Source organism: Butyrivibrio sp. X503 (genome assembly GCF_003625475.1).
Lineage (GTDB): Bacteria > Bacillota > Clostridia > Lachnospirales > Lachnospiraceae > Butyrivibrio.
This window is the reverse complement of record NZ_RAIQ01000003.1, coordinates 288,357-346,027: the sequence shown is the minus strand read 5'-3', so window position 1 is coordinate 346,027 and position 57,671 is coordinate 288,357. Positions and strand designations below refer to the sequence as shown.

General features: G+C 44.0%; 44 protein-coding genes and 1 tRNA gene (2 of these 45 cut by a window edge). 42 read left to right on the top strand and 3 right to left on the bottom strand.

What is annotated here, in order from left to right; translation table 11 throughout:
• The 17 genes from D6853_RS06970 to D6853_RS06890 all read left to right on the top strand — a co-directional run.
• A protein-coding gene (locus D6853_RS06970) for a phosphoribosylformylglycinamidine synthase (protein WP_120657310.1) crosses the window boundary here: on the top strand, positions 1–3,551 show its 3' portion. Its footprint begins 256 nt before the window's first position; only the last 3,551 of its 3,807 coding nucleotides appear in the window; its start codon lies beyond the left edge, outside the window; its stop codon occupies positions 3,549–3,551.
• A gap of 31 nt (positions 3,552–3,582) precedes the next feature.
• The gene (locus tag D6853_RS06965; protein ID WP_120657309.1) at positions 3,583–4,803 is read left to right on the top strand and encodes a carbamoyl phosphate synthase small subunit; all 1,221 of its coding nucleotides are present in this window, start codon (positions 3,583–3,585) and stop codon (positions 4,801–4,803) included.
• Positions 4,803–8,069 (top strand): carbamoyl-phosphate synthase large subunit, encoded by a 3,267-nt coding sequence (gene carB / locus D6853_RS06960; protein ID WP_120657308.1) that lies wholly within the window; start codon positions 4,803–4,805, stop codon positions 8,067–8,069. The genes D6853_RS06965 and carB overlap by 1 nt, the downstream gene beginning before the upstream one ends.
• Positions 8,070–8,137: 68 nt before the next feature.
• Positions 8,138–8,788, top strand: a complete 651-nt coding sequence (locus D6853_RS06955; RefSeq protein ID WP_120657307.1) for a DUF1961 family protein — start codon at positions 8,138–8,140, stop codon at positions 8,786–8,788.
• A gap of 51 nt (positions 8,789–8,839) precedes the next feature.
• Positions 8,840–9,268, top strand: coding sequence for a type II 3-dehydroquinate dehydratase (locus D6853_RS06950; protein ID WP_120657306.1), 429 nt, complete (start codon positions 8,840–8,842; stop codon positions 9,266–9,268).
• Between the two features lie 96 nt (positions 9,269–9,364).
• Entirely contained in the window at positions 9,365–9,979 is a 615-nt protein-coding gene (locus D6853_RS06945; RefSeq protein WP_120657305.1) for a L,D-transpeptidase, read from the top strand.
• Between the two features lie 49 nt (positions 9,980–10,028).
• Complete coding sequence (locus tag D6853_RS06940) at positions 10,029–10,568, top strand: hypothetical protein (protein WP_120657304.1); 540 nt, start codon at positions 10,029–10,031, stop codon at positions 10,566–10,568.
• Entirely contained in the window at positions 10,565–11,335 is a 771-nt protein-coding gene (locus D6853_RS06935) for a hypothetical protein (protein WP_120657303.1), read from the top strand. Before D6853_RS06940 ends, D6853_RS06935 begins: the two co-directional genes overlap by 4 nt.
• A gap of 97 nt (positions 11,336–11,432) precedes the next feature.
• Positions 11,433–11,990: an elongation factor P gene (gene efp / locus D6853_RS06930; RefSeq protein WP_092248490.1), complete on the top strand. Its 558-nt coding sequence runs from the start codon at positions 11,433–11,435 to the stop codon at positions 11,988–11,990.
• A 124-nt stretch (positions 11,991–12,114) separates the two neighbouring features.
• Positions 12,115–13,011: a DUF5688 family protein gene (locus D6853_RS06925; protein ID WP_120657302.1), complete on the top strand. Its 897-nt coding sequence runs from the start codon at positions 12,115–12,117 to the stop codon at positions 13,009–13,011.
• Between the two features lie 87 nt (positions 13,012–13,098).
• A tRNA-Arg gene (locus tag D6853_RS06920) sits at positions 13,099–13,170 on the top strand.
• A 53-nt stretch (positions 13,171–13,223) separates the two neighbouring features.
• On the top strand, positions 13,224–14,561 hold the full coding sequence (locus D6853_RS06915) for an SH3 domain-containing protein (protein ID WP_120657301.1): 1,338 nt from the start codon (positions 13,224–13,226) through the stop codon (positions 14,559–14,561).
• 26 nt (positions 14,562–14,587) lie between these two features.
• Complete coding sequence (locus D6853_RS06910; RefSeq protein ID WP_120657300.1) at positions 14,588–15,643, top strand: Gfo/Idh/MocA family protein; 1,056 nt, start codon at positions 14,588–14,590, stop codon at positions 15,641–15,643.
• Position 15,644: 1 nt separating this feature from the next.
• Positions 15,645–17,093 carry a cell wall hydrolase gene (locus tag D6853_RS06905; RefSeq protein WP_207667210.1) on the top strand — a complete coding sequence of 483 codons (1,449 nt, stop codon included), beginning with the start codon at positions 15,645–15,647 and terminating at the stop codon, positions 17,091–17,093.
• A 186-nt stretch (positions 17,094–17,279) separates the two neighbouring features.
• Positions 17,280–18,614: an NADP-specific glutamate dehydrogenase gene (gene gdhA, locus D6853_RS06900; protein ID WP_120657298.1), complete on the top strand. Its 1,335-nt coding sequence runs from the start codon at positions 17,280–17,282 to the stop codon at positions 18,612–18,614.
• 162 nt (positions 18,615–18,776) lie between these two features.
• A complete protein-coding gene (locus tag D6853_RS06895; RefSeq protein WP_120657297.1) occupies positions 18,777–19,103 on the top strand; it encodes a hypothetical protein in 327 nt (108 codons plus the stop codon).
• Positions 19,104–19,116: 13 nt separating this feature from the next.
• The gene (locus tag D6853_RS06890; RefSeq protein WP_147367726.1) at positions 19,117–19,704 is read left to right on the top strand and encodes a hypothetical protein; all 588 of its coding nucleotides are present in this window, start codon (positions 19,117–19,119) and stop codon (positions 19,702–19,704) included.
• 33 nt (positions 19,705–19,737) lie between these two features.
• On the opposite strand, the gene D6853_RS06885 is transcribed toward D6853_RS06890, so the two are convergent.
• Together D6853_RS06885 and D6853_RS06880 are read right to left on the bottom strand one after the other, a co-directional pair.
• Positions 19,738–20,247, bottom strand: a complete 510-nt coding sequence (locus D6853_RS06885) for a Gx transporter family protein (protein ID WP_120657295.1) — start codon at positions 20,245–20,247, stop codon at positions 19,738–19,740.
• 30 nt (positions 20,248–20,277) lie between these two features.
• Positions 20,278–20,721: a NusG domain II-containing protein gene (locus D6853_RS06880; protein WP_243108311.1), complete on the bottom strand. Its 444-nt coding sequence runs from the start codon at positions 20,719–20,721 to the stop codon at positions 20,278–20,280.
• Positions 20,722–20,897: 176 nt separating this feature from the next.
• Here D6853_RS06880 and D6853_RS06875 point away from each other — a divergent pair, with 176 nt between their 5' ends.
• From D6853_RS06875 to D6853_RS06860, 4 genes are all read left to right on the top strand, one after another.
• Complete coding sequence (locus tag D6853_RS06875) at positions 20,898–23,132, top strand: hypothetical protein (RefSeq protein ID WP_120657294.1); 2,235 nt, start codon at positions 20,898–20,900, stop codon at positions 23,130–23,132.
• Between the two features lie 148 nt (positions 23,133–23,280).
• Positions 23,281–24,579 (top strand): GTP-binding protein, encoded by a 1,299-nt coding sequence (locus D6853_RS06870; RefSeq protein ID WP_120657293.1) that lies wholly within the window; start codon positions 23,281–23,283, stop codon positions 24,577–24,579.
• A 17-nt stretch (positions 24,580–24,596) separates the two neighbouring features.
• Positions 24,597–25,538, top strand: a complete 942-nt coding sequence (locus D6853_RS06865; RefSeq protein WP_243108310.1) for a TIGR03943 family putative permease subunit — start codon at positions 24,597–24,599, stop codon at positions 25,536–25,538.
• A gap of 42 nt (positions 25,539–25,580) precedes the next feature.
• A complete protein-coding gene (locus D6853_RS06860) occupies positions 25,581–26,603 on the top strand; it encodes a putative ABC transporter permease (RefSeq protein ID WP_120657291.1) in 1,023 nt (340 codons plus the stop codon).
• 80 nt (positions 26,604–26,683) lie between these two features.
• Here the strand turns inward: D6853_RS06860 and rpsT are convergent, their stop codons facing one another.
• Positions 26,684–26,947, bottom strand: a complete 264-nt coding sequence (gene rpsT, locus D6853_RS06855) for a 30S ribosomal protein S20 (RefSeq protein WP_120657290.1) — start codon at positions 26,945–26,947, stop codon at positions 26,684–26,686.
• Positions 26,948–27,169: 222 nt separating this feature from the next.
• Between rpsT and lepA the strand changes: the two genes are divergently transcribed.
• The 21 genes from lepA to D6853_RS06745 form a co-directional block, all read left to right on the top strand.
• Positions 27,170–28,978: a translation elongation factor 4 gene (gene lepA, locus D6853_RS06850; protein ID WP_120657289.1), complete on the top strand. Its 1,809-nt coding sequence runs from the start codon at positions 27,170–27,172 to the stop codon at positions 28,976–28,978.
• A 43-nt stretch (positions 28,979–29,021) separates the two neighbouring features.
• Positions 29,022–30,164 carry a radical SAM family heme chaperone HemW gene (gene hemW / locus D6853_RS06845; protein ID WP_120657288.1) on the top strand — a complete coding sequence of 381 codons (1,143 nt, stop codon included), beginning with the start codon at positions 29,022–29,024 and terminating at the stop codon, positions 30,162–30,164.
• Positions 30,165–30,222: 58 nt separating this feature from the next.
• Positions 30,223–30,816, top strand: coding sequence for a 5'-deoxynucleotidase (gene yfbR / locus D6853_RS06840; protein WP_120657287.1), 594 nt, complete (start codon positions 30,223–30,225; stop codon positions 30,814–30,816).
• A 77-nt stretch (positions 30,817–30,893) separates the two neighbouring features.
• Positions 30,894–32,015, top strand: coding sequence for an HD-GYP domain-containing protein (locus D6853_RS06835; RefSeq protein ID WP_120657286.1), 1,122 nt, complete (start codon positions 30,894–30,896; stop codon positions 32,013–32,015).
• 15 nt (positions 32,016–32,030) lie between these two features.
• Positions 32,031–33,092: a type IV pilus twitching motility protein PilT gene (locus tag D6853_RS06830; protein ID WP_120657285.1), complete on the top strand. Its 1,062-nt coding sequence runs from the start codon at positions 32,031–32,033 to the stop codon at positions 33,090–33,092.
• 801 nt (positions 33,093–33,893) lie between these two features.
• Positions 33,894–35,468, top strand: a complete 1,575-nt coding sequence (locus D6853_RS06820) for a YifB family Mg chelatase-like AAA ATPase (RefSeq protein WP_120657283.1) — start codon at positions 33,894–33,896, stop codon at positions 35,466–35,468.
• On the top strand, positions 35,465–36,628 hold the full coding sequence (gene dprA, locus D6853_RS06815) for a DNA-processing protein DprA (protein WP_120657282.1): 1,164 nt from the start codon (positions 35,465–35,467) through the stop codon (positions 36,626–36,628). Before D6853_RS06820 ends, dprA begins: the two co-directional genes overlap by 4 nt.
• 194 nt (positions 36,629–36,822) lie before the next feature.
• Positions 36,823–38,055, top strand: coding sequence for an extracellular solute-binding protein (locus D6853_RS06810; protein ID WP_120657281.1), 1,233 nt, complete (start codon positions 36,823–36,825; stop codon positions 38,053–38,055).
• A 92-nt stretch (positions 38,056–38,147) separates the two neighbouring features.
• Positions 38,148–39,524, top strand: coding sequence for a carbohydrate ABC transporter permease (locus D6853_RS06805; protein ID WP_120657280.1), 1,377 nt, complete (start codon positions 38,148–38,150; stop codon positions 39,522–39,524).
• Positions 39,524–40,375, top strand: coding sequence for a sugar ABC transporter permease (locus D6853_RS06800; RefSeq protein WP_120657279.1), 852 nt, complete (start codon positions 39,524–39,526; stop codon positions 40,373–40,375). Before D6853_RS06805 ends, D6853_RS06800 begins: the two co-directional genes overlap by 1 nt.
• A gap of 46 nt (positions 40,376–40,421) precedes the next feature.
• Positions 40,422–41,444 (top strand): LacI family DNA-binding transcriptional regulator, encoded by a 1,023-nt coding sequence (locus tag D6853_RS06795; RefSeq protein WP_120657278.1) that lies wholly within the window; start codon positions 40,422–40,424, stop codon positions 41,442–41,444.
• A gap of 54 nt (positions 41,445–41,498) precedes the next feature.
• On the top strand, positions 41,499–43,694 hold the full coding sequence (locus tag D6853_RS06790) for a beta-galactosidase (protein ID WP_120657277.1): 2,196 nt from the start codon (positions 41,499–41,501) through the stop codon (positions 43,692–43,694).
• A gap of 174 nt (positions 43,695–43,868) precedes the next feature.
• Complete coding sequence (locus D6853_RS06785; protein WP_207667209.1) at positions 43,869–45,710, top strand: EAL domain-containing protein; 1,842 nt, start codon at positions 43,869–43,871, stop codon at positions 45,708–45,710.
• Between the two features lie 2 nt (positions 45,711–45,712).
• On the top strand, positions 45,713–47,671 hold the full coding sequence (locus D6853_RS06780; protein ID WP_158588686.1) for an EAL domain-containing protein: 1,959 nt from the start codon (positions 45,713–45,715) through the stop codon (positions 47,669–47,671).
• Positions 47,672–47,742: 71 nt separating this feature from the next.
• Entirely contained in the window at positions 47,743–49,035 is a 1,293-nt protein-coding gene (gene hisS, locus D6853_RS06775; RefSeq protein ID WP_120657274.1) for a histidine--tRNA ligase, read from the top strand.
• Positions 49,036–49,047: 12 nt separating this feature from the next.
• Positions 49,048–50,319 (top strand): HlyC/CorC family transporter, encoded by a 1,272-nt coding sequence (locus tag D6853_RS06770; RefSeq protein WP_120657273.1) that lies wholly within the window; start codon positions 49,048–49,050, stop codon positions 50,317–50,319.
• A gap of 90 nt (positions 50,320–50,409) precedes the next feature.
• Entirely contained in the window at positions 50,410–50,556 is a 147-nt protein-coding gene (scfA, locus tag D6853_RS06765) for a six-cysteine ranthipeptide SCIFF (protein WP_013281386.1), read from the top strand.
• A 93-nt stretch (positions 50,557–50,649) separates the two neighbouring features.
• Entirely contained in the window at positions 50,650–52,080 is a 1,431-nt protein-coding gene (gene scfB, locus D6853_RS06760; RefSeq protein WP_120657272.1) for a thioether cross-link-forming SCIFF peptide maturase, read from the top strand.
• Between the two features lie 33 nt (positions 52,081–52,113).
• Entirely contained in the window at positions 52,114–54,411 is a 2,298-nt protein-coding gene (secD, locus tag D6853_RS06755; protein WP_120657271.1) for a protein translocase subunit SecD, read from the top strand.
• Between the two features lie 111 nt (positions 54,412–54,522).
• Positions 54,523–56,346: a single-stranded-DNA-specific exonuclease RecJ gene (gene recJ / locus D6853_RS06750; protein ID WP_120657270.1), complete on the top strand. Its 1,824-nt coding sequence runs from the start codon at positions 54,523–54,525 to the stop codon at positions 56,344–56,346.
• Positions 56,347–56,630: 284 nt separating this feature from the next.
• Positions 56,631–57,671 carry the 5' portion of a UDP-N-acetylmuramoyl-L-alanyl-D-glutamate--2,6-diaminopimelate ligase gene (locus D6853_RS06745; protein WP_120657269.1) on the top strand. The gene runs 453 nt beyond the window's last position, so the window shows 1,041 of its 1,494 coding nt (coding positions 1–1,041); it begins with the start codon at positions 56,631–56,633; its stop codon lies beyond the right edge, outside the window.

The following is a 57,671-nucleotide window of genomic DNA, read 5'->3' as shown; positions in this document are numbered from 1 at the left end:
TAGAGGCGCTTCCCGGACAGTTCGATCAGAGAGCCGATTCTGCAGAGCAGTGCGTTCGCTTCATCAAGGGCGACGAGGAGCCTGTCATCAAGACAGCCGTTACATACATGCTTATCGGGAATGTATCTGATGAAGAGCTTGCTAAGATCCAAGAATATACAATGAACCCCGTTGATTCAAGGATTGCTGCGCCCGAAAAGCCCGCAACTCTTGTTACCAACTACGATGAGCCCGACGATGTAGCAGTATTTGACGGCTTCAAGGATATGTCAGAGAGCGAACTCAAGGATCTCTATGAGTCACTCGGACTTGCCATGACCTTCAACGACTTTAAGTGGATCCAGACATACTTCCACGATGATGAGAACCGCGATCCTTCAATGACAGAGATCAGAGTTCTTGATACATACTGGTCTGACCACTGCCGTCACACAACATTCGGCACAGAGCTCACAGATATTGAGTTCGCAGACGGCTTCTACAAAGAGCCCATCGTCAATGCTTATAACGAATATCTCTCAGCAAGAGAAGATCTTTACAAGACAGATGAAAAGAAAAAAGAGAAGTTCATTTCTCTTATGGATATCGCCCTCATGGGTATGAAGAAGCTCAAGAAGGACGGAAAGCTCACAGACATGGAAGAGTCTGAGGAGAACAATGCCTGCACAGTTGTTGTACCTGTAGAGGTTGACTACGGCGAAGGTGTTAAGACTGAGAACTGGCTTGTGTTCTTCAAGAACGAGACACACAACCATCCCACAGAGATCGAGCCTTTCGGTGGCGCTGCTACCTGCCTTGGCGGTGCAATCAGAGATCCTCTTTCAGGAAGAGGCTATGTATACCAGGCTATGCGTGTAACAGGTGCGGCTGATCCCACTGTTCCCGTAGCTGAGACAATGAAAGGCAAGCTTTCACAGAAGAAGCTCGTTCGCGGCGCTGCATCAGGTTACTCTTCATACGGTAACCAGATCGGACTTGCGACAGGCTATGTAAAAGAGGTTTATCATCCCGGATACGTTGCAAAGCGTATGGAGATCGGTGCGGTAATGGGAGCTGCTCCTCAGGAGCACGTTATCAGAGAGTCCGCAGATCCCGGAGATATCATCATACTCCTTGGCGGACGTACAGGTAGAGACGGCTGCGGCGGAGCTACAGGTTCATCCAAGGCTCACGACAGCAAGTCACTCACAACATGCGGAGCAGAGGTTCAGAAGGGTAACGCTCCTACAGAGAGAAAGCTTCAGAGACTCTTCAGAAGACCTGAAGTAAGTGAGCTTATCAAGAAGTGTAACGACTTCGGTGCCGGCGGAGTATCCGTTGCGATCGGTGAGCTTGCACCCGGCCTTGATATCAACCTCGATCTTGTACCCAAGAAGTACGCAGGTCTTGACGGAACAGAGCTTGCCATCTCCGAGTCACAGGAGAGAATGGCAGTTGTTGTTGCGCCTAAGGATGTAGACAAGTTCCTTGGATATGCGGCAGAAGAGAACCTTGAGGCGGTTAAGGTAGCGGTTGTCACAGAAGAACCCAGACTTGTCCTTAACTGGAGAGGTAAAAAGATTGTAGACATAAAGAGAGCATTCCTTGATACCAACGGAGCTCATCAGGAGACCAAGGTTAAGGTAGAAGTTCCTGCGAAGGAGGACAACTACTTTAACAAGATTGCATCCGATAAGGTATCACAGGCTCTTTCAAATAATGATGTAAAAGAGGCATGGCTTGCACAGATGAGCGACCTTAACGTTTGCTCACAGAAGGGTCTCGTTGAGATGTTCGACTCTTCGATCGGCGCAGGTTCAGTACTCATGCCTTACGGCGGAAAGTATCAGCTCACCGAGACACAGACGATGATCGCCAAGCTTCCTGTACTTTCAGGAAAAACAGATACAGTAACAATGATGAGCTATGGCTTCGATCCTTATCTTTCAAGCTGGAGCCCTTATCACGGAGCTGCTTATGCGGTAACCGAGTCTGTATCAAGAATCGTTGCATCCGGCGGTGATTACAAGAATCTCCACTTCACATTCCAGGAGTACTTCAAGAGAATGACAGAGGATGCACAGCGCTGGAGCGAGCCTTTCACGGCACTCCTCGGGGCATTTGAAGCTCAGCTTCGCTTCGGAATCGCTTCAATAGGCGGTAAGGATTCAATGTCAGGCTCATTTAACGAGATCAACGTTCCGCCCACACTCGTATCTTTTGCGGTAGACGTTGCCAAGCTTTCGGATGTCATCACACCCGAGCTTAAGAAAGCAGGAAACAAGCTTGTACAGGTAAGGCTCCCTAAAGATAAATTCGATCTTCCCGATTACGACAAGGTTATGGCTATCTACTCCGATATCACAGACCTTATGAAGAAGAAAGCCATTGTTTCGGCTTACGCTGAGGACAGCTACGGAATCGCTGCGGCTGTCAGCAAGATGGCATTCGGTAACGGACTCGGAGTTAAGATTGCTGATGGAATCAAGGCAGAGGAGCTCTTTGCGAACGACATCGCAGACATCGTTGCTGAAGTTCCCGCAGATAAGCTTGCAGATGTACTTAAGATCGCAGGAGCAAGAGAGATCGGTGAAGTTACAGAAGATGCCAAGATAACAGCATGCGGCATGACTCTTGACCTTAACGATGCACTTGCAGCATGGAAGAACAAGCTCGAGAAGGTATTCCCTTCAACGGTAGGAACAGAGAAGACTTCAGTTGAGTCACCTCTTTTTAAGGCTGACAGCATCTACGTATGCAAGAATAAGGTTGCAAAGCCCACAGTATTCATCCCTGTATTCCCGGGAAGTAACTGTGAGTACGACAGCGCGCAGGCATTTGAGAGAGCAGGCGCCAATACAAACATCAAGATATTCAAGAACAGAAACGCAGAGGATATCGTAGAGTCTGTAGCAGAGTTTAAGAAGGCTATAAACAATGCTCAGATCATCATGTTCCCCGGCGGATTCTCAGCAGGTGATGAGCCTGACGGAAGTGCTAAGTTCTTCGCGACAGCCTTCCAGAATGCAGAGATAAAAGAAGCTGTAGAAGATCTTCTCAATAACAGAGACGGACTTGCGCTCGGAATCTGTAACGGTTTCCAGGCTATGATCAAGCTCGGACTTGTACCTAACGGCAAGATCACAGGACAGAATGAGAACTCTCCTACACTTACATTCAATACTATAGGAAGACATATCTCCAAGATGGCTTACATCAAGGTCGTTTCAAACAACTCACCTTGGCTTTCCGAAGCTAAGCTCGGCGGAGTTTACACTAACCCCGCATCACACGGTGAGGGTAGATTTGTAGCGCCCGACGATGTACTTGATACACTCTTTAAGAACGGACAGATCGCAACACAGTACTGCGATCTCGACGGTAACGTAACAATGGATGATGAGTGGAACATCAACGGTTCTTACAGAGCGGTTGAGGGTATCCTTTCACCTGACGGAAGATGCCTTGGTAAGATGGCTCACTCAGAGAGAAGAGGCGACGGCGTAGCCGTTAATATCTTCGGAGAGCAGGACATCAAGATATTCGAGAGTGGTGTTAAGTACTTTAAGTAAGAAATAAATGAGTTATATCTGGAGGAAATAAATGAAAGCTTTTTTGATCTTGGAAGACGGAAGCATCTTTGAAGGCAAGCACTTCGGAGCCGACAAGGATGTTATAAGTGAAATAGTTTTTAATACATCGATGGCGGGATATACGGAAGTATTTACAGATCCTTCCTACGCAGGACAGGCAGTCTGCATGACTTATCCCCTTATAGGAAACTACGGCGTTTGCCTTGACGATATGGAGTCAGAAAGACCTTGGGTTGACGCTGTAATTGTTAGAGAGCTTTCACGCATCCCTTCAAACTTCCGCTGCGACATGTCAATTCAGGAATTCTTGGAAAAATACGAGATTCCCGGAATTGAAGGAATAGACACAAGAAAACTTGTAAGGATTCTCAGAGAAAAGGGAACCATGAACGGTATCATTACAACCAATGAGAATCTTACATTCGACAGCATAAAAGACAAGCTCCACGCATACACAACAGGCGACGTAGTAAGCAAGGTATCCTGCAAGGAAAAGATAGTTCTAAAGGGTGTATCCGATCTTTCTGAGAACGGACCTCTTTCAGGAAGTGCCGTATTCAATGCGGATAACTATAAGGCTGATCTTGCGGGCGACCACTCCAAGAGAGAAAAGAGACCTGCGATTGTAAAAGAGCTTAACGGCAAAGGTCTTAAGGTTGCGCTTCTCGATGTGGGTGCCAAGAAGAACATTGCGGCTTCACTTGCTGCAAGAGGCTGTGATGTTACGATATATCCTTCAAATACAACAGCAGAGGAGATCCTTAAGGATGATCCAGACGGAATCATGCTTTCAAACGGCCCCGGTGACCCGAAGGAGAACGTGGATGTAATTAAAGAGATTAAAAAACTCTACGATTCAGACACACCTATTTTTGCGATCTGCCTTGGACACCAGCTTATGGCGCTTGCAACGGGTGCGGATACATTTAAGATGAAGTACGGCCACAGAGGCGGTAACCACCCGGTAAAAGACCTTACGAACGGCCGCGTATATATCTCATCTCAGAACCACGGCTATGTAGTTGACATGGATAAGCTTGATAAGAACATAGCTGAGCCTGCGTTTATAAACGTTAACGACGGAACCAATGAGGGACTTGCTTATGTCGGCAAGAACATCTTCACTGTGCAGTTCCATCCCGAGGCATGCCCCGGACCGCAGGATTCAAGCTATCTGTTTGACAGATTTATAGATATGATGAAAAAAGGAAAAGTAGGAGGAAAGAACTGATGCCAAAGAATAAAGATGTTAAAAAGGTACTGGTAATCGGTTCAGGACCTATAGTAATCGGACAGGCAGCAGAGTTTGACTATGCCGGAACTCAGGCATGCCGTTCACTTAAAGAGGAAGGAGTTGAGGTTATCCTCGTTAACTCCAACCCCGCAACTATCATGACTGATAAGGACATTGCCGATGAGGTTTATATCGAACCTCTCACAGTCAAAGTTCTTGAGCAGATAATCGAAAAGGAAAAGCCCGATTCAATCCTTCCCACACTTGGTGGACAGGCAGGACTTAACCTTGGAATGGAGCTTGATGAGTCAGGCTTTCTTAAGTCACATAACGTAAAGCTCCTCGGAACAACAGCAGAGACAATCAGAAAGGCTGAGGACAGACAGGAATTCAAGGACACCATGGAAAGAATCGGTGAGCCTTGCGCTGCTTCACTCGTTGTTCACAACGTTCAGGACGGTGTTGAGTTTGCCAACAAGATTGGCTACCCTGTAGTTCTTCGTCCAGCGTTCACGCTCGGCGGTTCAGGCGGCGGTATCGCTCACAACCAGGTTGAGTGTGAGGAGATACTTGAGAACGGACTCAGACTTTCACGTGCAAACGAAGTTCTTGTAGAAAGATGCATCGCAGGATGGAAAGAGATCGAGTACGAGGTAATGCGTGACTCTGCGGGAAACTGCATCACGGTATGTAACATGGAGAACATCGATCCCGTCGGTGTACATACAGGTGACTCCATCGTTGTGGCTCCTTCTCAGACACTTTCCGACAAGGAATACCAGATGCTCAGAAGTGCCGCTCTCAACATCATCGACGAGCTTCAGATCACAGGTGGATGTAACGTACAGTTTGCTCTTCATCCCACAAGCTTTGAGTACTGCGTAATCGAGGTTAACCCTCGTGTAAGCCGTTCATCCGCGCTCGCTTCCAAGGCTACGGGATATCCGATCGCCAAGGTTGCAGCCAAGATCGCGCTCGGCTACACACTTGATGAGATCAAGAACGCCATCACAGGTAAGACATATGCAAGTTTCGAGCCTACACTTGACTACTGCGTAGTTAAGTTCCCGAGACTTCCTTTTGATAAATTCATCACTGCAAAGAGAACTCTTACGACACAGATGAAAGCAACAGGTGAGGTAATGAGTATCTGCACCAACTTTGAAGGTGCCATGATGAAGGCTATCCGCTCACTTGAGCAGCACGTTGACTGCCTTACAAGCTATGACTTCTCTGAGCTTGACGACGACGAGCTTACAGAGCGTCTTAAAATTGTAGACGATCAGAGAATCTGGGTTATCGCCGAGGCGCTCAGAAGAGGCTTCTCACACGAGCAGATCCATGACATAACACTCATCGACATCTGGTTCATTGATAAGCTTCACGCACTCGTTAAGATGGAGCTTAAGCTCCTTAGGATCGGTGAGAAGAATACACAGGGTAAGGATGCAGACCTTGCGGAAGCCAAGAAGATCATCAGCTTTGAGACACTTCTTGAAGCTAAGCGTCTTGAGTATCCCGATTCGGTTATCAGCAGACTCACACGTTTCTCTGAGGATGTGTTAAAAGAGCTTAGATATGAATACAATATCAAGGCTACCTTCAAGATCGTTGATACATGCGCAGCTGAGTTTGCGGCTGAGACGCCTTACTACTACTCGGTTTACAACGGACCTGATTCTGAAGATGAAGCTGCTCTTAAGGCTGACAGTGGCAAAAAGAAGATTCTTGTACTTGGTTCCGGCCCTATCAGGATCGGTCAGGGTATCGAGTTCGACTATTGCTCTGTTCACGCAACATGGGCATTTAAGAAGGCCGGTTTTGAGACAATTATCATAAACAACAACCCCGAGACTGTAAGTACTGACTTCGATATAGCGGATAAGCTTTACTTCGAGCCTCTTACACCCGAGGATGTAGAGAATATCGTAAGACTTGAAAAGCCCGACGGAGCGGTTGTTCAGTTTGGTGGACAGACAGCCATCAAGCTTACTCAGGATCTTATGAAGATGGGCGTTAAGATCTACGGAACTGATGCCAAGGATGTAGATGCGGCAGAAGACAGAGAGATCTTTGATCAGATTCTTGAAGAGACACAGATAAAGCGTGCTCAGGGTGCTACCGTATACACAGCGGAAGAAGCCAAAGAAGTTGCCAACCGTCTCGGTTATCCTGTACTTGTAAGACCTTCCTACGTACTTGGCGGACAGGGCATGCAGATAGCTCTTTCGGACGAAGAGATAGAGGAATTCATGAACATCATCAACAGATATACTCAGGATCACCCTATCCTTGTAGATAAGTACCTTCAGGGTGTTGAGACAGAGGTTGATGCCGTTTGCGACGGTGAAGACATCGTTATCCCCGGTATCATGGAGCATATCGAGAGATCAGGTATTCACTCAGGTGACTCGATTTCTGTATATCCCGCACAGTCTCTTTCGGACAAGGTTAAGCAGACAATCGCCGAATATACAAGAAGACTTGCAAAGGCTCTTCACGTAATCGGACTTATAAACGTACAGTTCATAGCTGTGGGCGATGAAGTATATATTATCGAGGCTAACCCCAGATCATCACGTACCGTTCCTTACATCAGTAAGGTTACAGGTATTCCGATCGTTGATCTTGCAGCAGAAGTTATGCTCGGTAAGAAGCTTAAGGACCTCGGATACACACCCGGACTTCAGCCTGAGGCAGGCTATGTAGCGATCAAGATGCCTGTATTCTCATTTGAGAAGATCAGAGGAGCTGAGATCAGCCTTGGACCTGAGATGAAGTCTACAGGTGAGTGCCTTGGTATCAGTAAGAACTTCAATGAAGCACTTTACAAGGCATTCCTCGGAGCAGGAGTTAAGCTTCCGAAGTATAAGCAGATGATCATCACCGTTAAGGATTCCGATAAGGGCGAGATCATCGACATCGCAAGACGTTATGAGAAACTCGGATATATCATTTACGCGACAAGATCCACAGCCGCTACTCTTAACGACAACGGAGTAAAGGCAAGAAAGATCAACAAGCTTTCTCAGGAATCACCTACGGTCATCGACCTTATATTAGGTCACAAGATCGACCTTGTAATCGATACACCTACACAGGGAAGAGATAAGACACGTGACGGATTCCTTATCAGAAGAACTGCGATCGAGACAGGTGTTAACGTTATCACTGCTCTCGACACAGCCAAGGCTCTTGTAACAAGCCTTGAGACAACCAATTCTGAAGAAGGACTTGAGCTTGTGGATATCGCAAAGCTTTAATGTAACAGATGACGCTAATCCGCGTATGCGGATGAATTAGACATGGTATTACTTTATGAGGAAACACTATGGCTAAGCTGATTTTAGACAATTCTCTTTCGGAAAAAGATATTGCTCGGGACTTCGAGTTATACGGAAACGCCGATATATCTTTTCCGGAAGGGGCACTTAAGATAGAGACAAAGGATAAGGAAGGCGAGGCTGCGTTTTTATGCACAGGCTCTTTTCCTTCTGATGTCCGTATTGAGTGGGAATTTATGCCTCTTTCGTCAGGCGGAAGAGCATCTTTGATATTTGCTTGTAAGAATGCGCAAAGTGACGATGCTGCTAAGGGAGAACCCGGCAGCGGAAGTTTCTTTGAGCTTTCTTTTTATAGAAGAAAAGGAGCGGCGTCCAAGGCTTTTCATGTGAGTAAGCTCTTTAAGAGCGATCCCGTGCAGACGTGGGAAGTTGCTTCCGGAGCAGATCCTCTTCCCGATGCTGTAGCGCAGGCTTATAGCGGCGCAAAAGAATCAGAGGATAGCGACGGATTTTGGTACAAGATGATTGTTGTAAAGAATAAAGACAAAGTCTCTTTTGCCATAAATGACATGGATATCCTCGGATTTGCGGATGACGGCCTAAAGTGCGGAGAGCTTCTTACGGGCGGCCGGATCGGATTTAAACAGGAAGGCGCGATGGCTGCGCAGTACAGAAATCTCAAAGTCACATGGATATGATAAGTTGTCAAAAGATCTTTTGACTTAATATATAAATAATGGGAGAAGCGTATGAAAATTTTGGTTATAAACGGACCGAACCTCAATTTCCTCGGAATCAGAGAAAAGGCGGTTTACGGCAATCAGGACTATGATTATCTTTGCAATATGATAAAAGAAAAGGCGAAGGCGGAAGGTGATGAGGTTGAGCTCTATCAGTCCAACCATGAGGGTGCCATAATCGACAGGATTCAGGCTGCCTACAGCGACGGAACCGAAGGGATTGTAATAAATCCCGGCGCGTATACACATTACAGCTATGCGATCCACGATGCGCTTAAGAGTATAGAGAATATCACCAAGGTTGAAGTGCACATTTCCGACATCAGTTCCAGGGAAGAATTCCGCAAGATTTCAGTAACGGCGCCTGCTTGTGACAAGCAGATATACGGACATGGGTTAAACGGCTACCTCGAAGCAATGGATTATATAAAAAAATGATGTAAAACCGCGAAGAATTGGCTTATAATGTTGATATGATATAGGTGTCATAATTCTAAACAGCGTACATGCTTGCATGTGCCAAAGGAGCTTGGCATGAGAAATATTATTATAAAAGTAAGCACAATTATTTTCGCGGCTTTTATTTTGAGCTTTGTGACCGCAACACCTGCTTTCGCGAGCGGTTTTGACGCGGTGTATTATGCGGCCAAATATCCCGATGTTCATGAGGCATTCGGTGATGATGTACTCGAGCTGTATAATCACTACCTCAATTTCGGTATGGATGAGGGACGATTTAAGAACGCGGAAGAAGAGGCGGCAGGTGTGCCGGCGACCACGATCGACACATACGTTGATGTTGATATCGAGAATCAGACGATGACTTATTATGTTGACGGCGAGGTTGTGCTTACATCGCCTTGCGTTACGGGTAAAGAGAGTACCGGCAATTCGACTCCCAGAGGAAGATTCGTTCTGCGCGCCAAGGTTCCCGGCAAGTATCTCGTAGGTCCCACATGGAACGTCTGGGTCGACAGATGGATGAGATTCACTACCTTCTGCGGACTTCACGATGCGAGCTGGAGAGGTAAGTTCGGCGGACAGATCTATAAGAAGAACGGATCGCACGGATGTGTAAACCTTCCCAAGGACGTGGCGTATCAGCTTTATGACATGATAGAGATCGGTACGGCTGTAATAGTTCACTGATCAAGTTTTTATGAGGAAAATGTAAAAATCTTATTTTGAGGGGAAAAATATGGCATTTGATATTTCTGCGATAACAGGTGCGGTAAACAATTATTTAAGTTCGATATCGGATTCAAGTAAGTTACTTGCTCAGAAAGAGAGCGAGAATCCGTTTGATACAGGTTTAAGCGGGATATTTCAAAAGTATCTGGATAAGGCTATCTCTGACGAGACGGGGAAGAGTCTCGATGGCATAACATCAGATACCACGGTAAAAGATATTGCGGCGAAATACGGAATTACGGAAGACGATCTTTTGAAATATATAAGATCTGATATTACGCCGGCAAAACAGGTTGCAGCGGTAAAAGACGTTCCGCAGACAAAAAATACGGAAGCAGCGCATGTACAGAGGGTCGACACTTCGATTCCGTTTCCCAAGTTTGATATAGGAAGCATGATCGCAGATAATATCGCTTCGCACAACAGATTCAACACGGATACTTTCTCGGGAGCTCAGCACACGGCTCAGAGAGAAATATCCGCAAAAGGGATAGATCCATATTATTCCAATATGATAAAGAGTACTATAAAGGAAAGTGATACATGAGTTTAAGTTATACTGAGGGTGGAATTCCCAAGACAATTGAAGAACTGAAGGACTACTGTGAAAAGAATGGTCTTACGGAGAGTAAGACCAGATTTTTTATAGGTTTTAATTATCAGGGGCCCAGGGCTTTTGGTATTTACAAGGATGAGGCCACAGGGGATTTTGTGGTTTACAAGAACAAAGCTGATGGCAGCAGAGCGGTTCGCTATCAGGGAAAAGACGAAGAGTTTGCTGTAGTTGAGCTTTATGACCGCTTGCAGTCCGAGATAGCCAATCAAAAGCTTCATTACGCCGCCGATATGGCACAGCGCGAACGTGATAAGTACGAGCACGTAGGCGACGGACGCAGATTCTTGAACAGTTTTAACAGAATGGATGAATATGAAGCCAGCGGTTTTTCCGATTATTCTGTGGATACGGGCAGTGATATGGTCGACACCGACAGAACCTTCGGACGAGGCGGCTACGACAGAAACGATTCGAGAGAATATAATCCGTTTGGACTTATTATCGCGGTGATCATAATCTTTTGTGCATTTGCATTTGGCTTTGAAAGCTGCTCCGGAGGCGGCAGTACCGGAAGTAACGGAAGCTATGATTCCCGTTATGATTCGCGTTATGATTCCCGTTATGACTCTAATTATAATTCTCATTATGATTCCGATTGGAATTCGCATTATGACTCGGGTTGGGACTCCGGCTCCGATTCCGGTTGGGATTCGGGTAATTGGGATTCCGGATATACCGATTGGGATTCCGATTGGTAAGCTGTTTACAATTATTAAAAAAACAGTTGAAAAATCAAATCTTATAGTTTAATATAAACTAGTTGTTTGATGTGATGTAATTTAGGAGGATTTTTATATGATTTCTGCAAGTGATTTCAGAAATGGTATGACCATCGAGATTGATGGCAATGTATGTCAGATTATTGAATTTCAGCATGTTAAGCCCGGTAAAGGCGCTGCTTTCGTAAGAACTAAGCTTAAGGATATCATCAATGGTGGTGTTAAGGAGACAACTTTCCGTCCCACTGAGAAGTTCCCTGCAGCTCGTATCGACAAGAAGGATATGCAGTATCTTTATCAGGATGGAGATATCTTTAACTTCATGGATTCAGAGACTTATGAGCAGATTGGTCTTACTTCAGACCAGATTGGTGACTCTCTCAAGTTCGTTAAAGAGAACGAAGTATGCAAGGTTATGTCTTATAACGGAAGCGTATTCGCAGTTGAGCCCCCTATGTTCGTAGAGCTTGCAATCTCTGAGACAGAGCCCGGATTCAAGGGTGACACAGCTACAGGTGCTACAAAACCCGCTACAGTTGAGACAGGTGCTACAGTAGCAGTTCCTCTCTTCGTTAACGAGGGAGACGTTATCAAGATTGATACAAGAACAGGCGAGTATCTTTCAAGAGTTTAATCTGACGACCTTACTGACGCTTGATAAAGTCATACTTATTCATAAAGAAACTAATATAGGCAATAGAGATGTATGTCTCTATTGCTTTTTCTTTTTACCAAAAAATGTATGAAAAGAGGACTTTATGAATATAGAAGAATTTGGGAAAATAATGGTAAATGAGTTGGAGGGTGCTCTCGGCGATGAGTACGAGGTAGAATACAAGGAAATGCTCAAGAACAATTCGGTCGTTAATCATACGATCTGTATCAAAAAAACTGACGAGAATATATCGCCGGCAATCTACATAGACAGCTTCTATGAGGAGTACAAAAGAGGTACTTCGATAGGGAAGCTTGTCGATGACTATATCGGGATTTACAGGGAGCATTCACCTAAAGAGCCTATCGATATGAGCTTTTATACGGATTTCTCCAATGTTGTAAATAATCTCTCGTTTAAGGTGGTCAACAAAGCCGGGAACGAAAAGATGTTAATAGATGTTCCCTACAGAGAATATGAAGATCTGGCGCTGGTGCCGATGTGTCTTTTTGAAAGTGATGAAATAGGAAAAGGTAATATAGTGATCAAGAATAATCACCTTGATATGTGGGAGATCTCTATCGAGGAGTTATGGGAAAATGTGATGGAATATTCACCGGTAAATTCTCCAGTTAAGCTCCGTGACCTGCTTCAGCTCCTTGAGGAGATCAATAAGATCAAGCTTCCGGAAAACACAGATGAGCGCAGAATGATCGTTGCCGGCAATAGTAATGATTTTTACGGGGCCGGAGTTATCTTTTACCCCGGGGTACTTAAAGAATTATCAGAGAGGCTTGGGGGAGATATATTCATCATTCCCTCATCCGTTCATGAAGTGATAGCGCTAAAGGCTTGCAAGGAAGATAAGGATGGAATGTCGCTTCGTGATATCATAAAAGAGGTAAATACCACAACTCTTGAACCCAAGGATTTTCTTAGTGATAACTTATATCTGTATGAAGCAAAGGCGGATAAACTGCGTATCTACAATGAAGAATAAACCAAAGAGCCGCATCCCCCGCCAATTGCGGCGGGATGGGCGGCTTTCGTTTTTGGACATCTTGTGGTATGATAGTGAAGTATGTATGCACCCGTAGTCTAATGGATAGAACGAAGGCCTCCGACGCCTTTAATGCAGGTTCGATTCCTGTCGGGTGCATCGAAAAATACAAGAAGTACCCTCTTGAACGGGGAATTATAGAGGTTTTGGTCATGAAAAGAAAAAAGAATAAGAACGATTTATTAAACTGGCGTAATGAGAAGAAGAGTATAATTGCATTTCTTGAAGATAATAAGAAATTGCTTATGCCTATAATACTTGGAGTAGCAGTAATAGTTACCGTAGCAATAGCACTTAGCGCCAATCACAGAGCTGTGAAAGAGGCTGCAACCAATGATAATGCGGCACAGGAAGATTTATATGCAGTAAAGGATGCAACGATGGTTGAAGAAACCAATTCCGAGATAATTGCACTTATTGAGAAATACTATGCAGCTGCTGCCGAAGGTGATAAAGAGGTAATCAAAGAGATCTATAAGGGACTCGATGAGACGGAAGTATTAAAAGCTGTCGCAGCTTCGGGCTATATCGAGAGCTTTGGTAATATCAAGGTTTATACCAAGCCCGGACCTGTAGAAGGAAGCTACATTGCTTATGTTTATAATGAAGCTAAGCTCATAGACTATGACAAGCCGGTACCCGGACTTGATACTATGTATATCTGTACAGCAGAAGACGGCTCTTTTTACATAAACGGAGATATTACGGACGAAGCTGAGATTCAGTATATCAAGCAGGTCAACGTGCAGGCTGATGTTATCGATCTCAACAACAAGGTGGCATCTCAGTACAATGAGATGGTCAACGCGGATGAGCAGCTTGCGGAGCTTATTGACAAAATGAGATCCGAGCTTCCTATTTCCGTAGGCGAAGCACTTGCATCGGCTCAGGCTTCCAATGAAGCTGAAGAGAGTGCTGCGGAAGCATCTTCAGAGGAAGTGGAGGAAGCTCCCGAGACTATCACTCAGTACACCATCAAGGCTACCAGTGTTATCAATATCAGAAGTTCAGATTCCGAGACTGCGGAAGTTATAGGCAAGACCGAGACCAATCAGGAATTCAAGCAGCTTGAGGCCCGTGCCAACGGATGGAGTAAGATCGAGTACGAGGGCAGAGAAGCTTTTGTTAAGACAGAGTTCTTTGAGGTTGTAGGCGAAGAGACCGTAGAGGCTCCGAAGACTGAGGAGACTACGGAAGAAGCCGATACGCAAGATAATACCGAGGAAGAGAATACAGACAGCAATAACGAAGAAAAGGCCGAGGATACATCCGATAAAAAGGATGAGGGCAAGTCTTCTTCAATCTCTAAGGGCAAGCACGAAGTTACCGATACGGTTAAGCTCAGAAAAGAGCAGAATACGGACTGTGATGTTCTTGCGACAATCTATAAGGCAGAAACGGTCAATGTTGTAGAAGTAGGCTCTGAATGGTCTAAGGTAGAGTTTAAGAACAAGACAGGATATATTAAAACCGAGTTTATAAAAGAGTAATGATAAGACAAGGGGAGGTATAGCTTATGTTTGGACGCGTTAAGGTTGCGATTATGGGAACCGGAAAGATTGCTGGTGTCATGGCCGAGACTCTTAAGAATGTGAGAGGAGCGACTTGTTACGCAGTTGGTTCCAGAACCAAAGAAAGTGCCGATAAATTTGCACAGACCTATGGTATCAAAAAAGCATACGGCTCCTATGAAGAGCTTTTGGCTGACCCCAAGGTGGAGCTTGTATATGTTGCCACGCCTCATTCCGAGCATTACAAGAATGTCAAGCTCGCTCTTATGAACGGCAAGAACGTTCTTTGTGAAAAAGCATTTATGCTTAATGAACGTCAGGCCGAGGATGTTTTCAAACTCGCCGAGGAAAAGAAGCTTCTGGTTGCGGAAGCTATGTGGACAAGATTCCATCCTATGAGAGACAAGCTAAACGAGATCATTGCAAGCAATGTTATCGGTGAGCCCACCATGCTTACCGCAAATCTTGGATATAATATTCGAGAAAAAGACAGGATTAAGCTTCCTGAACTGGGAGGCGGAGCCCTTCTTGATCTCGGCGTATATACACTTAATTTTGCTTCCATGGTATTTGGTGATGAAGTCACCGATATTGTTTCCATGTGTACTTTTAACGAGCAAGGAATGGATGTTCATGACAGCATAACCCTTCGCTATAATAACGGCAAGATGGCTGTGCTTAACGCTTCTGCGCTTTCTATCAGCGACAGAAGAGGCGTTATCTACGGAAGCAAGGGATTTATTGTTGTCGACAATATCAACAATATAGAGGGTATCACCGTGTATGACAGCACCTACAAGAAGCTGGCATATTACAAGAGACCCAAGCAGAAGACAGGATATGAGTATGAAGTGGAGGCTTGCGTCAAGGCTCTTTCCGATCACAGCTTAGAGTGCCCGCAGATGCCGCATGCCGAGACTCTCAAGATGCTCAATATGATGGATTTCATCCGTAACAGCAACAATATCAAGTTCCCCGGTGAAGATATCCTTACCGCGGAGCCTGTTGCCGCTATCGAAGAACAGACGGAGAATGAATCAGATACTGAACATGAAGAATAAAATGAAGAAAAAATTTCTGGCGTGGATGCTTCTTTTTGCCATAATATGGGGTAATATTCCGCTTAGTTCCTATGCCGATGAGACAGAGGATCTTGGTACGGAGGAAGAGACCAGAGCGACCATCTCCAATCTTGAGAAAGAGAGTAAGGAGACCAAGGACGCCATCAAGCAGTTACAGGGCGAAAAGGAGCAGACCAAATCAAATGTAAATAATCTGCAGAGTCAGAGCAGCGCTCTGCAATCTACGATCAACAGTTATTCCAGCAAACTAAACACAATAGACTCAGAGATTTCTGCTACAGAAGAGAAACTGGCAGAAGTCTCGGCTGAGATAGTTGAGCTTGATAAGCAGCTTCAGGAAGCAAGGCAGGAGGAGAAGGAGCGTTATGAACTTCTCAAGCTTCGTATGCAATCAACATACGAAAACGGAGGTAGTAAAGGACTTCTTCGTCTTATGCTCGAGTCGGGAACGATGAAAGAGCTCCTTACCAAGTTTGAATATATCAATGCCATAGTTGCATATGATAAAAGAAAAATCTCAGAGCTTAAGGCACTTCAGGAAGATATAGAGGCCAAGGCAGCTGTCGTTGCTGAAAAGGAAGCTGAGCTTGATGCATATCAGGCGCAGCTTGATGAGAAGCATGACGAGATATCAGGACTTACCAGTGTGGTCAAGGGGCAGCTTAACACTACTAACAGTTCTCTTTCTTCCGAAAAGAACAAGCTCGAGGATTATGACAAGAAGCTTGCTGAGCTTGATAAAAAGATGAAAGCGCTTGAAGCTAAGACTGCAGCAGCGCAGGCAGCTCTTGCTCAGAAGATAGCCGAGAGACTGGCACGTACAAAGGAAGATACATCCGGATCATATTCAGCCAGTGACACCGAGCTTATATGGCTTGCTGCGACAATACAGGCAGAGTCTGACGGCGAATCTTATACGGGTAAGCTTGGCGTCGGCTCCGTTATCATGAACAGAGTTAAGAGTTCGGCATTCCCAAATGACGTTGTAAGTGTTATTACTCAGCCCAACCAGTTTGCTCCGTACAGGTCGGGTAAGGTAGAGTTTATTATTGCAAACGGACCCAATTCCACATGTATCAGGGCTGCACAGGAAGTGCTTGCCGGAGCCCGTGTCGGAGATTATCTGTTCTTCATGACTCAGAAATGGGCGGATTACTATCGCATAAGTGAATATACCATGATTGGTAATCACGCGTTCTTCTACAGATGGCAGACAAAAGAGCCACCTGCTGAAGAAGCAAGTGAAGAAGAATCCGAAAATCACGAGGATCAGCAGCCTGCACAGGAGCAGCAAGAGGAACAGCAGCAGGAAGAGGAACAACAAGAGGAGCAGCAAGAGGAGCAGCAAGAGGAAGAAGAGCACGAAGAAGAAAATCATGATGACGACGATGACGATGATCATGACGATGAAGATGATGACGATGATTAATATCATCACAAATTTTTAAAAATAACTCTTGCACTTTAAAATGGTAAAGTGTATAATCTCATTCAGGCAGTGATGTCTGCGCAATGGGGCGTAGAGACCAGATGGTTTCTTACGCCCTTTTTTCATACTAGTTTTTAAAAAGGCAAATATTGTTTTGTGCTATCAGCACAGGAAGGAGAAACAAAAATGTCATATGTTGACGAGATCTACGACTATGTCGTAGCAAAGAACCCCGCTCAGCCTGAGTTCCATCAGGCAGTAAAGGAAGTGCTTGAGTCACTTCGTGTTGTTATTGAAGCTAATGAGGACGAGTATCGCAGAGATGCTCTTCTTGAGAGACTTGTAACTCCCGAGAGACAGATCCTCTTCAGAGTACCTTGGGTAGATGACAAGGGACAGGTACAGGTTAACAACGGTTTCCGTATCCAGTTCAACTCAGCTATCGGACCTTACAAGGGAGGACTTCGTTTCCATCCTTCAGTAAACCTTGGTATCATCAAGTTCCTTGGTTTCGAGCAGATCTTTAAGAATTCACTTACAAGCCTTCCTATCGGTGGCGGTAAGGGTGGTTCTGACTTCGATCCTAAGGGTAAGTCAGACAGAGAAGTTATGGCATTCTGCCAGAGCTTCATGACAGAGCTTTACAGACACATCGGTGCTGATACAGACGTTCCTGCCGGAGATATCGGTGTAGGCGGACGTGAGATCGGATTCCTCTTTGGTCAGTACAAGAAGATCAGAGATACATACGAAGGCGTTCTTACAGGTAAGGGCCTTACATACGGCGGATCACTTGCTCGTACACAGGCTACAGGATATGGTCTTCTTTACATCACAGAAGAGCTTCTTAAGTGCAACGGCTCTGACATCAAGGGCAAGACTGTTGCAGTTTCAGGTGCCGGTAACGTTGCTATCTACGCTATCGAGAAGGCACAGCAGCTTGGTGCTAAGCCTGTTACATGTTCTGATTCAACAGGATGGATCTATGATCCCGAAGGAATCGACGTTGAGCTTCTTAAGGAAGTTAAGGAAGTTAAGAGAGCACGTCTTACTGAGTACGCTGCTGCAAGAAAGTCAGCTGAGTACCACGAAGGTAAGGGTGTATGGTCAGTTAAGTGTGATGTAGCTCTTCCTTGCGCTACACAGAACGAGCTCCTTCTTGAGGATGCTAAGCAGCTTGTTGCTAACGGCGTTCAGGCTGTATGTGAGGGTGCTAACATGCCTACATCTATCGAGGCTACTGAGTACCTCCAGGCTAACAAGGTTCTCTTCATCTGTGGTAAGGCTTCAAATGCAGGTGGTGTTGCTACATCAGCTCTTGAGATGTCACAGAACAGCGAGAGACTTTCATGGAGCTTCGAAGAGGTTGATTCTAAGCTTAAGCAGATCATGGTTAACATCTATCACAGCATTGATGATGCTGCTAAGAAGTACGGCCTTGAAGGCAACTACGTTGCAGGTGCTAACATTGCAGGCTTCCTTAAGGTTGCAGAGGCAATGAAGGCTCAGGGTATTGTTTAATTTGAAAGTATAAATATGTATTTATATCAAGACTGATGCATTTATTAAAGTGTGTCAGTCTTGTTTTTTATTTCATAGTCAAACACCATTAAAAGTATAGCTGGGAAGTTTGACGATGTAAATGCTCTTGTAGGGTATAAAGGTGATGTTTATTCTGGAAAGATGGATATTGATGATAAGAAATCAGACATTTCCGCATATAATATCTATAATCGGATGCTTAACAGTAAAGATGGAGATATTTGGAATACTATGGTGGAGTATAATGAGAATGCAAGCGATGGAACAATTAATGAATCAAAAGAATTTTTGGAAAGACTAGGCAATGGCGATGCAGAAAAGGGAATGAAAAAACTGAAAAAGCAATTAAATAAAACGTCCATTGGTACTGATATTATTTCAAAAGATGTAGATGAAGAAAAAATCAAAGAAACTAAGGATGATTTTTTAAAACATGTATCTAATGAGAGTGGAGTGGATATAGGTTGAATGGATTGAAGATATGGGAGAGAGTATTAGGTTGAAAAAAATAAAAATTGTTTTACTAATTATAATGTCTATTACGTTAATTTCAGGAGCAATTTTATTTATTTTAAAAGGCGCTGATAAGAGGGAAAAAGAAAAGATACTTGAAAATGCAAATAAGAATGGATATATGATAGAATTTGCTGATGATAGCAGCCTTTTTATTGAAAAACAGAATGCGAAATTTTATTACAACGTAGATTTATCCGGCGTTTTTTTTGATAAATGCGATATTTTAGTGGAAGAAAAAGATGTAAAGGTAAAAGAAGGAGACATAGTTATTACTATAAAGGATAAGGGTAATAATTTTGTCAATGTAAGTATTCATGATTCAAGAATTTTGATAAAAGAAGATGGGACAGAAGAAGATCATTTTTATTCTACTTTTTTTACTAGTAATGATGAATTCGATGAATCTTCATTAGTTATATCAGAAGCAAAGGTAGATGATGAACAAAAATCAAAAGATGCATATAAGCATGTAATGGATTATCTGACGCCTGAAAATCTTAAGGATTATTACAATCAGGCAAAGGATATTTGCGATCATCTAAATGAAAAGTAAATACTTGAATTATATGTAGATAAACATATTTGTTTAATGCAAGGATTGGCTTCCGAGATGCCTGCATACAATGCCGCCGATAATTCCTATGATCACGCCGCTTATAACGCCTGAGATCCACAAGGCGGGAAGATACCAGATAATGAATTTTGTCTGCAATAAGATCATTGCGATTATTATCTGACCTATATTGTGAGTTATACCGCCTGCGGCACTGACGCCGACGGGGCTGTATTTACCGGTTTTTTTCAGAAGTATCATGATGAGCGTACTCAGGATTCCGCCTGCAAGTGAAAACCAAAGGCTCATCACCGTGCCAAATAAAAGTGATACAACGAGTATCCTTATGAGATTTATAAAGAACGCGCTTTTTTCTCCAAGCACATATAAAGCTACGACCACAACGATGTTGGTAAGGCCGAGCTTCATGCCGGGCACTGCGAAGAACGCCGGGATCTGAAGCTCGACATAGCTAAGTATCATTGCGAGTGCAGCAAATATTCCGTATAAAGTTATCTTACTTGTCTTAGTGCTGTTATTCATTTACGTTTCCTTGGCAGATAATAATATCTTTTAACCGACTACTGCGTCGTATTCTTCCTCGCTTGAATCACCGCGTATCTCGATCACGACCTTATTTGGCAGACAGATGATCGACTGTCCGACCTTGCTGATCTTTCCCATGTTCACACACAGCTTATCGGGACAGGATGCGGATTCAAGAAAAGCCTCGCCGTTTTCTATAACAAGAACGTTGCTTCCGCCGTGATAGCCGTCAATAACAAATCTTGTATCTTCATCCAAAGAAAAAGACTTAACGTCTTTTCCGTCAACGTTTATAACGACTATGCTTCCCTTTTTTTGCGACACCAAGAGAACAAGCATGAGCAGTCCTGATGCAAGCAGCATGCCGATTATCAGCAATATGTCGTTTTTGGTGAAATATCTTTTTATCATAGATATAGTATATCTGTATTGAAGTAATGCTGTCAAAGCAAGGCGCCAAGCCGCTTTCAAAATTTCTCTTGATTTTTTCTTTTGAATCTGTATAATAAAGTTTCGTCGGAGTTCTTCCGACACATCTTGGATAATCATCCGGGATATTCCACTTTTTATTAAATGATTGGTGCTGTGAATGCGCTGGGTCTCTTAGTATGTCCTTTTTGCATGAGCAGGACCGGAAAGGGACGTATATGAAGTTAAAAGAAAAATGGGACAAACAGAACAATTCAATTAAGCTATTGCTTAAGAAATTAAAAAGGCATGATACAAGGGTGGTCGCTATATCAGTAGTTATCGCGATCATTTTGTGCGGAGGACTTATATACCTTAGCACGCCCGTGGTTGCCGCTAACGCACAGGAGAAATTTGAAGAATCCGAGCGTGAAGATAAGGAAAATACAAAAGAAAAGCTCGATGAGCTTCACGATTATCTTTCGCAGATTGATGAAGTAATAACCGATAACAGTGAGGATATCAAGTCTTTTTCGGAGAAAAATAAAGAAGATGCCGATAGCCGCGATGAATACAAAAATGTTGTAAATGAGAAGGCAGGTGCTCTTTCGGGAAATCTTTCAACTATTCATAAGAATATAAACGAGACTAAAACCAGAATTGAAACACTTAAAGAGATGATCGATTCCGAAAACAAAGCCGACAAAGAAAAGATCGGCGCCGAGTTTGCAAAGGTAAATACTGAGCTTGATAAGCTTACAAGCGATTATAACGATACCAGGAATAAAACCATGGATCTTATGGATGAGATCAAGAAGGCTGTGAATTCCGGAAATGACAGCATGTCGAAAGAACAGACTGCTCAATATGAGGAGCTTTTAAATAAACTCAATGCTTTTAACAGTGAAATGAATGAAAAGAGCAAAGAGATGCTTTCAAACAGCGAGCTCAATTTTAACGAACTCAACAGCAGTATTTCCGAGAAGCTTGCAAAGCTTGAAGACGAAATGGATAAAAGAAACGCAGAGGCGAACGAGAATACCGATAAAAAGTTTTCTGAGCTTTTCGAAAAGCTTTCCGATTATGACAGTGAGATGGACAAAAGAAATAACGAGGCGATCGAATCAAATGACAAGAGGTTTACCGAGATAAACAACAATCTCGATCAGCAGTTCAACAATTTCGATCAGCAGTTCAACAATTACGGAAGCAAGGTTACAACAGATATCAACGGTGTAAAAGAATACATCGATACAAAGGCAAACGCTGTAAATACAAAGCTCGACCAGGTTTTTCAGCGTGTGAGTAATGGAAAAAAGTTATTGGCATCCGCATTGCTCACAAAGGGAGTTAAGGTCAAAGAGGATGCCACGTTTGCAGAGTTTGCCAAAGCAATTCAGAGAATTCCGCAGCAAATGGTGCTTGATTCAGGCGAGACTGCTGCTGAGATCGTATATGAATATCATTATCATAAAAACGGCAAAGGTAAGACAGTTAATGCAAGTCTTGTAAGTGCAGCGGATAGGGGCGGCTGCTACAATACTCCCGTTTATCATTATCATACGGACGCATGTTACACGGAAGTTTCGGAATATAAATACACAACCAAGGAAAGCGTTACGAACAAGGGCTGGGTAAGAGACGAGCACGACGGAACTCCAAATAACAGATATTACTGCGATCATTGCGGAAAAGAGTTTGTTTCTAACAGTGCACGCCACTACGAGTGGTCAACTTCCATTGATGTAGTAAAAAGCAGGAAGGGACGAATTGAAGATATAATTCAGACAAAAGTACTTGCTTGCGGTAAGGAAGACGGACAGCTTGAAGGATATTGCGTAAGCTGCGGCTTTGCACATGGTCAGGTAGCTGCGGCGCATCTTAAATTCCAAGGGAAGAATGCCAAGTACAATACCAAGGTCGCCGCTATTAACACTTCAAACGCTGTGAGTACGGCAAGCCTCAGATCTACGAGAAGTCTGAATATGCTAAGTCTTGTCGGAACGGATTTCGGAAGCGGTAATGACGAGAATGCTTCAAAGGAAAACATCGATGAAGCTGCAAGCGGGGTAAGCGCAGCGATTATCGGTTCATCGGAAGATATCGATCAAAACCAAAACCGCATTGCGGCAGGCGAAATATCTGCTGCCGGCACATCTGCATCCGATGATAATAATTCTCAGAAGCCGAATGGAACTGATGCGGATGAGACCGCTGACAATAATGAGAATAACGGAAATAATGACAACACAGATTCAAGTCCTAACGCATCGGAAGATACCGGCACGCAAAACAGCACGGCTGCATCGGATGGATCTACCATTTCCGATAGTACCGAAAAAGCCGATGACTCTTCATCTTCTGGAGGAGATACATCAGAGACCGGCGAATCTTCCGGTGAAGATAAAGATGATAAGTCTGAGGGTGCTTCCGCCGATAATGATGAAGCAGATCATGAGAGTGCAGACGATTAAATAAAGGACGAAGGTTTAGAATCCGAAGGCTGATAGATCCAGTTATTTCCTTTGTTTCAGGCTCCTTGACATTTCGACGGCAGGTCAATAGAATAGATTTTGTTGTAGTGTTATTGCACAATTGAATTGTGCGGAATGGAGCAAAGAAATGACAAAGATAGATATTATTTCAGGTTTCCTTGGTGCCGGAAAGACGACACTTATAAAGAAGCTTTTAATGGAAGCGCTGAACGGTACAAAAGTAGTTCTTATCGAGAATGAGTTCGGTGAGATCGGAATAGACGGCGGATTCTTAAAGGAGTCCGGAATTGAGATAACAGAGATGAATTCGGGTTGTATCTGCTGCTCACTTGTAGGTGATTTCGAGACAAGTCTTAAGCAGGTAATGGAGCAGTATTCTCCTGAGAGAATCCTTATCGAGCCTTCGGGAGTAGGTAAGCTTTCAGATGTTATGAGAGCTATCCAGAATATCGCGGATACATCTGAGGAAATGGAGCTTAACAGCGCGGTTACGGTTGTTGATGTATCCAAGGCTAGGGTTTATATCAAGAACTTTGGTGAGTTCTTCGTTAATCAGATAGAAAACGCGGGAACGATCATTCTTACAAGAACAGACAAGGCTGATCAGAAGAAGATTGAGCAGGCGGTTGAGCTTATTCGTGAGCACAATCCCAAGGCTACTATAATAACAACTCCTCTTAATGAGATCACCGGAAAAGAAATCCTTGATACATTCGAAGGTAACAATGATCTTGAGGCAGAGCTCCTCAAGCTTGTTATGGAGGAAGAAGAGCATCATCACCACCATCATCATCACGGAAGCCACAAGACTATCGCTGAGGATGGCTCTGTAGTATACAGCGCTCATCACGATGACGATGAGGATGAAGACGAGCATTGCTGCTGCCACCATCACCATGATGACGACGAAGATGAGCACGAGCATCACTGCCACCATCACCACGATGATGACGACGAGGATGAGCACGAGCATCACTGCTGCCACCATCACCATGATGATGACGACGAGGATGAGCATGAGCATCACTGCTGCCACCATCACCATGATGATGACGACGAGGATGAGCACGAGCATCACTGCTGTCACCATCACCACGATGATGACGAAGATGAGCACGAACATCACCACCACCATCATCATGACGCTGCTGACGTATTTACAAGCTGGGGCATGGAAACTCCTCTTAAATATACTAAGGAAGAGATTGAAGGTATGCTTGATAAGCTTGAAGACGAAGAGACCTTCGGTATCGTTCTTCGTACAAAGGGTGTTGTTCCTTCTACAGACGGAACATGGATCGAGTTCGATTATGTTCCCGGAGAAGCTGATGTCAGAACAGGCTCGGCCGATGTTACAGGTAAGTTCTGCGTAATCGGATCACAGCTTAACGAAGCTAACCTTGAGAAGATGTTCCGCAGATTATGATATTAAGGAGAAAGAAAGTGAAACCCGTATATATTATCAATGGTTTTCTTGACAGCGGAAAAACAGACTTTTTCCGATATACGATCAATCAGCCTTATTTCAGGACAAGAGGTAAGACACTTCTTATCGTATGCGAAGAGGGCGAGAACGAATATGAGGAAGCACTTCTTAAGTCCACCAATACCGTTATTGAGATGATCGAAGATGAAGAGGACTTTACTCCCGATGCCCTGATCGCTCTTGATGCCAAATACAATCCTGAGCGTATTCTTATAGAGTACAACGGTATGTGGAATTTCAAGAATATGAGACTTCCCATCATGTGGAAGCTTGAGCAGCAGATTACCGTTATCGATGCTTCCAGTTTTGAACTGTACTTTAGCAATATGAAATCTCTTTTGGCTGAACAGCTTCGTAATTCGGATCTAATACTATTTAATCGTTGCGACGGTATAGAAGATCTTGCTTCTTATAAGAGAAATGTTAAAGCTATCAATCAAAAGGCAGACATCATATTTGAGGATATGAACGGAGAAGTTGATGTTACTCTCGATGAGGATCTTCCTTTTGATCTTAACAGCGATCCTATCGAGCTTAATAACTACGGGTACGGCATGTTTTATCTTGACGGACTTGAGCACGTAGACAGATATATCGGCAAGAACGTTAAGTTTAAAGGCATGGTTCTTATTCCGCCGGAATTTCCAAAGGGAAGATTTGTTCCCGGAAGAATGGCAATGACATGCTGCGCTGAGGATATGCAGTTCCTTGGATTTGCATGTGACTATGACAAGACCGATGAACTACAGGAGAAGGATTGGGTTCTTGTGACAGCCAAAGTAGTTAAAGAGTTTGTGCCTGAGTATAACGGCGAGGGACCTGTGCTAAAGGCTATTTCCGTAGAAAAGACAACTGCGCCCGATTATCCTGTTATTGATTTTTCAAATCCTCAGCAGTGATGCAGCGCATATAAAAGGAGTCTTATTATAAGAGAGGGGATTATGTTCAATTATTTGCCGCTTCAGTGGCTATTCTTGTTTTATGCATATAGTTTCTTTGGTTGGTGTTTCGAATCAACCTATGTTTCAATATTACAAAAACATCCGGTAAACAGGGGCTTTATGAGAGGCCCCTTTTTGCCATTGTACGGAAGCGGCGGAATCATGATGCTTATCGTTTCCAAGCCTTTCTACAACAATATTGTCCTTGTGTACTTGGCGGGATGCATAGGCGCTACCGTCCTTGAATACGTGACGGGAGTTACGATGGAGAGTCTTTTTAAGGTAAGGTATTGGGATTATTCTGATAAATTCCTTAATTACAAGGGACATATCTGCCTTGAGTCCACTCTCTTTTGGGGTGTACTGACCGTTGTGTTTACACATTTTTTGCAGATACCTGTTGAGCATGCTCTTTTATCCATCCCTTACAATGTTCTTTCTGTTGTGACTATGATACTCACGGTCTACATAAGCTGCGACTTTATGGTTGCGTTCAAGATAGCTCTCGACCTCAGAGATGTGCTTATCTATATGGAGAAGGCCAAGGGTGAGATGCAGAGGATGCAAAAGAGACTTGATGTTATCATAGCTTTCAAGGGAGAAGAGGTTAAGGAAGGCATTGAGGATGTCAAAGACGGCATCATGAGCACGGTAGACGGTATCAGCGAAAAGGCTGCGGATCTCGGCGATATGGCACTTAACATCGGAAGTGGTATAACCGGCGGAATATCAGAGAGACTGGATGCACTCAGTGACGCACTTGAAGGCTCTTTTGCCAAGGTAAAAGACAAGGTGGCTGCAAGCACGGATTATATGGACAATTTCAGAGATGAGATTACTGAGCTTTATGCCAAATATCGCATCATAAAAGAGAGAATGACACCGAAGCCAATCAAGAATTTCTATGATTGGTACAGAAACCGCACTATCTTGGGCAATCCGACCATGGCATCGGAGATGTTTAAGAGCAGTCTTGATGAAATGAAAGAAAGAGCACAGAGACTTTCAAAGAGAAATAAATGATTTTATAGGTAATAAAAAACCTCATGTCGGTGAGAAGACATGAGGTTTTGTTATTGTTTAATATATGATTCAAAAATCTATCAAGCCATCTTATTAACGGCAAGAGCGAGACGAGAAACCTTTCTTGAAGCAGTGTTCTTCTTGATGATTCCCTTTGACTCAGCCTTATCAATAGCAGAAGTAGCAGCAAGAAGTGCCTTGGCAGCCTCTTCCTTGTTACCTGCCTCGATAGCAGTTCTAACCTTCTTAACCTCAGTCTTAACTGCGGACTTGATCATCTGATTTCTATCAGCTTTTTTCTGATTAACAAGTACTCTCTTCTTGGCGGATTTAATATTTGCCATAGTTACCTCCGAATTATTTTATCTAATATTGTCAAGTTCGTGTGCGCATTAAGCCGGACACGGACAGTTAATGCTCATACGGTAAATAGTTTAGATGATATTACCAAAACTGTCAATAGATTTTTGTCCGGTGTCATGGTATCATATGAAGATGAAATCGCTCTGTCCCCCGAGAAAAGGCGACGAGTGATTGTATTTTTATCATAGAAATGAGGTACTTTTGTGGACCAGAGTAAGATAAGAAATTTTTGTATTGTTGCACATATCGATCACGGTAAATCAACTCTTGCCGACAGAATGATCGAGAAGACCGGCGTTCTCACAATGAGAGAGATGACAAGCCAGGTCCTTGACAATATGGATATAGAGAGGGAGAGAGGTATCACGATCAAGTCTCAGGCCGTTCGTATGATCTACAAGGCGAAGGACGGAGAAGAGTATACCTTCAATATGATCGATACTCCCGGACATGTGGATTTTGGATATGAGGTTTCAAGAAGCCTTGCGGCTTGCGACGGAGCTATTCTTGTCGTTGACGCAACTCAGGGTGTAGAGGCGCAGACTCTTGCCAATGTTTATATGGCTCTTGATCATGATCTTGATGTTTTTCCCGTTATCAATAAGATAGATCTTCCGAGCGCTCAGCCCGATGAGGTCAAGGAAGAGATTGAGGACGTAATCGGTATTGAGGCTCATGACGCTCCTCTTATTTCAGCTAAGAACGGAATCGGGATCGAAGAGGTTCTGGAAGCTGTTGTTCAGAAGATTCCCGCGCCCACAGGAGATGCGGCTAAGCCTCTTACAGCTCTTATTTTCGACAGTATCTATGATTCATACAGAGGCGTTATCGTATTTGTAAGAATACGAGACGGCGTTATCAAGAAGGGTATGAAGGTCCGCTTCATGGCTACAGGCGCAGAGGCCGAGGTCGTTGAAGTAGGTTACTTCGGCCCCGGAAGATTTATTCCAAGTGACGATCTTTCCGCAGGCGATGTAGGATACTTCACCGCTTCGATCAAGAATATTCAGGATACAAGAGTCGGTGATACGGTTACCGATTCGGCTAATCCTTGCGCAGAGGCACTTCCCGGATACAAGAAGGTTATGCCCATGGTTTACTGCGGGCTTTACCCTGCAGATTCCGCGCATTATTCAGACCTTAGAGATGCTCTTGAAAAGCTGCAGCTCAATGATGCTTCTCTTTTCTATGAGCCCGAGACTTCACAGGCACTCGGTTTTGGATTCCGTGCAGGTTTCCTTGGACTTCTTCACCTTGAAGTTATCCAGGAGAGACTTGAAAGAGAGTATGACCTTAACCTCGTAACCACAGCGCCCGGCGTTGTTTACAAGGTCCACAAGAATGACGGAACGGTATTTGATCTCACCAATCCTACGAATCTTCCGGATCCCACAGAGATCGATTACATGGAAGAGCCTATCGTAAGCGGCGAGATCATGGTTACTACAGAATATGTCGGTGCGATCATGCAGCTTTGCCAGGAACGTCGCGGCAAATACTTAAGTACCGATTATATAGAGCAGACCAGAGCTATTCTTAAATACGAGCTTCCTCTTAATGAGATTATCTACGATTTCTTTGATGCGCTCAAATCAAGATCGAGAGGTTATGCTTCTTTTGACTACGAGCTCAAGGGTTATGAGAGATCTGAGCTTGTTAAGCTTGATATCCTCATCAACAGAGAAGAGGTCGATGCTCTTTCGTTTATCGTTCACAAGGACGGAGCGTACGAGCGCGGCCGCAAGATGTGCGAGAGACTTAAGGAAGAGATTCCGAGGCACTTATTCGAGATTCCGATCCAGGCTGCAGTCGGCGGCAAGATCATTGCAAGAGAAACCGTTAAGGCGTACAGAAAAGACGTTCTTGCCAAGTGCTACGGCGGTGATATCACCCGTAAAAAGAAGCTTCTCGAGAAGCAAAAAGAAGGTAAAAAGAAAATGCGCCAGATCGGTAACGTTGAAGTTCCGCAGGCAGCCTTCCTTAGCGTCTTAAAGCTCGACAGCGGGGACTGATTCCTTATACCAAAGCGCATCGGCGCCGGAGGTTTTTTACAATATGCATTCAAGCCAAAATTTGTCGATATATGTGCACATTCCTTTTTGTGCGCGCAAATGTCTTTATTGCGATTTTTTGTCTTTTACGGCGGAAAAGGAGCTGATCAATCGGTATTTTGATGCCCTTTCCAAAGAAATCTGTTTAAATGCGGATACATACAAGGATTACACGGTAAAGTCGGTGTTCTTCGGAGGAGGAACACCTTCCTTACCTGATGCCGAGTATATCTGCGACATTCTTGATCTGTTACATTCCAAATTTATTTTCGGTGAGGACGCCGAGATCACGATCGAGATGAATCCCGGAACAGTCTCTTTTGACAAGCTGATAAAATACAAGGCTGCCGGTATCAATAGGCTCAGCATAGGAGCACAGTCTTTTAATGACGATGAGCTAAAGAAGCTCGGAAGGATACACGATTTTGCTACGTTTATTAAGACCTATGAGGCTGCAGTTGAAGTGGGATTTGAGAATATCAATATCGACCTGATGAGCGCTCTTCCGGGGCAGAGCCTTGAGACTTATCTTTCGACTTTGAAAAAGGCAGTTGAGCTTAAGCCTACGCATATTTCGGCTTACAGCCTTATTGTGGAGGAAGGCACGCCCTTTTTTGACATGGAGCTTGATCTTCCGGATGAAGACACAGACCGCCTTATGTACCATGAGACCAAGAGAATCATTGCAGAGAGCGGATATCACAGATATGAGATCTCCAATTATGCCTTCGGAGACGGTGAAAAGAATGAGTGCTATCACAACAAGGTTTACTGGGAGCGCGGAAATTATCTCGGTCTGGGGCTTGGCGCATCTTCGATGATAGAAAATGTGCGATTTAGCAATATCACTGATATAATGGAATATATTGGTAGGCTTTCAGCCTCGGAGAGCGTTGTCTCGGAAAAAGAAGAGCTTTCTTTTGAATCTCAAATGGAGGAGTTTATGTTCTTGGGACTGCGGCTTGTAAAGGGCGTTGACATGGATCTTTTTTACAGGCAGTTTGGAAAAAAGGCAGAGGATGTCTACGGAGATGTTATCGTAAAGTACAAAACACTCGGACTTATCGAGATAGACGGAAACAGATTAAGGCTTACCGAAAAGGGGCTTGATGTCAGCAATACGGTAATGGCGGAATTCTGCTTTTGACAGGGTAAAAGAGCTTAAGCGGAATCGAATATAATAAATTGGGGAAAAGGGGAATACGATGAATTACAATTTCTTTGCACTTATTTCAAGAATGAAATACATAGACAGGTGGGCACTTATGCGTAACACCAGGCAGGAGAATCTCTGCGAGCATTCGATGGAGGTTGCGATGATCGCGCATGCTCTTTGTACCATAGGAAATGTGCGCTACGGCAAGAATCTCGATGCCAATAAGGCTGCTCTTATAGGGCTTTATCACGATGCTTCCGAGATTATAACCGGAGATATGCCTACGCCCGTTAAATATTTTAATAAAGACTTGAAGAAAGCTTATAAGGAAGTTGAAGCGATTGCGGATGATAAGCTTCTTGAAAAACTTCCGAATGACTTAAGACCTTCTTTTGAAGCTATTTTCAAGGCAGATGATAATGACGATGAGCGCTATATGAGAAGGCTGGTAAAAGCTGCGGACAAGCTGTCGGCCCTTATCAAGTGCATGGCTGAGACAGGTGCGGGCAACAGCGAGTTCAGGACGGCCAAGGAGAGTACGGAGAAGACGATAAGAAGTCTTTATCAGGAACTTCCCGAGGTTCTCGACTTTGTAAATGAGTTCCTGTCTTCATATGGCAATACTTTGGATGAACTTACCTGATTGTCATTGATTTTTTATCTGGTAAGAATGATAATTATATGTAAATAGAAGGTTTTTTTTCGGAGGAGAAAGAAGGCATGCTTTTTATTAAGTGTGATGAGTTAAAACCGGGGATGAGGCTTGCAAGGCCGATTTACAGCAAGAAGGGAGCTCTTTTGTATGATAGGGCGCATGTTCTTAAGGATATGCAGAGTATTGAGAATATCAAGAATTTCGGCCTTATCGGTGTCTTTATCTTAGAGCCCGCGGAGCCTGTTCCACCCATGACACAGGATGATATTGAATTTGAGCGGTTTCAGACGGTTATGTACCACGAGATCATGGATGAAATGGAACATATCGTCAAGACCCATAAGCAGGAGCGCTTTCCGAATATTTGCGCTCAGATAATCAAGAGCTACGGCAATCTCAACAAGAAGATCACATTTCAGCAGGCTCTCAGAAGCACGGAAGATTATATTTACAAGCATTCTTTAAATGTCGGCATTTTGAGTGCTATGATATGCCATTCGCTCGGCGTATCGCTGTCAGACCAGAACGAAGCGGTTATGGCGGGAGTTATCCATGATATCGGTAAGCTCACGCTCAGCGCAGAGCTTCAGTCCAAGCTTAATTGCTCGCAGGAAGAGCTTTCCGTTATAGATGCTCATGAGGTTGCGGGATATCCGATCATTGACGATGCATTTTCTTTTTTGCCTAACGTAAGACGTGCTTGTAATCAGTCGAGAAAGATTCTTTATGATTATTGGCGCAACAATATAGTTGATACTAGCAAGGCTCTTATTTCTGCCAAGGTGCTTGTCGTTGCGGGTATCTTTGACAAGGAGACTGCGGTTAGAGTTGATGATGCGCCTATTTCAGAGGTGCTTGTCATCAGAAGAATGATGCAAAGAAGCGATGTTTTCGATCACAAGGTTGTAAAAGCGCTTGTTGATTCGCTCAACATTCTTGTTCCCGGCGTAAGCGTTGAGCTTAACACCGGTGAGAAGGCGCTTGTTATCAGGACCAACGAAGCCGATTTCTTAAGACCTACAGTGCTTAGCTTTAAGGATAATACCATTATCGACCTCTCCAACACGGGAGCATATGGTAATCTCGAGATAGTAGATATCATGAAAACAATGGACAACCGCTATATCATGGATACTTCCAAGATGAAAGCTCTTGGAATTACCGTTGATGAGCCTGAGTATGTCTGATGCAGAAGGGGTACTATGTCAAAGATTGAAGAGATCCTAAAAGAAGCAAAAGATAGAGGAGCGTCCGATGTTCATATCACTGTCGGTCTTCCTCCCAAAATGAGACTTAACGGCAATCTTATAGCAATGGACAACTATGACAAGATGATGCCTGCCGACACTCAGGAGATCGCGGAAGAGATCATGAATGAGAAGCAGAGGCAGAAGCTTGAAGAGAACGGACAGCACGATATGTCTTTTTCCATTCCGGGAGTAGGACGTTTCAGGCTTAATCTCTTTAGGCAAAGAGGTTCAGTTGCTATGGCTTTCAGAGTTGTTGCGACCAAGATACCGACAGCGGAGAGCCTCGGAATACCTGAGACTGTAATAGATCTTTATAAGAAAAAAAGAGGACTCGTACTTGTCACGGGACCGACCGGAAGCGGTAAGTCTACGACGCTCGCTTCCATTATCGATATGATAAACAACAACAGGGAAGCGCATGTAATAACGCTTGAAGACCCTATTGAGTTCACATACCAGCACAGGCTTTCTATCGTTAACCAAAGAGAGATCGGCACGGATTCCAATTCGTATGCCAATGCGCTAAGAGCGGCACTTCGTGAGGATCCGGATGTCATTCTTGTCGGAGAGATGAGAGATCTTGAGACTATAAGCACAGCCATCACAGCTGCAGAGACAGGACATCTTGTACTTTCTACCGTTCATACTATCGGAGCATCCAACACGGTCGACAGACTTATCGATGTATTTCCCTCTCATCAACAGCAGCAGATCAGGATTCAGCTTGCGGGAGTACTTGAAGCGGTTATTTCCCAGCAGCTTATTCCTTCGGAAGACGGCGTATCAAGAAGCGCAGCCTTCGAAGTGCTTCATGTCAACAGCGCTGTGAGAAACCTCATCCGTGAGGGCAAGTCTCATCAGCTTATTACTTACATGCAGACGTACAGGAAGCAGGGCATGATCACGATGGACGATGCAATACTCGAGCTTTACAGAGCACAAAAGATCTCTCGCGAGATGGCTCTTCAGTTCGCTCAGGATCCCGAGACCATGCAGAATAAGATGCTGCGGTGATAGGTGGTGCGCCGCGGAAGCGTTATTGGCGGCATGCACATATTGGCAAGATTTGAGCTTAGCACTTGGTGCTGGGCTCTTTTTTATTACTTTCCTGCAAGGAGCGGTCAACATCTGGATCAGAGAATGGTAGCGCTTTATCCCGCTCCTGCTTGGGCGTAGTTTATCAGCCGGAAAAGGATTGTCAATCCCAAAGCCGCTCTGCGGTGCGCTTTGCGCAGGATTGACAATTCTTTTTCTCGACTGATAATTCGTTGATCAAGCAGGAAAGGAATAATGTGGCAGAAATACCTACGATGCGAGTGGGGGGACTACGGGGCAGAATGCTGTTGGGCTCGCGGAACCGTAAAAATTCGGGTGGATTTACGGGAGCAAATTAAGTTTGGCGCTGCAACCCGTAAAAAGTCGACAGATGCACCGCCTGAGGAGAAAAACAAGCGTAGCGGCGGTACGGAAGTAGAGGAAAGCACCGCCTGGAGAGAAAAAAGAGCGTGGAGGCGGTACGAAAGTCGAGAGAAGTACCGCCTGGAGAGAAAAAAGAGCGTAGCGGCGGTACGAAAGTCGAGGAATGCACCGCCTGAGAAGAAAAAAGAGCGCAGCGGCGGTAATTATTGCCGATTATATGCCGCCGGGAGGCAGTTTCGTTTTTGGTTCAGATATTTACAAATCCACCAAGATTTGATACATTATTCTTCGTGATAATTCTTTAAGAAGATCACTTCGTTCGAGGTGATTTTTCCCAAGATTTGATTTTTAAATGACAAAAGGCATGAACAATTAAAAAGAGAAAAGAGGAAGTAGATGTTTAGTTCAATTACTTCGGGAGCCGTTAGAGGCATTGACTCTTACATTATGCAGGTTGAGGTCGATGTGTCGGATGGGCTGCCCGGGTTCAATATGGTTGGTTTTATGAGCGGCGACGTGAAGGAGGCGGGCGCCAGAGTTAAAGTTGCGTTAAAAAACGTTGGTTACAAGGTTCCGGTAGCAAAGATCACAGTGAATCTTTCGCCGGCGGATATAAGAAAAGAAGGAATTGTTGTGGATTTGCCGATCGCGGTTGGTATTTTGACAGCGACGGGAGAGCTCAAAGAGGACGCGGTAGAGGGGATATTGTTTCTTGGGGAGATAGGGCTTGACGGAGATATACGCCCGATAAAAGGAACTCTTCCCATAGTTACAAAGGCTAAGAGTAAAGGCTACAAGACAATTATCCTGCCTAAGAAGAATGCCAAAGAGGGTGCAGTCGTGCCGGGTATGAAGATTGTGGGGATCAGTTCGCTTCAGGAGGTGATTGCTTACCTTTCAGCTGGAGAGATGGAGCGGGACGAGCTTATTCCACCGACGAAGGTTGATATAAAGAGTCTTTTTACTGAAAAAGATATCTACGATGACAAGCTCGATTTCTCCGATATAAACGGACAGGCGGGAGCTAAAAGAGCTGCTGAGATAGCTGCGGCGGGATTCCATCATCTTTTACTGGTGGGACCTCCGGGAACGGGAAAAAGCATGATAGCAAAGAGAATGCCGACTATCCTACCTCCGCTTTCGGAAAGTGAGAGCATGGAGGTTACCTCGATTTATTCCGTAGCAGGAAGAATGCCCGATAATAAGGCACTTATAACAAAAAGACCTTTCATGAGCACTCATCACATGGTGACGGAATCGGCGCTTGTAGGAGGCGGAGGACTTCCAAGGCCGGGGCTCATCTCGCTTGCGCACAGAGGAGTTCTTTTTTTGGATGAGATGCCTGAGTTTTCGAGGTCACTTATTGATATGCTAAGGCAGCCCATGGAAGATAAGGTTGTCAATATAACCAGAAATAAAGGGACGTATTCATATCCAGCAGATTTCCAGCTTGTAGGTGCGATGAATCCATGCCCTTGCGGATACTATCCCGATAGGAACAAGTGCAGCTGTTTGCCCAAAGAGATCAAGAGATATTTGTCTCACATATCGGGTCCCATACTGGACAGAATAGATATAGTGGTGGAAGTTCCCAAGGTTGATATCGCCGATCTTTCAAGCAATGTCAAAAGAGCCGGTGAATCAAGTAAACAGATTCGTGTAAGAGTGATGAGAGCAAGAAAGATTCAGGAAGAAAGATTTGCCGGAACAAAGATTTCTTTTAACTCGCAGATGACTCCTAAAGAGATTGAGAAATACTGTAAGCTTGGAACTATTGAGCAGGCCTTTATGGAACATACTTTTTGCGCAATGGACTTAAGTGCAAGGACCTATCATAAGGTTCTTAAGCTTGCGAGGACGATAGCTGATCTCGATGGAGCTGAGAATATAGAGAAGATACATCTTATGGAAGCTTTTAGCTACAGAATGTCCGACGGACAATATTGGAACAGCAGAGAGGAAAGTGAATGATAAACAGCATAACAGAAAATGATTACGCGCTTTGGCTTTTTAATGTAAAAGGAATTGGGAATAAGTCCATAGATAAGCTTCTTTGCGGAGACAGAACCTGCAAGGAGATTTATAACATGGACAGGAAAGAGCTTTCTATGTTTCTGAGTGCCAAACAAGTCGAGTCACTTATAAAGTCAAGAAACGTTTGGGACTTTGAAAAAGAAAGACAAAAGCTTACAAATAAAGGAATCAGATTCATTTCGAGAATTGATGATGAATATCCGGAAAAGCTAAAGGATATAGCGGATCCGCCGTTTGCGCTATATGTAAAAGGGCGGCTTCCCGATCCCGGCAAACCGTCTGTTGCGATCATAGGAGCAAGAATGTGTTCTGAGTACGGAAGATATATGGCAAGGCAGCTCGGAAGAGGACTGGCTTTTGCCGGAGTTCAGGTTATAAGCGGAATGGCAAGAGGAGTGGACGGTATAAGCCAGAAGGCGGCAATGCAGGCGGGAGGAACATCTTTTGGGATTGTTGGAAGCGGCGTGGACGTATGCTATCCCGATGACAACAGAGATATATATGAGGAATTGTGCATTAGCGGAGGTGTGATTTCGGAATATCCACCCGGAACACAGCCCAAAGCAAGCTTTTTTCCTATGAGAAACAGGATAATCAGCGCGCTTTCGGATGTTGTTGTGGTTGTGGAAGCAAGGCGCAAATCCGGAACGCAGATTACGGTGGATACCGCGCTTGAACAGGGAAAAGAGGTTTTGGCGTGCCCGGGAAGGCTGACGGATCGGCTGAGCGATGGCTGCAATTACTTGATAAGCCAGGGTGCCGGTGTAGTTATTGATGTAAATGATGTCATCGACAGGCTCTGGCATGTGAGGAGTCGCGCGGCGTCGCAAAACAGAGCACTTCAGATGCCTGCCGCGACTACGCAAGCCCCGTCCACAGAGACTACTTTTGCAGAGCCGGATTCCGAAGAAGCCATTGAAACCGCGATTCTTGAAAGTGTTGACGTAATTCCGATTTCTTCTTCAAGCATTATGGAGAAGATTTCGGAGAGGGGAGTCGAGATTTCCATTCCGGAACTCATGAAGAAACTTTTTGACATGAGTAGTATGGGAAAACTCTCACAAAATGGGGTTTACTTCTTAAAAAGGGAGTTTTAAGCGGAAAATCGGGAAACGTTCCCGGTAACGATACCGAAACTCGAAAAAGTCAATGTGCATTTTATATAAATCGATCGTCAATTAATCATAGAATGTGCTTTATTGACAAAAAACCGTCTAAGTCATAAGCTAATTTTAGAGCAACCGTTTGCGCAATAGCGTGCAAGCGGAATGTCAATTATGGAGGGTTTAAAATGAAAAAGAGATTGGTTTCAGTTTTGATGGCTGCTACAGTCTTAGCTACATTGTTTACCGGATGCGGTGGCAAGAAGAGCGAGTTTGGTAGCGGAGAAGTTAAAGTTTGGGTTGCTGATAATGTTGTTGATTTCACCAACAATCAGATCAATGAGTTTAAGAAAGCTCATCCCGAATTTGACGGATATACATTCAATGTTGAAGCTACAGGTGAAGGCGATGCAGCCGGCAATATGATCACAGACGTTAAGGCAGGTGCCGATATCTATGTATTTGCTCAGGACCAGATCGCAAGACTTGTTTCAGCAGGAGCACTTGAGGAAGTTGAGCCTGAGAATGCCAAGAAGGTTAAGGCTGAGAACGATGCCGGTGCCGTTGCGGCAGCTACAGTTGGTGAGAAGCTCTATGCTTATCCCATCACTTCCGATAACGGATATTTCCTTTATTATGACAAGAGCGTTGTAAAGGATCCTTCATCACTTGAAGGCATCATTGCTGATTGTGAGGCAGCAGGAAAGAACTTCTACTTTGAAGCTAATTCCGGTTGGTATCAGACAGCATTCTTCTTCGGAGCAGGCGCTCAGCTCTCATATGAGACTGACGATGCCGGTAACTTCACAAAGTGTAATGCTTCTTATGCATCACCTGAAGGTGTTGTAGCGCTTAAGGAGATCATCGAGGTTACATCTTCAAAGGCTTTCAAGAACGGTTCAGCTATCAGCAATGCAACAGACGTTGGTGCTATCGTAGACGGAACATGGGATGCAGAGGCAGTTAAAGAAGTATTTGGTGACAACTACGCATGTGCTAAGCTTCCTTCATTCGAGGGAGCAGACGGCAAGACATATCAGATGAGCGGATTCGGTGGATTCAAGCTTCTTGGTGTTAAGCCTCAGGAAGATGAGAACAAGCTCGCTGTATGTGATGCACTTGCAGAGTTCCTTTCAAGCGAAGAAGTTCAGCTTGCAAGATACGAAGCAGTTAACTGGGGACCTTCAAACCTCAAAGCTCAGCAGTCTGACGTTGTTAAAGCCGATGTAGCTCTTTCAGCACTTGCAGATCAGCTTCAGTACACAATCCCTCAGGGACAGTATCCCGGAGAGTACTGGGATCTTGCTAAGTCACTCGGAGATTCTGTTATCGCAGGAGAGATCTCAGCAGCATCAAGTGATGACGATCTCAACAAGGCTCTTTCAGATTTCCAGACAACATGTGAGAGTTACGCTAAATAATTAAACGGATAAAAAGACTATGTGGGCTCGGATTCGTAATGTTTCCGAGCCTATATAATAATTTAGAGCAATTAAAAGAAAAGGAGCTGAATATGGCACGGGGTACCAAGGAAAAGAAAAAGAACGCGCTTCTTTCAGGGTTAAGGGAGATAGGAACTACTTTTAAAGAAGGGGATATAAAGACCAGATTGTCATACTTTATATTTGGTCTGGGTCCGATCCTCAGAGGGCAGATCCTCATAGGGGTGACGCTTTTGTTATGCGAGGTTTTGTTCATCGTATACATGGCAGCCTTTGGATGGGGATATCTTTCCAAGATAACTACTCTCGGAACGACTTTGACACATAAGGTTGGAAGAAAGACAGTATACGGAGACAACAGTTTTCTTATCCTGCTGTTCGGTGTCCTTAGCGTGTTTGCGGTTATGGCGCTGATAGCTATCTGGTATCTGAATGTAAAAGAGAATCGCAAAGAGGAGCTTTTACTCAAAGAAGGAAAGACTCTTCCTACGAATAAAGCCGTCTTCATGTCTCTTTTTGATGAGAATTTCCATAAGACACTTCTCGCCATTCCGGTGACGGGAATTTTTGTGTTTACAGTGCTTCCCATAGCATTTATGATCCTCGTCGCGTTTACCAACTACGACAAGAATCATCAATCGCCATCCAATCTTTTTACCTGGGTAGGACTTGATAACTTTAAGAATATCTTATCCTTCGGAACTCAGGGAATGGGCTCTACTTTCGTAAGAGTTTTGGCATGGACACTTGTGTGGGCATTCCTCGCAACGTTCGTTGACTATTTCCTCGGACTTGGAGTTGCAATGCTCATCAATAAAAAAGGAATCAAATTCAAAAAACTGTGGAGAACGATCCTAGTACTTACCATTGCCGTTCCGCAGTTCGTATCTCTTTTGTACATCATGAGATTGTTTGCACCCGACGGACTTATAAACGGATACCTCATTAAATGGGGACTCATAAAGAGCTATATTCCGTTCTGGGCGGATCCGATGCTTGCAAGGATAACTATCCTGGTAGTAAATATCTGGATCGGAATTCCTTACATGATGCTTATCACTACGGGTATTCTCATGAATATCCCCGAGGACCTTTATGAGAGCGCAAGGATAGACGGAGCCAGCGGATGGCAGATGTTTAGGCGTATCACGCTTCCATACATGATGTTTGTAACAGGTCCTTATCTGCTTACCCAGTTTACGGGTAACCTCAATAACTTTAACGTAATCTATCTTCTCACTCAGGGAAGACCGCAGTCCATGAGTCTTAAGGGCAACGCGGGCAATACGGATCTTCTTGTTACATGGCTTTATAAGATGACCGTAAACGAGACCAATTACAAGATGGCAGCCGTAATAGGAATCATGGTATTTATCGTTACCGCCGTGGTTATGTTATCTGTTTACAACAGGCTTCCGTCTGTACGTGATGAGGAGGGATTCCAATAATGAAAAAGAAAAGAGCGATCGAAAATGCAGTGACCTATGCGGTCCTAATAATCATAAGCATCATATGGCTGTTCCCGTTTGTGGGACTTGTGCTTCAGAGCTTCAGAAGCTATGCCACAGAATACGGCGGAATGGTCAACTATCTTGTGCCTAAATCATTTTCGCTTGATAACTATAAATTCCTGTTTTCGGGAGAGACCAATTATGTAAGATGGTATGCCAATACGCTTATTATCGCGTTTTTTGTGGCACTCTTCCAGACTATCATCATTCTCTGTGTAAGCTATGCGCTTTCAAGAATGAGATTTACGGGACGTACATTCCTCATGAAATTCTGGCTTATACTCGGAATGTTCCCCGGCTTCCTTACCATGATATGTCTGTACTTCCTTTTAAAGCAGTTCGGACTCACTCAGGAAGGTGCGGTTCCCGGACTTATCCTTGTATCTATAGCAAGCTCCGGAATGCAGTATTATGTCTGCAAAGGCTTTTTTGATACTATTCCGAAGGCGCTTGATGAAGCCGCAAGGATTGACGGAGCATCAAGAGCAAGGATCTTCGTTTCCATGATCCTTCCTATAATCAAGCCCATCATTATCTACACCGCATTGGTAGCATTTATGGCACCTTGGTGCGACTACGTATTTGCTTCTTATGTAGCTTTCGGACATGATCCGAGCTACAACGTAGCGGTTGCGATGACAAGATGGGTATGGACCAATGACTACCAGGGTTATTTCACAAGATTCTGCGCCGGTGGCGTACTAATATCAGTTCCTGTAACTTTGTTGTTTATGTTCCTTCAGAAGTACTATGTTGAAGGTGTTACGGGCGGTGCTGTAAAGGGCTGATGTAACAGAGCTTGTGCACATGCTTCGTCCCCCACGAGGTAACAATATGTCCGGAAAAAAGATCACGATATCTGACATCGCCAATGCACTTGGAATCTCCAAGACGACGGTCTCAAGAGCCATCTCGGGAAAAGGAAGGATAGGCTCCGGGACCAAGGACAAGGTGATGGATTATGTGGAAAAGAATAACTACGAGCCCAATATGACGGCCAAGGCGCTTGCAGGTCAAAGGCATTCGGGTAAACAGCGAACTTACAATCTCGCTGTTGTCTGGCCCGATGATTACAGCGCTATGGAGATTCCCTTTTTCCAAAAACTGATTGTAGGTATAGCTGAGATCGCGGCTAACTACGGCTACGACATCATGCTCACGATGGCGGCGGACGACAACATTACGGGGCTAAAGAGAATAGTTGAAAACCACAAGGTTGACGGAGCCATTCTCACAAGAACTCTTGTTGACGATGTTCCTGCAGTGTATCTTAAGGAGCGCGGGGTTCCTTTTGTGGTTGTCGGAAGCACTAATTATCAGGATGTACTTTGGATAGATAACGATAATTATGATGCTTGCGTCGAGCTTGTTGAATTTCTTTTGGGAAAAGGACTTAAGAGGCTGGCTCTTATCGGAGGCTCCAAGAATCATATAATCACAAGAACAAGGTTTAAGGCATTTCGTGATGCACACGAGAAGCTTGGGCTTAAGATCGACGAGGGGGCGGTGTATCTTGATATCGAGAATACATCCAAGCTCGATGATGCGATAAAAGATATTTTGAACAAGGATGTGGACGGAATTGTCTGCATGGACGACGGCTTTGTCGGGGAAGTGCTCACAAAGTGCGCGGAAGCAGGCGTTCGGATTCCCGAAGATATTAAGATTGCATCTTTTTACGACAGCACTTTTTTGGAAAATTCAAGGCCTCCTGTTACTGCGCTGCGGTTTAACGACAGGAACCTGGGAGCAGTTACGGCATCTTCGCTTATAAGATCGATCGAAGGTGAGAAGGTGTCCGGTCAGATGCTCAAAAACCACGAGATAATGATCCGTAAGAGTACAGAGACAGAATAACAAAAAGATAAGGCTAATAAGCCTATAGTTTCATTTGATAATGAGGTTTTTTGTATGCATATAGATAAAGACTCCAAGATATCTTTTGACCCGATAAGCATTTTGGTTGACGGAAAGCGCTGGTATCCCATGATGGGTGAGATGCATTTTTCAAGATGTACCAAGAAGTATTGGGAGCAGGAACTTCTCAAGATGAAAGCGGGCGGGATAGATATAGTTTCGCTTTATGTCATTTGGATCCATCATGAAGAGATTCATGGTGAATTTGATTTTACGGGCGACAGGTGCCTTAGGGATTTCCTCGAGACCGTTAAGAAGTGCGGCCTTTACAGCATCTTAAGGATAGGTCCTTGGGCGCACGGCGAAGCAAGAAACGGCGGCTTTCCCGACTGGCTTTTAAAGGACGGAGAAGAAAACGGCTACGAAGTAAGAACCGATAATCCAAGGTATCTTGAACATGTAAGAGCTTTTTATGAAAATACCTATGAACAGGCGAAGGGTCTTTTTATCAAGGACAACGGTCCCGTTATCGGTATCCAGATAGAAAACGAATACGGCCACTGCGGCGGTAAGACCGGCGAAGAAGGCGAGCAGCACATGAAGACTCTTAAGTCTATGGCTTTGGAGATTGGTTTTGATGCGCCTTTATATACGGCAACCGGCTGGGGCGGCGCGGTAACAGGCGGAATGGTGCCTGTTATGGGCGGTTACTGTGAGGCTCCGTGGGATCAAAGACTTACCGAGATCGAGCCAAGCGGCAACTATATATTCACAAGAGAGAGAAACGATCATAATATAGGATCCGACTACGGACTCGGCGTCGGCATCACGTTCGATCAGGATAAATTCCCGTTCTTAACGGCTGAGCTTGGAGGCGGACTTCAGGTTACTCATCACAGAAGACCTATCGCCAAGGGGCTTGATACAGCTGCAATGACGATGACCAAGATAGGTTGCGGAGCTAATCTCCTGGGATATTATATGTACCATGGCGGAACCAATCCCAAGGGTAAGCTTACAACGCTTCAGGAGACGAGAGAATCAGGCTACCCCAACGATCTTCCCGCATATTCCTATGACTTTAATGCTCCCCTTAGAGAGTACGGTCAGATGGAGGATACCTACAGAGAAGTCAGGATGATCGCAAGCTTTATACATGATTTCGGCGATGATCTTTGTGACATGCCTTACACGGAGCAGCCCGGCAATCCTCTTAAGCCCGGTAATCTTACCGACCTAAGAACTTCCGTAAGATACAAAAAGAGAAAAGATTCCAAAGGAAATGCGTATAACAGCGGATATCTTTTTGTGAATAATTATCAAAGACGATATAAGATGGCACTTCACAAGGATATCGCTCCGACTGCGTACAAAGAGGACGGAACCGAGCTTGCTTCTTTTGCTAAAAGAGATATCGCGGACGGTGACTTTTTCTTTTATCCGTTCGGAATGCCTGTAGGTGACAATGCGCTTATCACGATCGACGCTACACCACTTTGCATTATTAACAATGTAGACGGCAAAGACCATAAGGCATACGTTTTTTATACGGATACAGACAGAGAAGTTTCTTTTGACATTGAAGGCGATACCGAAGGAAACAAGATCATTGTCCTTACAAGGAACGAGGCGCTGGCTTCTTCTAAAGTTAAGATCGGTGGCAAAGAGCATCTTTTGATCTCGGAGGCTATGCCTGTTGCGGCAGCAGACGGCAAACTGCAGCTTTATTTTGATGTGGCCAAGGGCGAAAACAAAAAGCCTTCATTCAGGGCGTATCCCGAGCTTAAGAAGACTCAGGGAAGCTTTTTGCTGGACAAAAAATGCAATGTATCCGGCACTTTTGCAGACGGAGATGCATTTGCGTTATATGAGTGCAAGGATAAATATGTAAATGACGGCGAAGTATCTTTTTCCTTTGAAGACGGAGAAGGACACATAAAGGTTAGCGGTAAGATGCCGCATATGAACGAGCTTTTCATGCACATAGCTTACGCCGGAGACAGCGCGGTCATCAAAAAAGACGGTGAGATCATAGCCGACAACTTCTATACGGGTCAGAAGTGGGAGGTCGGTCTCGACAGATTCATGGGCGATAACGGCTGTGCTGCTTTTGAGATAGATATTAAGCCTTTAAATAAGGACGATAAGATCTATCTTCAGGAGTGGCCCGAAATGAATAAGGATAAGGGCTTTGCGTGCAGGCTCGAGAGTATAGAATTATTTGCTCAATATCGTATCAATATTGACTAAAAAGAAGTATAATATTGGTAACGTATTTTAGCTTTTAAATGCTTTAAGTGTCGAGGACAAAGCATGCTTTATAACTACTACTTTGATATCTGCGCCTTGTGTACTTTAGCAACGGTAGCAATAACCTCTCTGTCGAGAAGGCGGGTTCCAGCTTACAGGCAGAGGGCTTACTCGTTGCTTTTTTTTGCTGCGTGCATGGCTACGATATCAGAGTGTATTGAGTCTACACTGCAGCTCCATCCCATTGACGCGCCTTGGTATAATCCGTTTGAGATGATATGCGGATCGGTGTATTTCCTTGCGCATCTGGGAACAGGTATCAGCTATCTTTTGTATATCATGTCGGTTCTTGATATTTTTTTTGACATAAAGACGATCAAGGGATTTTTTGCGCTTTACTTCGGATTTTTCCTTGGAACGTTGCTTGTCATTGTCAACTGGATCCATCCGATTCTTTTCCATTACACCAAAGAGGGTCTGTATCAAAGAGACAGCCTTATCATAATGTTCTATCTCATCGCGTTTTATTACATGGGCTTTGGAATAGCGCTTGTGCTTAAATACGATAAGCTGATGAGATTAAAGACCAAGGTGATAGTGCTTGCCTATGTCGGACTAACCCTTTTCGGAATCATTTTCCAGTACTTTAATCCCGATATTCTTATCGAAAATTTCTACAGTGCGATCAGTGTTGCACTTGTATTTATAACGCTTCAAAATCCCGGAGAACTCGTTGATGAGAATCTCAATATCCTCAACAGAAAAGCCTTTTTTGAAGGCCTTGATCTTAAGATAAAAAGAAATATCCCGTATTATACGGTTTTTGTTTCGATCGACAACGTGAGAGCATTAAGCTCAGAGATCGGTTATTCGCAGGCTCAGGCGGTTCTCAAAAAGATAGCGGATTATCTTAAACGCGCTGGAAGAAAAGAGATCAGACTTACAACCTATACCTACAGATTTTCCGATTATGTTTTTGCGATCATGGTTCATTCAGATAATGAAAAGAAGGCAAAAGAGCTTGCAAAGGCGCTTGCAAAGAGGACGGAAAAGTCTTTTGACGTATCGGGAATGACAATAAAGATTGACGGACACTGCTTTGTTATGAATTATCCGGAGCACTATAAGAGCGTCGCGGAGCTTATGACCAAGGTTGATGTTATCACGGAAGAGATTGCGGAGCTTGGTGATGTTTTTGTGGACATTGATACATTGGATCACGGTGAAAAGATGCTTCTTAAGGACTACGATTTCCTTGCAAGGGAGAACCTTGACGCCAAGAAAGCGGTGGTTAAGTTCCAGCCTCTTTTGTCCAAGATTTATAAGATCAATTACAATGCGGATTCCATCTGCTTTTTCTACGACAAGAACGGAAATGAGATCGATGTGAGAAATCATATTCCGGATATCGGAACTACACAGACGATAATGGATACCGACGAGTACGTGCTTAGGATGGCGGCTAGGTCGCTTGCATTCTGGAACGGCGGCGATAAGAACGGTAAATACAGAGCTGTTGTAGGAATGTGCCAGGGAGAGATTTCGAGAAACGACTTCGTAAGAAGAGTTAAGAGGATCCTGAGGGAAGAAAAGGCGGAGCCGTCCTGGATCAGTCTCAAACTGTCCGAGACCTGCCTGACAACCATGAATACAATAGCGGAGAGAAACATAAGGATGCTCGAAGACCTCAAGATCTCGATAATCGTGGACAGGTTCGGAAGCGGCTACGGCAATCTTTCCAAGATAATATCTCTCCCGATCATGCAGGTTAACATCTCGCCCGAAGTTATAAGAAACGCCATAGGCTCTGAGCAGATGTACAAGCTTGCGCAGGGCATAGTCAATCTCTTCCATGATATCAGCATCTTTGTATGCGCCTGTGATATCAGATCCAAGGAGGAAAAAGAGATGGCGGAGAAGCTCGGGTGTGATTTCCTTATCGGAGATTATCTCGGAGTGCCCATGAGTGACAGCTCTTATGTGAGATTTATAGATGAGTATTTTGAAAAGGGATGACGATGGAAGAAATTTTCAGACCTCACAATTTTAATATATGCATGAACATGGCGTCCATTGTTCTTGGCGTGATAACACTTATCATCCATTCTTCGGAAGAGGTTTATTACGGCAGGCAGAGACGTATATTCGGCATGCTCATTTTTTACGTGCTTATGGTCAATATTGTCGGTGGTCTGCATAATCTATGGATAGCCTCCGATTGGGCCAAGACACTTATTAGCTACAACTTTAATTGCTTTTTGTCGGTTCTTGAGAAGGCAGGGATGTATGTAATATCAATCGTTTCCATGTGCTATCTTTTGACGATCTTTAGGATTGAGCTGGATAAGTGGTGGAAGGCGGTAGTTATCTTTATTCCTTCGACATGTTCCGTGATCTCCACATTCTCTGCTTTGTTTACCAGAAATGTCTTTTACTTTGATGCCAAAGGAAATATGCATTTCACAACTATGTTTTCCGGCGCTGTTAATATTTCCATGGCGTTGTATCTCGTATTTGCTGCGTATCTTATATACAGATATTACAAGACCGTCAGCAGTGAAAAAGCCATCGCGCTTACAACCTATTACCTTATGATGGCGGCGGGAATACCGCTCAAGATAGTTTTCGGTTCGTATTCGGTGTTTGAATTCAGCACATCCCTTGCGCTTTTGCTTTGCGTTTATACGTTCCAGAATCCGAGCGAATTCATTGAAAAGACATCCGGAACGGGAACCAGAAATGCGCTTAATTTTGCTGTTTATACCAATCTTTTGCAGAAGAAGAGATTTACCGTATTCGGTATCAATATAGACAGACTGCCCGAGATCATCGGAAGCGAATCCGTTGAAGCTTCATCCAATCTCTTGAGACAGATCGCAACTTATCTTAAGAGAATATATCCCGATGCATCGCTTTTCTATCCGGAAGAGGGAATGTTTATTATGCTCATGGATGAGATCAATCCAGAAGATGAAGTGATAGAGGGACTTGCGGAACAGATAAGAAGAAGATTTAAGGATCCGTGGAAATTAAAGGGCGATGACGTCAGATTTACCGAGAGTCCTTTTGCGATAGGTTTTCCCGATGAAGTCGGCGATATGGATAAGTACAGAGAAGTAAAAGATGAGATGAAAAAGGTGCTTATCCGCCAGAATAGGGAAGTTCTGCGCGTTTCCGATCTTAATCTTAAGTACGCGGAGCATGATAAAAAGATTGACGGTATAGTAAGAAGAGCCGTAGAAAATGGGCTCTTGGAGGTATATTATCAGCCTATTTATTCTCCGATAACAGGTAGATTCGATACCTGCGAAGCGCTTATAAGGCTGCGCGATCATCAATTCGGATTTATTTCTCCCGCCATCTTTATACCGATCGCGGAGAGAAACGGAACTGTTCTCGGAATAGACAGATTTGTACTGAGCTCAGTCTGCGAAATGCTTGCAGCGACTAATGTTCTTGATCTTGGCATTAAGTATGTCGAAGTCAATCTCTCCGTAGTTGACTGTATTCAGACCAACCTTGCGGACAGTGTCCTTAGTACTTTGAAGAAATACCGCATAGGTACCGATAAGATCAACTTTGAGATCACCGAGACCTGGGAAAAAGAGATCACGTCTGTAGTAGACGATAATGTCAAGAAGCTTACGGATGCCGGAATTGCTTTTTCCATGGATGATTTCGGAAGCGGATATTCCAACGTTTCAAGGATCGCAACTGTGCCAGTCAATCTCTTTAAACTTGATAAGAGCATTGTTCAGGCTGCGTTTGAATCGGAAGTATCATATATGGTTATGATCAATATGATTAAGATAATTAAGTCCCTCGGAAAAGAAATAGTAGCTGAGGGAGTTGAGACAGGTGAACAGGCCAAGCAGCTAATACGACTTGGCTGCGATCACATACAAGGGTTCTTCTATGCCAGACCCATGCCCGAGGCGCAGTTCATCGAATTCTTGAAAGAGCATAATTTCTCATGATTAAAAACATTGCAAAGGTTTGTTTATAAGTGTAAAATTTATGCTTGATTATACGATAAGGAAGGTTAGAAATGGCACTTATTAAAAAACCCGTTACCGGAATGAAGGATATACTCCCTTCAGAAATGAAACTAAGAGATTATTGCATAGGTATCATCAAGAAAACTTATGCTGAATTTGGATTTACATCTATAGAGACTCCCTGCGTAGAGTCACTTGCCAACCTCAACAGTAAGCAGGGCGGCGAGAACGAAAAGCTCATCTTCAAAGTAATGAAGCGCGGAGAGAAACTCAATCTTGCAGAGGCTAAGGAAGAGAACGATCTTACGGATTCAGGTCTTCGCTATGACCTTACGGTTCCCCTTGTTCGTTTTTATGCCAATCACGCCAATGAGCTTCCGGCTCCTTTCAAGGCACTTCAGATGGGAAATGTTTGGAGAGCCGACAGACCTCAGAAGGGAAGATATCGTCAGTTCATGCAGTGCGACATAGATATCCTGGGTGAGGCATCCAATCTGGCTGAGATAGAGCTTATTCTTGCTACTACAACCACACTCGGAAGACTCGGCTTTAAGGATTTCAAGATCCGTATCAACGACAGAAGGATCTTAAAGGCTATGGCTGCTTACAGCGGATTTACAGAGGATCAGTACGACGATGTTTTCATTATCTTGGATAAGATGGACAAGATCGGTCTTGAAGGCGTTGAGGAAGAGCTTAAGAAGTACCTTGGCGGCGGAGAGATTTCATCCGATGCCAAAGATATCGAGAAGATTGATAAGTATACTGAGCTATTTAAGATCATCGAAGGAAAAAGCGGCGTAGAAGCGATCGGCATCCTTGCGGATAAGCTCGGTGACTTCCTTGAGGAAGATGTAAGAGAAGGTCTGAAAGAGATAATTAACAGCGTAGAGGGCACTAAGGCTGCGCAGTTTGAAATGGTATTCGATCCCACACTTGTGCGTGGAATGAGCTATTATACAGGTACTATATTTGAAGTATCAATGCCTCAGTACGGCGGAAGCTGCGGCGGTGGCGGAAGATATGACAAGATGGTAGGAAAGTTCCTCGGACAGGATACACCTGCATGCGGATTCTCAATCGGATTTGAGCGTATCATCATGATCATGATGGATGAAGGCTTTAAGATTCCCGGCGAGAGCTCCAAAGTGGCATTCCTTATTGAAAAAGGAATTCGCGGAGAGAAGCTTCAGGAGATCATTTCCAAGGCACAGAAGGACAGAGCTGCAGGAAAGCAGGTGCTTGTTGTTCGTATGAACAAGAACAAGAAATTCCAGAAGCAGCAGCTTACAGAGCAGGGATACGAAGAGTTTGAAGAGTTCTACAGCAATCCTATCGGATAAGGAGGATTCTATTTGAATATTCATGTTATCAGGGTCATTATACTGATCTTGCTGATTCTTTTATCTGCCTTTTTTTCATCGGCGGAGACAGCTTACATGACCGTGAACAAAGTCAAGATCAAAGCGCTTCTTGACGAAGGAAACAAAAGAGCCGGCAAGGTTCTTGGAATATGCGAAGATACGCAGAAGATGCTTTCTGCGATCTTAATAGGCAACAACATCGTTAACTTAAGTGCTTCGGCGCTTGCAACAGTGTTTGTGACGGATCTTTTCGGAAGCTTTGCGATTGGAATAGGAACCGGAATACTTACGCTTGTCGTTCTTATTCTTGGCGAGATAATCCCCAAGACGGTTGCTACGGCTTATGCGGAGAATATGGCACTTTGGTACGCCGGCAGCATTATTTTTGTAATGGCTGTTATGAAGCCGTTTTCCTTTGTTATCAACGGAATCGCTACGGCAATACTTAAGCTCTTTAGAATTGATACGACAAGCAGACAGTCTATGACAGAGAATGAGCTCAAGACCTACGTTGACGTAAGCCATGAGGACGGCGTCATAGAAAGCGGCGAGAAAGAGATCATCTACAACGTATTTGATTTCAGCGATGCTCTGGCCAAAGACATTATGATCCCTAGGATCGATATGAGCTGTGTAAGCTCGGATGCCGACTATAATGAGGTCATGAGGGCCTTTAAAGAAGATATGTACACCAGAATTCCTGTGTATGACGGCACGGATCAGGATAATGTCATCGGTCTTATAAATGTAAAGGATCTTATTCTTATCAAGGATAAAGAGAATTTCAAGATAAAAGATCATTTAAGAAAAGCTTATTACACATATGAGTATAAAAAGACTGCGGATCTTTTGATGGAAATGAGAGAAAAGACCCAGAACGTTGCTTTCGTATTGTCTGAATACGGAACGACGGTCGGAATGATCACGCTTGAGGATCTTCTTGAGGAGATTGTCGGAGAGATCAGAGATGAGTACGATCTCGACGAAGCTGAGCTTATCAAGGATCTTGGCGGCAACAGATATCTGGTTGAGGGCAATATGAAGCTTACGGATATCAATGATGCGCTCGGAACCGAGCTTTCTTCGGAGGACTATGATTCCATCGGAGGACTTATGATCGAGAACCTCGACAGACTTCCGAGGTACGGTGAGACCGCCACTTTGGACAACGGTATAACGCTCACGGCGCGCGGTATCAAGAGAAATCGTATCACAAAGGTTCTTCTTGTGGTAAATAAGCCCAAGGAAGAAGAAACGCTTTAATAATTCCAAAATATATGGTATACTAGGACGACTAATAAACTCGAAAAACGATATTGTATGATACGTTTTCAAGTAGGAGGCATAAATATAATGAAGCACGTTAAGTCTTTGGTTACAAGAAATCTTAAAGAGTCTATGAAAAAGGGCGGATGCGGCGAGTGCCAGACATCATGCCAGTCAGCTTGCAAGACTTCCTGCACAGTAGGAAATCAGAGCTGCGAGCAGCTTAGCAAATAATTTGCAAAGATTTATCAGGTAGACGTTTAACGGGCAGCGGCCTAGGTCGCTGCCCTATGTTTGCGCTTACCGGTGTGGGAACTAGGAGATTTTATGATTCACGCATATAGGAACAACGGCTACAACATTGTTCTTGATGTTAACAGCGGATCTGTACATGTTGTTGATGATGTAGTTTTTGATCTTGTTACGGTCATAGAGGAGAAGCTTAAGGCTAGATTCGGGACAGCGGCAGCCCCCGAAGATGAGACGGAAGTTTCTAAGGAGCTTAAGGATTCTCTTTATACTGATATATTGAATAATACGGATATTTCATCAAGATATTCCGAGGATGATATTAAGGAAGCGATTGAGGAACTGTTAGAGCTTCGCTCTTCGCAGGTTCTTTATACAGATGATGTATATGAGAACTATGTGGAGGATTTCCAGAACAGAGAGACGGTAGTTAAGGCGTTATGCCTTAATATTGCTCATGATTGCAACTTAAGATGCAAGTACTGTTTTGCGGATGAAGGCGAGTATCACGGCAGGAAAGCTCTTATGAGTGAAGAGGTCGGAAAGGCGGCGCTTGATTTCCTTGTTAAGAATTCGGGAGGTCGCAGAAACCTTGAGGTGGACTTCTTCGGCGGAGAGCCTCTTATGAACTGGGAAGTAGTCAAAAAGCTTGTTGAGTACGGTCGCAGTCTTGAGAAAGAATATGACAAGAACTTCCGATTTACGCTTACAACCAACGGTACACTTCTTAATGATGATATACTTAAGTTCGTCAATAAGGAAATGGGCAATATAGTTCTTTCCATTGACGGAAGGAAAGAAGTAAATGATGCCATGCGTCCAAGACGAGGCGGTCAGGGCTGCTATGATGACATAGTTCCCAAGTATCAAAAGGTTGCGGAGAGCAGGCACCAGCTTCGTTATTTCGTAAGAGGTACATTTACTCATAACAACCTCGATTTTTCAGAGGATGTTAAGCATCTCGTGGAGCTTGGTTTCAAGCAGATCTCGGTTGAGCCGGTTGTGGCTAAGCCTGAAGATTGGTATTCATTCAAGGATGAGGATATTCCGATCATCTGTGATGAGTATGACAAGCTTGCCAAGTACTATATTGAGAGACACAAGGAAGGAAAAGGATTTAACTTCTTCCACTTCAATATAGATCTTGAGGGAGGTCCCTGCGTAGCCAAGAGATTATCGGGCTGCGGTTCGGGATGTGAGTATTTGGGAGTGACACCATGGGGAGATCTTTATCCCTGCCATCAGTTTGTGGGTAACGAAGACTTCATCATGGGTAATGTATACGACGGTATTACAAGGGATGACATTCGCGATAAATTCAAGAAGAGCAATGTTTATTCAAGACCCGAGTGTGAAAAATGTTTTGCCAGATATTATTGCAGCGGCGGTTGTGCTGCCAACGCATATAATTTCAACGGGGATATCAATGCAACATATAAGCACGGATGTGAGCTTCAGAGGAAGCGAATTGAGTGTGCGATTATGATAAAAGCGGCTTTAGCCGAATAACAATAGCAATTATTTTATGGGAGGAATATTATAATGAAACGCTTAAAGTGGATTCCTGCGCTGATCATTATGTTAGCTCTTTTAGGGGGAATCGGTTATTCAGCAGTATTCGGACTTGGTGCGGATAAGTCAGGATCATTGTCCAGTATTGACTTGGGTCTCGATCTCGCAGGTGGTGTAAGTATCACTTACGAAGTTGATGGAGAACAGAATCCGGACAAAGAGGATATGAAGGACACAATCTACAAGCTCCAGCAGCGTGTAGATAATTACAGCACAGAGGCACAGGTATATCAGGAAGGTTCAAACAGAATCAACATCGAGATACCCGGTGTATCGGATGCCAATACTATCCTTAAGGATCTCGGACAGCCCGGTAAGCTTTATTTCATAGCTCACCTTGATAAGGACGGCAACGAGAACTATACATATCATTCAGGTATCACAACTGATGAAGATGGCAACATGGTGCTTGAAGAGGGTGTAATGCCCGGTTATCAGCTCAACAAGACTATTGAAGAGCTTGATGCTGACGGTTCTATTATTCTTAAGGGTGAGAATGTAGTAGTATCTGAGGTTAAGGCTCAGCAGGATCAGTACGGTAATTCGGAGCCTGTTGTTTCTCTTGAGTTTGATGAGGCCGGCAAGCAGGCTTTTGCCGATGCTACAACCAAGGCATTCAACAACAATAAAGATACTATCGGTATCTATTATGACGGAAGATTTATAAGTGTTCCCGCTGTTCAGGCTGCTCTTACAGACGGTAAGGCAATCATCACAGGTGAGAAGACATTTGACGCGGCACAGAACCTTGCTTCAATGATTCGTATCGGTGGACTTAAGCTTGAGCTTAAAGAGCTCCGTTCAAACGTTGTAGGTGCGCAGCTTGGATCTGAAGCTATCAACACATCACTTATTGCTGCAGCTGTAGGATTTGCGCTTATCGCAATCTTTATGATCGTATTCTTCAGAATACTCGGTCTTTCAGCTACGCTTGCACTTGGTTTCTACAGCGGACTTATAGTATTCTTACTTTCCGCATTTGATATTACACTTACACTTCCCGGTATTGCCGGTATCATCCTTTCAATCGGTATGGCGGTTGACGCCAACGTTCTTGTATTTGCAAGAATCAGAGAGGAAATTGCATCCGGTAAGGCTGTAGATGAAGCAAGAAAGAGCGGATATCACAAGGCTCTTTCATCAATCCTTGACGGTAACATCACAACACTTATTGTTGCTATAGTTCTTAGAGCAGGCGGTACGGGACCTATCAAGGGATTTGCCGAGACTCTTATGCTTGGTATCATCCTTTCAATGTTCACAGCACTTGTTGTAACAAGAGTAATTACCAACATTTTCTACGGACTCGGACTTCAGAGCCCTGTTCTTTACGGCAAGGCTAAGCCTGTTAAGGTATTTGATTTCGTTGGAAAGAGAAAGCTCTTCTATGCGATCTCTTGCATTGTTATCGCGATCGGTATCGCATTTATGGCAGTTAACTCATCACAGGGTAAGGGCGCATTTAACTACAGCCTTGACTTTGTGGGCGGTACATCTACAAACGTTACATTTGATAAAGAGTATACCGTTGCAGAGATTGAGAATGATATAATTCCTGCTATCAAGGAAGCCTCAGGAGTTAAGGAGGTTCTTCACCAGAGAGTTTCCGGAACCAACCAGGTTATCTTCAAGACATCGACAATGGATGTCGATCAGAGAAAAGCTGTTGAGCAGATGTTTGCAGAAAAATACGGTATAGCAGCAGAGAACATTGCAGCAGAGACGATCAGCTCAACGATAAGCAGCGAGATGAGAGTAGATGCTGTTAAGTCACTTCTTATAGCACTCGTCCTTATGCTTATTTATATCTGGTTCAGATTTAAGGATATCAAGTTCGGTGCAGCCGCTATCATAGCTCTTGCGCACGATGCACTTATAGTAGTTGTTGCATATGCTATTTCAAGAATTTCCGTAGGTAACACCTTCATCGCGGTTGTTCTTACAATCATCGGATATTCGATCAACGATACCATCGTTACTTTCGACCGTATCCGTGAGAACCTGCACATCGCAACAGGTAAGAAGGAAATGGCTCAGCTTGTTAATAACAGTGTGTCACAGACTATCACACGAAGCTTGTTCACATCGGCTACAACCTTCTTCACAGTCCTTGCTCTTTACATCTTTGGTGTAGCGGATATCAAGATGTTCGCTCTTCCTCTTATGGTAGGTGTAATCTGCGGTACATATTCATCAATCTTCATCGCTTCACCGATGTGGTTTGACCTTAAGACTAAGTTCAAGACATTCTTCGCTAAGAAGAACTGATAAGAATTATAATAAGCCGCCTGAGACTTGATAAAAGTTTCAGGCGGTTTTTTCATACCAAACAGTGTTATACTGTTCATAATGAATTAAGTTTGAGCAGGGGTATACTTCATGGCGAAATGGATGATTGCCAATAAGAAAGCGGATTTCGACGGATTGGCACGTGAATTTAATATAAGCAATATTACGGCAAGACTTATTGCCAACAGACTTATAAATTCTAAAGCGACGGAAGACATCGATTGCACTTCCGAGACAGTAAACAATTATCTTAACGCAGGACCTTCGTTCCTGCATGATCCAAGACTAATGGCGGATATGGAGAAGGGCGCACAGATCATCCTTGATAAGATCAGGGAAGGTGCCAAGATACGAGTTATCGGAGACTATGACGTCGACGGTATCTGTTCTTCATATATTCTTTTATCGGGGCTTTTGCTTTTTGGGGCAGATGCGGACTGTGTCCTTCCCGACAGGATCAAGGACGGATATGGACTCAGTGTCAAGCTTGTGGATGATGCATTTGATGCCGGCGTAGATACGATAATTACTTGTGACAACGGAATCGCCGCTTCCGAGCAGATCGCACATGCCAAAGAAAAAGGAATGACCGTTGTCGTGACGGATCATCATGAAGTTCCGTTTGAAGAAAACGAAAACGGCGAAAAGGCTCAGCTTCTTCCGCCCGCAGATGCCGTTATAGACCCAAAGAGAGCGGAGGGAGAGTATCCGTTTAATGAAATCTGCGGAGCTGTCGTAGCCTATAAATTCCTTCAGGTGCTTTCTGATATAAGTACCGAAGCGGAAGTTACGGATGAGCAGAGAACAGACTTTTTTACCGAGATGATGATCTTTGCGGGAATAGCTACGGTCTGCGATGTTATGGAGCTTAAGGATGAGAACAGAGTTATAGTGAAGCAGTCGCTTAAGCTTATTAAGGATACGCATAATGCGGGACTTCAGGCTCTTATCAACGTCAACGGGCTTGATGCTTCAAGCCTTTCGGGATATCACTACGGCTTTATCATAGGTCCCTGCCTTAACGCTACGGGCAGACTCGATCTAGCAAACAGAGCGCTTTCTCTTTTCATGGAAAAAGACAGAGCAAAGGCTGCAGTGATAGCCGGCGATCTTAAGAGTCTCAATGACAGTCGTAAGGACAAGACCAAGAACGGAGTGGACGAAGCGATTTCTATTGTACAGGAAGCTGCGGATAAAAGCGGACTTCCAAAGGTTATAGTTCTATATATGCCCGATGTTCATGAATCTATTGCGGGAATTATCGCAGGAAGAATAAAAGAAAAGTACAACAGACCCACGATCATACTGACCAAGGCCCTCGACGGAGGAGCCAAAGGATCGGGAAGATCTGTTGAGAATTATGATATGTATGAGGGACTTTCTGCGTGCAAGGAGCTCTTTACCAAGTTCGGAGGACACAAGATGGCGGCGGGCTTATCGCTTCCCGTTGAGAATATAGATGTATTAAGAGAAAGGCTCAACGCAGATTGCAAGCTTGAGGATAAGGACTTCGAGCCGATACTTCATCTTGATATGGTGATGCCGCTAAACGCTGCAAGTATGGACCTTGTAAAGGAGTTTAAGAAGCTTGAACCGTTTGGAACGGGCAATCCCAAGCCTTCTTTTGCGCAGAAGGATGTGTCTTTATTATCGGGAAGAATACTCGGAAAGAACAAGAACTGCGGTAAGTACAGAGTTACCGACGGTGGCAGGATATACGATATGATGTATTTCGGGGATATGGAAAGATGGCACGATTTCCTAACTGAAAGATATGGACAGAGCATACTTGATGACTTGTATAATAATGGTAGAGAAGACGGTATGGTCAAGGTGAGCATAGCTTATCACCCCGATATCAATTCCTATATGGGAAGAGAGAGTCTGCAGATAATTATGGAGGATTTCACGTAAGTAAGCGCCTGTGGGCGCGGTTTCCGGCCCTTGAAAAAGACTCCGGAAAAAGAAAATACCCCATAAACCACAAAAACACACGCGAAGCGTGTGTCTGCGGTTTCTTATGAGGGGGAGATAGTAAGTAATTGGATTACTTACTTCTTGATTATTATAATACCGTAAAAATATGAACAAAATGTGAAGAATCTATAAAAATTAGAATTAATCTTTTTTAACTAAAATAAGTATTAAAATAATTGGTTAATTAGAATAATTTTAATTTAAAAAACGGAGGCTTTATTATGAAATTAAGTGAATTGATAAGTGATATTAAGTCACAGGTCACTGAGGGGAATTCATCAAAAACCCTTGATCCATCGGCGATTGAGATAAAAAACGTTGTTAATGACAACAGAAAAATCGAAGAAGGTTCACTTTTTATTTGCATAAAAGGAGCCAATTTTGACGGACATTCATGTGCCAAAGAAGCTTATGAAAAAAAAGCAGCGGCGATCGTTGCAGAACATGATGTCGATCTTCCGGAAGATTGTAAGATGGCAGTAGTAAGAGTGGACGATACCAGATACGCAATGGCGTTTATCTCGGCAGCATATTTCGGACATCCCGCAGATAAGCTCACAACTATAGGTATCACGGGAACCAAAGGTAAGACTACAACAACTTATCTCATAAAGAGCATGCTTGAGAACGCCGGGCACAAGGTCGGTCTTATCGGAACGATCGAAGTAATCATAGGCGATGAGCACATTCATGCAGAGAATACGACACCTGAGTCCTATAATCTTCAGGAATATATGGATAGGATGGTTAAAGCGGGCTGTGACAGCGTGGTTATGGAAGTATCTTCACAGGGACTTATGCTTCACAGAAGCCAGGGCTTTATCTTTGATATAGGCATCTTTACTAATATCGAGCCCGATCATATCGGACCAAACGAGCACAAGGATTTTGAGGATTATCTTCACTGCAAGAGCCTTTTGTTCAAGCAGTGTAAGATGGGCATATTAAACGGCGACGATCCGCATGTTGAGGATATTTTGAAGGATCATACATGTGAGGCTATGACCTACGGATTTTCCGAAGGTGTTGATATCAGAGCGATCAACCTTGCTTATATTCATAAGCCCGGCGAACTCGGAGTATTTTTTGATACGGAAGGTATCATAAACATGCACGCCGAAGTCAGAACTCCCGGTAAATTCAGTGTGTACAACGCTCTTTGTGCGATCGCGGTTGCCAAGCATCTTGGTTGCAATGATGAGCAGATAGCGAAAGCGCTTAAAGAGGCCAAGGTTAAGGGTCGTATAGAGATGGTCAAGGTA

Coding starts and splice junctions, on each gene's coding strand:
- hemW (WP_120657288.1), top strand. CDS start 29,022: ATGCATTCAAGCCAAAATTTGTCGATATATGTGCACATTCCTTTTTGT.
- yfbR (WP_120657287.1), top strand. CDS start 30,223: ATGAATTACAATTTCTTTGCACTTATTTCAAGAATGAAATACATAGAC.
- D6853_RS06795 (WP_120657278.1), top strand. CDS start 40,422: ATGTCCGGAAAAAAGATCACGATATCTGACATCGCCAATGCACTTGGA.
- hisS (WP_120657274.1), top strand. CDS start 47,743: ATGGCACTTATTAAAAAACCCGTTACCGGAATGAAGGATATACTCCCT.
- D6853_RS06830 (WP_120657285.1), top strand. CDS start 32,031: ATGTCAAAGATTGAAGAGATCCTAAAAGAAGCAAAAGATAGAGGAGCG.
- D6853_RS06940 (WP_120657304.1), top strand. CDS start 10,029: ATGGCATTTGATATTTCTGCGATAACAGGTGCGGTAAACAATTATTTA.
- D6853_RS06965 (WP_120657309.1), top strand. CDS start 3,583: ATGAAAGCTTTTTTGATCTTGGAAGACGGAAGCATCTTTGAAGGCAAG.
- D6853_RS06875 (WP_120657294.1), top strand. CDS start 20,898: ATGAAGTTAAAAGAAAAATGGGACAAACAGAACAATTCAATTAAGCTA.
- D6853_RS06905 (WP_207667210.1), top strand. CDS start 15,645: ATGAAGAAAAAATTTCTGGCGTGGATGCTTCTTTTTGCCATAATATGG.
- D6853_RS06955 (WP_120657307.1), top strand. CDS start 8,138: ATGGCTAAGCTGATTTTAGACAATTCTCTTTCGGAAAAAGATATTGCT.
- D6853_RS06950 (WP_120657306.1), top strand. CDS start 8,840: ATGAAAATTTTGGTTATAAACGGACCGAACCTCAATTTCCTCGGAATC.
- efp (WP_092248490.1), top strand. CDS start 11,433: ATGATTTCTGCAAGTGATTTCAGAAATGGTATGACCATCGAGATTGAT.
- D6853_RS06820 (WP_120657283.1), top strand. CDS start 33,894: ATGTTTAGTTCAATTACTTCGGGAGCCGTTAGAGGCATTGACTCTTAC.
- recJ (WP_120657270.1), top strand. CDS start 54,523: ATGGCGAAATGGATGATTGCCAATAAGAAAGCGGATTTCGACGGATTG.
- dprA (WP_120657282.1), top strand. CDS start 35,465: ATGATAAACAGCATAACAGAAAATGATTACGCGCTTTGGCTTTTTAAT.
- D6853_RS06925 (WP_120657302.1), top strand. CDS start 12,115: ATGAATATAGAAGAATTTGGGAAAATAATGGTAAATGAGTTGGAGGGT.
- D6853_RS06890 (WP_147367726.1), top strand. CDS start 19,117: ATGGGAGAGAGTATTAGGTTGAAAAAAATAAAAATTGTTTTACTAATT.
- D6853_RS06910 (WP_120657300.1), top strand. CDS start 14,588: ATGTTTGGACGCGTTAAGGTTGCGATTATGGGAACCGGAAAGATTGCT.
- carB (WP_120657308.1), top strand. CDS start 4,803: ATGCCAAAGAATAAAGATGTTAAAAAGGTACTGGTAATCGGTTCAGGA.
- D6853_RS06895 (WP_120657297.1), top strand. CDS start 18,777: ATGGATATTGATGATAAGAAATCAGACATTTCCGCATATAATATCTAT.
- scfB (WP_120657272.1), top strand. CDS start 50,650: ATGATTCACGCATATAGGAACAACGGCTACAACATTGTTCTTGATGTT.
- D6853_RS06810 (WP_120657281.1), top strand. CDS start 36,823: ATGAAAAAGAGATTGGTTTCAGTTTTGATGGCTGCTACAGTCTTAGCT.
- D6853_RS06870 (WP_120657293.1), top strand. CDS start 23,281: ATGACAAAGATAGATATTATTTCAGGTTTCCTTGGTGCCGGAAAGACG.
- D6853_RS06835 (WP_120657286.1), top strand. CDS start 30,894: ATGCTTTTTATTAAGTGTGATGAGTTAAAACCGGGGATGAGGCTTGCA.
- D6853_RS06885 (WP_120657295.1), bottom strand. CDS start 20,247: ATGAATAACAGCACTAAGACAAGTAAGATAACTTTATACGGAATATTT.
- D6853_RS06790 (WP_120657277.1), top strand. CDS start 41,499: ATGCATATAGATAAAGACTCCAAGATATCTTTTGACCCGATAAGCATT.
- D6853_RS06945 (WP_120657305.1), top strand. CDS start 9,365: ATGAGAAATATTATTATAAAAGTAAGCACAATTATTTTCGCGGCTTTT.
- secD (WP_120657271.1), top strand. CDS start 52,114: ATGAAACGCTTAAAGTGGATTCCTGCGCTGATCATTATGTTAGCTCTT.
- D6853_RS06780 (WP_158588686.1), top strand. CDS start 45,713: ATGGAAGAAATTTTCAGACCTCACAATTTTAATATATGCATGAACATG.
- gdhA (WP_120657298.1), top strand. CDS start 17,280: ATGTCATATGTTGACGAGATCTACGACTATGTCGTAGCAAAGAACCCC.
- scfA (WP_013281386.1), top strand. CDS start 50,410: ATGAAGCACGTTAAGTCTTTGGTTACAAGAAATCTTAAAGAGTCTATG.
- rpsT (WP_120657290.1), bottom strand. CDS start 26,947: ATGGCAAATATTAAATCCGCCAAGAAGAGAGTACTTGTTAATCAGAAA.
- D6853_RS06915 (WP_120657301.1), top strand. CDS start 13,224: ATGAAAAGAAAAAAGAATAAGAACGATTTATTAAACTGGCGTAATGAG.
- D6853_RS06800 (WP_120657279.1), top strand. CDS start 39,524: ATGAAAAAGAAAAGAGCGATCGAAAATGCAGTGACCTATGCGGTCCTA.
- D6853_RS06805 (WP_120657280.1), top strand. CDS start 38,148: ATGGCACGGGGTACCAAGGAAAAGAAAAAGAACGCGCTTCTTTCAGGG.
- D6853_RS06935 (WP_120657303.1), top strand. CDS start 10,565: ATGAGTTTAAGTTATACTGAGGGTGGAATTCCCAAGACAATTGAAGAA.
- D6853_RS06860 (WP_120657291.1), top strand. CDS start 25,581: ATGTTCAATTATTTGCCGCTTCAGTGGCTATTCTTGTTTTATGCATAT.